The following is a 55,677-nucleotide window of genomic DNA, read 5'->3' on the forward strand; positions in this document are numbered from 1 at the left end:
CATGAAGCAGGACAAGGCAGCGCGCAAGTCGCTGCTTGTGCATAAGTGATTCGGGCAACGTGAGCGCTTGATTGGCCTGCCGACGCGTACAGGTTTCAAGTCAGTTCAAAGGTTATGGACTGGGGGCGGGACGATGAGAATTGGCGCACTGACGAAAACCAGTCGGTGCTGGCACGCCACCAATCCCCAGCCATGCCAAAAAACCTGTGGGAGCGAGCTTGCTCGCGAAGGGGCCAGAACGGTCAACACGGATGGCGACCGGCAGAGCGCTTTCGCGAGCAAGCCCGTTTCCACAGTAGGTTGCGCGATTGCTGTCACAACAGTTGGCGATGTTCTTTCGCACCGGACAGTACAAGCAGTGGATTGCAAAACGTTCGCTATGAACCGTCAGGCCGGACCTGAACCCTCTACGTACGTCTGGATGACCTCATCCCAAGGCGGCGTTGCAGGGAACAACTCAAGCAAAAACGCCGTGAACGCTTTGACATTCGGGCTACCGCGACGGCTCTCCGGCCACAACGCGGTAATGGCGAAGCGTTCGACGGTGAACTGTGGCAGCACCGGGACCAGTTCGCCCCGACGAACATACGCCGCCGCTACGTAGTGCGGCGAAATACCGATGCCGCCGCCGGCAGCCAGCACCGCCGCGACCGCATCGCTGGCATCAACGGTGAAGGCCGCGTCGGGTGCCAGTTCCAACTGTCTGTCACCGGCTAGATACGGCCAGCGCAAACTCTGCCCGGTGCTTTGATAGCGGAAATTCACGCACTCATGCTCGGCGAGATCCTCGGCCGTAAGCGGAGTACCCTTGCGCTGCAGATAGTCCGGTGATGCGAACGCACCGATTCGATGCGGGCCCAGCGGGCGAGAAATCAGTCGCGAATCCGCAAGATTGCCAACCCGAACCGCGACGTCGATGCCTTGTTCGATGAGGTCGGCATACTGATCGCCGAGTCGTAGATCGATCGTCACCTTTGGATATTGCTCGCGAAATCTCGGCAGGGCCGGCGCGAGGATATTCAGTCCAATCGGCAACGGCGCGGTGACCTTCAATACGCCCGATGGCTCAGCGCGTGAAGCAACGGCGGCCTGATCGATGTCTTCGACTTCGCGCAGAATCCGCAGCGCCCGTTCGTATAGATCACGGCCCTCCGGGGTGAGTACCAGCGAGCGCGTGGTGCGAGTAAACAGCATCAGGCCGAAATGCTCTTCGAGCCGTTGCACGCTTTTGCTGATGGCCGACGGCGACACCGACAGTGCCCGAGCGGCAGCCGTGTAGCTGCCCAGCGAAGCCGCTCGTGCAAAGGCGATGAGCCCGGTTAAACGATCCAATCCAATTTGTGCCTTCATGGCACTAGTAAAGCGACTTCTGGCCCAATTATCAATGTGGCTTCCAAAACGTAGTCTTTGCCCATCGAACGCCATTCAGGTGTTCCAGACGGAGACTCAGCATGAACATCAGCCAAACCCTGCCTTCCACACTCACCGACAAAACCGTGGTCATTTTCGGCGGCACCTCCGGCATCGGCCTGGCCGCTGCGGTGCAAGCGAAAGCCGCTGGCGCCAAGGTCATCGTCATCGGCTCGAACGCTGCACGTGCCGAGCAGGCCGCCAGCGAGCACGGGCTCGATGGCTGGCGCGCGGCCGACGTGACCGATAGCCAGGCTCTCGATACTGCACTGGCCGATATCCTTCAGGTCGATCACCTCGTTCTGCTCGCCGGCACGTTTGTCGCTAGCACCGTGCGCGCGGCTGATCTCGATTATCTGCACCGCGCGTTCGACGAACGCATCTGGGCATCGATCAATGCGATTCGGGTCCTTGGCGACAGGCTGGCAAAAGACGGCTCGATCACGTTTATCTCCGGTTCTCTCGCTGATCGCCCGAATGCCTACGGCACCGCCGTACTCGCCGCCGCCTCGGCAGCCATGGAAGCACTGGCTCGCGGTCTGGCCCTTGAGTTGGCACCGGTGCGAGTCAACACGCTTTCGCCCGGCCCGATCAACACACCGATTCTGGGCAAGGCACTGGGCGAGGGGCGGGATGCATTTGTCGCTTCTCTTGAGCAGGTGCTGCCCCTGCATCGCCTCGGCACAGCTGCAGAAGCGGGCGCGGCAGTGGTTTTCCTGATGAGCAACACCTTCATGAACGGCGCCGTGCTCAACATCGACGGCGGCGCACGCCTGGTTTGATCCTGCCCACCTTTTTGAGAGCCTGAACATGACATCGTTATTTGATTCCGTGCGCCTCGGCGCGCTCGATTTGCCCAACCGCATCCTGATGGCACCGATGACCCGCGCGCGCGGCACTCGCGAGCACGTCCCGACCGAGATGATGGTCGAGTATTACCGCCAGCGCGCCAGTGCCGGCCTGATCATTTCCGAAGCGATCGGCATCAGCCAGCAAGGTCTGGGCTGGCCGTATGCGACAGGCATTTGGTCGGCCGAACAGGTCGCCGGCTGGCGCAAGGTCACCGATGCCGTGCATGGCGCTGGCGGCCGGATCATCGCGCAGCTCTGGCACATGGGCCGGGTCGTGCACCCGAGTTTCCTTGGCGGCGGCCAGCCGGTTTCCGCATCGGTCACCACCGCGCCGGGACAGGCGCATACGTACGCCGGCAAGCAGCCGTATACACCGGCGCGTGCGTTGCCGCTGGAAGAAATTCCCGCACTGCTGGAAGACTTTCGTCAGGCCACTCGCAACGCAATCGAGGCGGGTTTCGATGGCGTGCAGATCCACGCCGCCAACGGCTATCTGCTCGACCAGTTCCTGCGCGACAGCGACAATTTTCGCACCGATGCGTACGGCGGCTCGATCAACAACCGTATCCGCTTGCTCAAGGAAGTGACCGAGGCGGTGGCCGAAGTCATCGGCGCCGACCGCACTGGCGTGCGCTTGACTCCAAGCAGCTACGAGCAGGGCATCCGCGACAGCGATCCCGAAGCGCTGTTCATCCGCGCCGCCGAAGTGCTGTCAGCGATTGGCATCGCTCATCTGGAAGTCCGCGAACCACCGCTGGACGGCACCTTCGGCAAGTCCGAACGCCCGCCACTGGCCGGGATGATTCGCGACGTGTTCAAAGGCGTGCTGATCCTCAATTCGGACTACGGTTTCGCCAGGGCACAAGCGCAACTGGATGCCGGGCTCGCCGATGCGATTGCGTTTGGACGGCCGTTTATAGCCAATCCGGATCTGCCGCTGAGATTCGCTCGGCAGTTGCCATTGGCGGAAAGCGAAATGAGCACTTGGTTCAGCCAGGGTTGGGAAGGGTATGGGGATTATCCGGCGGTGGATGGCGTTTGAATGTAGCGTCGGTGCCAGCCGCCGTGGCAGTGGATGCCCTGACGGGCTGGCCAGAACCCGGAAAAGCACGCTTAAGCCAGCCGCAAGAGACGGTTCACGCCGTTGATAGGAAAAAGTGAGGCCTGTGATCAGGCCTCATTTGCGTTTTACCAACTCACCTGCAACGTTTCAACGCCGCGCCGTGCGCGTACTCACATCCACCCAGACCGCCAACACCAGAATGCTGCCCTTGACTATCATCTGCCAGTAGCTATCCACGTCGAGCATCGACATGCCGTTATCCAGGCTGGTGATCACCAGTGCGCCGAGGAGGGCGCCGTAGACGGTGCCGGAGCCGCCGCGCATGGAGGTGCCGCCGATGAAGCAGGCGGCGATGGCGTCGAGTTCGCCCATGCTGCCGGCGGACGGTGAGCCGGCGGCGAGGCGTGCGGTGTTGACCACGCCGGCGAGGGCGCACATCACGCCCATGATGCCGAAGATCCACAGCTTGACCGCCTGCACATTAATGCCCGACAGGCGCGTCGCTTCCATGTTGCTGCCGACCGAATAGACCCGGCGGCCGAACACAGTCTGGCTGGTGACGTAGCTGAACACGCCGAGCAGAATCAGCAACAGCAGCACCGGCACGGGAATGCCGTCATAGCTGTTGAGGGTCTGGACGAAACCGGCCAGCACCGCGCCGATCACCAGCACGCGCACAACATCACGCACCAGCGAATGCGCCGCCAGGCCATGCAGGGCGCGATTGCGTCGTTGTTTCCAGGTCAGGAACACCGTCAGCACAAACAGCAGCACACCCAGGCCGGTGCCGATCGCGTGAGGCAGATATCCTTGGCCGACGTAGACCAGCTCCGGGGATACCGGGGCGATGGTGGTGCCGCCGGTGATCCCCAGCAAAATCCCGCGAAACGCCAACATGCCACCGAGGCCGACGATAAATGACGGTATGCGCAAGTACGCCGCCATGTAGCCGTTGGCGAGGCCGATCATCAGGCCGCACAGGGCGACCAGACTGAGATTCGCCAGCAGCGGAATGTGATAGACCACGTCGAGTATCGCCGCGAGGCCGCCGAGCAGGCCGAGCAATGAGCCCACCGACAAATCGATCTCGCCGCTGATGATCACCAGCACCATGCCGCAGGCGAGGATTCCGGTAATCGACATCTGCCGCAGCAGGTTGGAAAGATTGCGCGGGGTGAGGAAACCGCCTTCGGTCTGCCAGCTGAAGAACAGCCAGATCAGCACCACGGCAAATACCAGCGCGAGCATCTTGTAGCGGGTGAACAGTTGTTTGACCTGATTCATTTACGCGGTTTTCCGATCATTATTGTTATGGCTGCCCGGCTGGCTGAGGGCGGCGGCGAGTACCTGTTCCTGGGTCAGCTCATGGTTGACGAAGTCACCACGCAACTGGCCTTCGCCGATCACCAGCACGCGGTCGGAGACGCCGAGCACTTCCGCCAGTTCCGACGAAACCATGATGATCGACACGCCTTCGGCGGCCAGCGCGCCCATCAATTTGTAGATCTCGTACTTGGCGCCGACGTCCACGCCTCGGGTCGGCTCGTCGAGAATCAGCACGCGCGGTTTGGCCAGCAGCATTTTCGCCAGCACGGCTTTCTGCTGGTTACCGCCCGACAGGCTGGTGATCGGCAGGGACGGACTTGCGGTCTTGAGATGCAGACGGGAGATTTCCCGGTCGATGCAGCCCAGCTCGGCTTCGGCATCGATGCGGGTCATTTTCGAATAGCTCTCGAGCACGGCGAGGGTGATGTTCTGACCGACACCGAGATCCGGAATGATGCCCTGGCGCTTGCGATCTTCGGGCACCAGGCACAGGCCGGCGCGGATCGCTTTCAGCGGCGTGCGCGTGTCGATCGGTCGGCCGTCCAGCCAGACTTCGCCTTCATGGCGTCCGGGGTAGGCGCCGAACAGTGCGGTGACCAGTTCGGTGCGGCCGGCTCCGACCAGCCCGGCAATGCCGAGAATCTCGCCGCGCTTGAGGCTGAAGGAGATGTCGTCGACCCGTTTGCGCTTGGGGTTGTCGACGTCGTAGCAAGTAATGTGGCGCGCTTCGAAAATCACCTCGCCAATCTCGTGCGGTTCGCTGGGATAGAGGTTGCTCATTTCGCGCCCGACCATCTGCGTGATGATCTGCGGAATGTCCATGTCGGCCATGGCGGTGGTGGCGATGTGTTTGCCGTCGCGGATCACCGAAATGGTGTCGCATACGGCGGCGACTTCATCGAGCTTGTGCGAGATGTAGACGCAGGCGACGCCCTTGGCCTTGAGGTCGCGGATGATGTCCAGCAGCACTTCGATTTCCGAGCGGCTCAGGGCCGAGGAGGGCTCGTCGAGAATCAGCAGACGCGCCTGTTTGTTCAGGGCCTTGGCGATTTCCACCAGTTGCTGATAACCGCCGCCATACTGCGAAACCGGCAGCGACACGTTCATGTCCGGCACCTTCAATTCACGCATCAACGCTTCGGCACGGTGGATCATCGCCGGGTAGTTCATGCGCCCGCCGGGCAGCGTCAGCTCATGGCCCATGAAGATGTTTTCGGCGACCGACAGGTCGGGAACCAACGTCAGTTCCTGATGGATGATGACGATGCCGGCGGCCTCGGTTTCGCTGATCGATTGCGCCCGGAGCGGTTGCCCGTCCCAGAGGATTTCACCGTCCCAGGTGCCATGGGGATAGACCGCCGAGAGGATCTTCATCAGCGTCGACTTGCCGGCACCATTCTCGCCGCACAGGCCCACGCATTCACCGGGCCGGACCTTGATGTCGATGCCGTTGAGCGCTTTGACACCGCCGAAGGTTTTGACGATGCCGTTCATTTGCAGCAGATAGTCGGACATGGAAAAGGCTCGTATACCAGGGACTCAAACACCACTGAACCTGTGTGGGAGCGAGCCTGCTCGCGAAGGGGCCTTTTCAGCCAGAGCTGTACTGACTGACACTCCGCTTTCGCGAGCAGGCTCGCTCCCACAGGTCTGATCAAGATTTACGACCGGATCACTGCCCGGCAATCTGCGCCTTGGTGTAGAAGCCGTCCTGTTCGAGCAAGTCGATGTTGTCCTTGGTCAACGGCGTTGGCGTGAGCAGGATGGTGTCGACTTTCTTGCTGCCGTTGTCGTACTGCGAGGTGTAGGCCGGTTTTTCGTTGCGTGCCAGTTGCACCGAGAGCTTGGCTGCTTCGGAGGCAATGAGTTTCAGCGGTTTGTACACGGTCATGGTTTGCGTGCCGGCGATCACGCGTTTGACTGCTGCGAGGTCGGCGTCCTGGCCGGAAATCGGCACCTTGCCGGCCAGTTGTTGCGCGGCCAGTGCCTGGATGGCGCCGCCAGCGGTAGCGTCGTTAGAGGCGACAATGCCGTCGATTTTGTTGTTGTTACGGGTCAGGGCGTTTTCAACGATGCTCAGCGCTTCGGTCGGGTTCCATTCCTTGACCCACTGCTGGCCAACGATCTTGATATCGCCCTTGTCGATGGCCGGTTGCAGCACCTTCATCTGGCCTTCACGGAGGATCTTGGCGTTGTTGTCGGTGGGCGCGCCACCGAGCAAGAAGTAATTGCCCTTGGGCGCTGCTTTCAGCACGCCGCCGGCCTGCATCTCGCCGACCTTTTCGTTATCGAAGGAGATATAGGCGTCGACATCGGCGTTGAGAATCAGCCGGTCGTAAGACACCACTTTGATCCCGGCTTTCTTCGCCTCGGCCACGGCGTTGGTCAGCACTGTCGCGTTGAACGGCACGATGACAATCACATCGACGCCGCGAGAGATGAGGTTTTCGATCTGCGAAATCTGCTTCTGCTCGTTGGCGTCCGCCGATTGCACGAAGACTTTGGCGTCCATTTTTTCCGCCGCCGCGACGAAGTAATCGCGGTCGCGCGACCAGCGTTCCAGACGCAGGTCATCAATGGAAAACCCGATTTTCGGGTGGGTGGCGTCGGCCATTACCGGCAGGGCCAACAACGCCAGGGCACTGGCCAACAGCGTACGTTTCAAGTTCTTCATGGTGGTGCGTCCTTTTATTTTTGTTGGAAAGACACGGCCTGACGATGAATCGGGCTGGGTAGAACTGTAGAGAATCTGCCGACGCAGCAGGCACAGAATTGTCGTGCAATTGTCACAGCGTCGTTGCGTCGGCAGAGGGTCTCGGCGATCAGCGATAGAGATAGCGGTTGACGATGTTTTCGAGCATTTCCTGACGGCCACTGACGGCTTGCGGGTTCAGTTCGTTGGTGAACGCGTGCTCGGCCAGCGACTCGAGATTGAAGTCGCCCGCCATCACCGCTTGCCCGAACGGCTGACGCCAGCCGGCGTAGCGTTGGTCCTTGAGGGTTTGCAATTGATCGTTCTCAACCATCGCGGCGGCGCGTTCCAGCGACAAGGCAAGAACGTCCATGGCGCCGACGTGGCCGTGGAACAGGTCGATCTCGTCGAGGCTCTGCCGGCGCACCTTGGAGTCGAAATTGAAGCCGCCATTCTTGAAACCGCCGGCCTTGAGGATTTCATAGGTCGCCAGGGTCATTTCTTCGACGCTGTTGGGGAACTGGTCGGTGTCCCAGCCGTTCTGCGGATCGCCACGGTTGGCATCGATGCTGCCGAAAATCCCCAGCGAGGCAGCCGTGGCAATTTCGTGATGAAAGCTGTGGCCGGCCAGGGTCGCGTGGTTGGCCTCGATGTTGACCTTGATTTCCTTTTCCAGGCCGTACTGCTGGAGAAAGCCGAATACCGTAGCGCTGTCGTAATCGTACTGGTGCTTGGTCGGCTCCTGCGGCTTGGGTTCGATCAGCAGGTCACCGGTGAAACCGATCTTGTGCTTGTGCTCGACCACCATGCGCATGAAGCGCCCGAGTTGTTCGCGCTCACGTTTCAGGTCGGTATTGAGCAGGGTTTCGTAGCCTTCGCGACCGCCCCATAGCACGTAGTTGGAGCCCTTGAGGCGATGGGTTGCGTTCATTGCGCTGAACACTTGCGCGGCGGCGCAGGCGAACACTTCCGGATCGGGATTACTCGCGGCACCGGCGGCAAAACGTGGGTTGCTGAAGCAGTTGGCGGTGCCCCAGAGCAGCTTGATGCCGCTTTGTTCCTGATGTTGTTCGAGGCGATCGACCATTTGTGCGAAGTGTTCGCGGTACTCCTTCAGCGAATTGCCTTCGGGGGCGACGTCCGTGTCGTGAAAGCAGTAGTAATCGATGCCCAGTTTGCTGAAGAACTCGAAGGCGGCTTGAGCCTTGCCGATAGCCAGTTCCATCGGTTCGCCACTGCGTTGCCAGGGGCGCTTGAAGGTGCCGGCACCGAACACATCGGAGCCCGGCCAGACGAAGGTGTGCCAGTAGCAGGCGGCCATGCGCAGGTGTTCGCGCATGGGTTTGCCGAGGATCAGTTTGTCGGCATCGTAGTGACGAAAAGCGAGGGGCGAATCACTGTTCGGGCCTTCGTAGCGAACCGGCTCGATATTGGGGAAATACTGCATGGACCTTGTCCTTGTTGTTCTTGGCGGTGTCTCGATACTAGCAACGCCCCCGTGCCCGCTGATTATGAAAAGCCTCAACCGTGAGTGCGATTTTGCGTATTGAGCTTCAGCGGCTTCGCGCCTAGTCTGTGTCCATCGTCGCCGCGAAAAGGCGGCCCGGAACAGTACAAAAACAATTTGAGGCCGCTTTCGCGAGCAGGCTCGCTCCCACATTTGATTCGTGTCGTTCACAAAACCGTGTGGGAGCGAGCTTGCTCGCGAATGGCTTGACGCAAAATCCGGAACCTGAATGAAAAGCCTACCGCCCGTGCACCGCATCGCCCTGTTGTTCAACGGCAGCAAGATCTACGACCGTGGAATCATCAGCGGCATTGGCAACTACCTGAGCAGCACCCGCGCTTCCTGGGACCTGTTTCTGGAAGAGGACTTTCTCTGCCGCTTGAAAGGCATCGAGCGCTGGCAGGGTGACGGCATCATTGCCGACTTCGACGATCCGCTGATCGGCGAGGCGCTGGCCGACATTCATTTGCCGGTGGTGGCGGTCGGCGGTTCTTACGAGGATGCGCGCGCCTATCCGAAAGCGATCCCCTACGTTGCCACTGATAACAACGCACTGATCACTCTGGCTTATTCGCATCTGGTCGAGGCGGGGTTGCAGCGCTTTGCCTGTTTCAGCCTGCCGGAAGCGCAGGCCAATCGCTGGGCGCAGGAGCGGGAAAAAGCTTTTCGCAAACTGATGCAGCGCGACGGCCTGCACGCCGAGATCTATCGCGGCATGGGCACCAGCGCGCCGCTGTGGGACAGTGCCGTCGAGCAACTGATAGCCTGGCTGCACAGCCTGCCCAAACCGATCGGCATCATCGCCGTCAGCGACGCCCGCGCTCGGCAGTTGCTGCAAGCCTGCCTGACCGCCGGCATTGCCGTGCCCGAGCAGGTCGCGCTGATCGGCATCGACAACGATCCGCTGACCCGCAGCCTGACCCGCGTGCCCCTGAGTTCGGTGATCCAGGGCACCGAAACCATGGGCCGCACCGCCGCGCAATTGCTGCACCAGATGCTCCACGGCATGCCGTCCACCGGCACGCAGATTCTGATTCCGCCGGACGCGGTCAACGTGCAGGTGTCGAGCTTGCATCAACCGCTGGGCAATCCCTATGTCATGCAAGCGCTGCTGTTCATCCGCCAATATGCCTGTCAGGGCATCAAGACCGCGCAAGTGGCGGCGTATGTCGGGGTGTCGCGCTCATCGCTGGAAGCGCATTTCCGCGCTGAGCGCGGTTGCAGCGTGCATGACGAGATTCTGCGTTTCAAACTGGCGGCGGCTACCAGCGGTTTGAAGAACACCGATGCGGCGATTGCCGACATTGCCCAGGCCTGCGGCTTCAAGTCTGCGCAATATCTGCACACGGTGTTCCGTCGCGAGTTCGGCTGCACGCCCCGCGAGTATCAGCAGGGCGGGGCGTAGCGCTGCGCATGGCTCACGCCAGCGCAGCGGCATTGGCTCTGGAACGCCAGGCAAACGTCAGCACCATCAGCAACCCCAGACCGGCCATCGCCGCGCCGGCCAGGGAAATCGCCGGATAACCCAGCCCGGCATTGATCACCGCGCCACCCAGCGCCGCGCCGATCGCGTTGCCGAAATTGAAGGCACCGATGTTCACCGCCGAAGCCAGGTTGGGCGCATCCTTGGCCGCTTCCATTACGCGCATTTGCAGCGGTGGCACCAGGGCGAAACTGGCGATACCCCAGATCAGAATGGCGACGGCGGCCGGCAGCGGCCAGCGCATCAGCACAGTGAACGCCAGCAACACCACAATCAATGCGCTCAGCGACACGATCAGGGTGCGGTCAATCGAACGGTCGGCAGCCTTGCCACCCCACATGTTGCCCAGCGTCAAACCGATTCCGAACAATACCAGCATGGCGGTGATGAACGCGGCGGAGGCATGGGTCTCGCTGCTGAGGATCGGCGCGATGTAAGTGAATACGGTGAACATCGCACTCGAGCCGACCACGGTCAGGGCCAGCGCGGCCAACACCGGACCTCTGCCCAATACCCGTATTTCTGCCAGCGCACCCGCGCCTTGCTCTGCTTTCAGATTGGGCAGGGCGAACCACAAGGCGATCATGGTCAGCACACCGAGGCCGGTAATGCCCCAGAACGCCGTGCGCCAGCCAAACAGTTCACCAAACCACGCTGCCAGCGGCACACCGCCGATAGTCGCCAACGTCAGGCCCATGAACATTGCCGCCACGGCGCCGGCACGTTTTTCCGGCGCGACCACGCTGGCGGCGACCACAGAGCCCACTCCGAAGAATGCGCCGTGATTGAGCGAGGTGATCACCCTGGCGACCATCAGGCTGGAGTAATCGGTGGCCAGCGCCGACATCAGGTTACCCAGGGTGAAAATCGCCATCAGCCCGATCAGCAGATAGCGCCGGGGGATCTTGCCAGTGGTCAGGGTCATCAGCGGCGCGCCGAGCAGCACGCCCAAGGCGTAGGCACTGACCAGCAACCCCGCAGCGGGAATGGAAACGCCGAGATCGGCGGCAATGCCGGGCAACATACCCATCGGCGCGAACTCGGTGACGCCGATGCCAAAGGCGCCGACAGCGAGTGCAACAAGTGGTGGATTGATACGCATGGAAAGTCTCCTCATCTATGCCGCCAATGCTACGATCCATGGTTTTCCGGCGGTAGATGGCGATTTTGGCAATCACCTTTGCGTAAGAGGCACGAATGGACTTCAACGGCAGGTCAGGGGAAATGAGCGTGTTCGTCACCGTGGCGCAGGAGGGCAGCCTCTCAGCTGCTGCGCGTGCGCTGGGGCTGACGCCTTCGGCGGTTAGTCGGATCATCGCCCGCGCGGAACAACGACTTGGTACCCGCTTGCTGCTGCGCACGACCCGCGCGCTGACGTTTACCGCCGAGGGCGAGGCCTTCCTGCGCGGTGCCCGGCGGATTCTGGCGGACATGGACGAAGTGGAAGGGGCCATTACCGATCAGGGCGTACCCAAGGGCCGCTTGCGTGTCAGTGCCGCCCTTGGCCATGGACGGCTGACCATTGTGCCGCTGGTCGCAGCCTTCACCGCCCGTTACCCGAACATCGTCGTCGACCTCAGCCTTGGCGATGAAGTCGTCGACATCCTCGCCGGGCAGGCTGACGTCGCCATACGCTTCGGCCATCTGCCCGACAGCCCGTTGACCGCCCGCCGGCTCGGCCACACCGGCCAGGTGGTCGTGGCATCGCCCGACTATCTGGAACGTCATGGCACGCCTCAGCAACCCGAAGACCTGCTCAAGCACAACTGCCTGCGCTTCAACTTCCGCCGCGCCGAAGCCAACTGGCCGTTTATCCGCGACGGCAAGGAGTTCTCGCTGAAAGTCAGCGGCAACATCGAATGTAGCAGCGGCGAAGCACTGGCCCAGTTCGCCAGACTCGGCGCCGGAATTGCGCGGATTGGCGAGTTCACCGTCAGGGAAGACTTGCAGCGCGGCGCGCTGATCCCGCTGCTGCAAGCGTTTAACCCGGGCGATGAGGAACCGATTCATGCGGTGTTCGTGGGCGGCGCGGCGATGCCGGTGCGGGTGCGCTTGTTTGTGGATTTTTTGCTGGAGCAGCATCGGATGTAGACGTGCTGTGCGGATTCTGCGGGTCGTCCATGACCCGCAGACTGGCGGCTAAATGGTCGGGATGGTGCCGCCGTCGATCACAAATTCACTCCCGGTGATCGACGCTGCTCGCGGCGATGCCAGGAACCCGATCAGCTCAGCCACTTCAACTGGCGTCGACGGGCGGCCGAGCGGGATACCGCCCAGGGCCTGCATGATGATGTCCTTGCCACCTTGATAGTCAGTGCCTGCCTCCTGCGCGAGTCGCTCGGCGAATGCCACCGACGCTTCGGTTTCAACCCAGCCCGGCGATACCCGCACGACGCGAACCCCCTTGGGTGACACTTCTTTCGACAGGCTTTTGCTGTAGGTCGACAGCGCAGCCTTGGCCGCCGCGTACGCCGTCGTTGATTCCGGCAGTGGCAGCCTACTCTGGATGGATGTGACATGGATCACCACGCCATTACGACGCTCGAGCATGTCCGGCAGCAGGGCGCGATCAAGGCGCACCGCCGGCAGCAGATTCAGGTTGAGCTCGCGATGCCACTGTTCCTCGTCCAGCGCCGCAAAACCACCACCGGGGGCCGACGAGCCACCCAGGACATGGATCACTATGTCGACGCCGCCCAGTTGCTGTTCGACCGCAGCGATGAGTGCGTCACAACCTTCCCGTGTCGAAAGATCAGCCGCAACCAGCAGTGCGCCCGGCATTTCGACCTCCACTTGCCGAGCCGAGGTGATGACCTTTGCGTCCTCGGCCAGGAACCACTCGACCACTGCTTTGCCGATTCCCTTGGTGCCGCCGGTGACGAGGACCCGCTTGCCAGTCAATCCTGAATTCAGCATGGCGAAATCTCCAGCGCGACGAATTGATGGATTGCGTCGGAGATTTTTTTCTCGTCGGTGACCGTGAGATACGTTTGCACGACGTTGGAAAGTTGAAGGTTCATTGCCTGACTCCTGATTGATGGTCTGGAGTCATCTTGCTGCGCTGCAGATAGTTTGTTCAACTGGGACAAATCGTAATGACCAATCCCGGAAAACAGGACAATTCATGGCCCAGGATCGCTTAGCCCTTAATGAACTGGATGCCGTTATAGCGGTGGCACGCAGGGGGTCGTTCCGCCAGGCTGCCATTGATCTCGACGTTTCGACCACCGCGCTGAGCAACACCATTGCGCAACTGGAAGCGCGCCTCGAATCGCGCCTGTTCAACCGCACCACCCGCAGCGTTGCCATCACCGAAGCGGGCAAGGTGTTTCTCGAGCAAGTGGGGCCAGCCTTGCAGGATTTGCGCGCGGCACTGGATGCAGTGCGCTCGCAAAACGCCGGACCCTCGGGAACGCTGCGCATCAACGCATTCGCCAGCGCTGCGCGTTCGGCGCTGCTGCCACTGGTGATCGAGTTTTTGCAGCAGCATCCGAAAGTCCACATTGACCTTGTGACCGAAGGGCGCCTGGTGGATATCGTGGCTGACGGCTTCGATTTCGGCGTGCGCTCGGCAGGCCTGGTGCCCAACGATGTGATTGTAGTGCCTGTCGGCCCGCCGCAACGGCACGCGGTGGTCGGTTCGCCGGGGTATTTTGCACAACACGGCAAACCGCGCTCGCCGTCCGATCTGCCCGGGCATCGATGCATCCGTGTGCGACTGCCGAACGGGGCGATTTTCCCTTGGTATTTCGAGCGCGACGGCGAAGTCATTCGTCTGGATGTGAACGGGCCGCTGACCCTGGATGAATCGAGCGTGGTCAAGGTGGCGATGCAGGCGGATATGGGGCTGGGCTTTTTCATGGAGCAGGACGTTCGTGACGAAATCCGCAGCGGCGAGTTCGTGCAGGTACTCAAGGACTGGACCCCGCCCCGAGACAGGTTGTGCCTGTACTACCCGAACCGCCGCAATCCCTCTGCGGCCGCCAGGGCATTCATTGAGTTGGCGCGCGCCAGTCAGGCTTGACCCCGGCACGGTATTCAGGCGATCAAGCCCATCGTCAGCCCCTTCAAGGTGGCGGCTGCCCGGGTCGAGCATTGCAATTTTCGAAAGATGCTTTCCATGTGCGTGCGTACCGTGCTCGGACTGATAGCCAACAGTTGCGCGACTTGTTTGTTGCTGGCGCCACGGCTGATCTCCAGAAGAATGCGGCACTCACGGGCTGTCAGCAGCGAAGGCTTGGGTTGCCGCAGGCGGCGCTCGCCACTGGCGGCGGCAATGACCGCTTCGCAGACATCGTTGTCGAACAGACCACGGCCAGCATCCTGTTTGAGTAGCGTGGCGGCTGCGGCTTCGTCGTGGGCTGTTCGCCATGGCCGGGCTTGCCTCAACGCTACCCAGGCGACCGAGGTGGCGAACAGCCGATGTTCGGCATTCAGTGCATCACCGGCCACGCCGCGAAAATAGCCGCTGCCATCGAGCCGTTCATACGCGTGGGTGGCTATCTCGGCGGGCGCGGTCAGTTCAGGAACCGGTCGGAGCGCCTGTTGCGTCCAGTAAGGCACCAGCCGCACTCGCTCTGCCGCACCGTAGGGCAGCGACCCTGGGCTATTCCATAGGTGATTGGAAACGGCTGCGCGGCCGAGACCGTAAATCAGCGCGGACTTGCCAATGTTTGCCAAAGTCGGCTCACTCAACCCCCACAGGCGTGCCGCTTCCACGGCAACATGCGCGACCTGACGCGAATGCCCGGCCAGCCATGGCAACTTCAAGTCAATGACGTCTCCGACCAAAGTCAGCGAGACACGACGCTGCTCAGGCGCGGGTTCAACTTTTGTGCAAAGCGTTTCCAGATCCGCCAGCCAGGCCTTGGCATTGGCCACCAGCAACGACACCAGCGACGCTGGATAGCGCCGATCCGACTGCTCGTTGATCCAGCGCAACGCCGCGTCCAGGCCGTGAGCGCGAGTGAGAATATCCAGATCACCGGCCATGACCACCTGATAGGCCACCTCCGGGATATGTTCATGCGCCACGCCGAGCGGTCGGCCAGTGCCGTCGTAGGTTTCGAACACCCGACACAGGCCCGCTTCGACGGCGGTTCCGAGCTGGAGGGTTTTGGCGATTGCACCGGACACTTCACAGTGCACAACGGCCAGCGGGGTTGCCTGATGCACCGCGTTCATCTGCTCATTGCCCAGGGTCAGATCGAGCATTGCGCGGCGACCATCGACGTCGTCACCCAGCAGGTCGGCAAAGCCTTCGGCGTTGGCCGTGCACCCAGACCAGCGCAGCAAGGCAATCTGCTCTGCAACCTGCAGATGCTCACCGTCGCCGTGGCATGCCTGCGCGAGCATCCGCGCCAAAGCGGCAACGCGCCGGGAGTGACCGAGCGGTTGCCCCATGCTGAGGTCACCGACCTGGGCGATGGTTGCCAGTGCGCCGTCCAGTGAGATGTCCAGTTGCAAGCCACTATCCATGAAAAATGCCCCGGGGTCGGATAATTGACCGATGCCCACATCGCAGGCCGGCCAGCACACTCTGAACTCCCGAACAGGAGCTCATCCAATGAAAACAATCAAATCGAAATTCGCCACCGTCGCCTTTGCCCTGGCCAGTACCTTCATGGCCGGCGCCAGCCACGCGCAGGATACAACGCCTTCGGTGGTGATCGTACACGGCGCCTTCGCCGACGGTTCCGACTGGGCCAAAGTGGTGCCACTGCTGCAAGCCAAAGGCGTGGCCGTTACCGTTGTGCAAAATCCGCTCACCTCGCTGGCCGATGATGTTGCCGCCACGCGCCGCGCGCTGAACAACCAGCAGGGCAAGGTGGTGCTGGTCGGTCACTCCTGGGGCGGCACGGTGATCACCGAAGCCGGCAACGACCAGAAAGTGAGCGCTCTGGTGTACGTCGCCGCCTTCGCGCCAGAGGCCGGGCAAACCAGCGGCGAGCAGGGTAAAGGCGCGCCGACGCCGCCGGGCATCAGTCAGATCAAGGCCGACGGTAACGGCTTCCTCTATCTGACCGCTGAAGGCATGGCCAAGGATTTCGCTCAGGATCTGCCGGCCGCGCAGACCGCCGTCATGACCGCCACACAGGGGCCGATCAAGGCCTCGGCTTTCGAAGATAAAACCACCGTTTCGGCCTGGAAAACCAAGCCGTCCTGGTACCTGCTCGCTACCGAAGACCGGATGATTCATCCCGACGTCCAGCGGTCTGCCGCCAAGCGCATCAGTGCGACCCTCGCCGAGGTGAAGTCCAGCCATGTCCCGCAGCAGTCGCAGCCGGCGCAAGTCGCGGCGGTGATTCTCAAGGCCGTGCACGGCGTTGCTGAGCAGTGATCGCGGCATCGAAGGAGAGTGGGCGTATGAACCCTCGAAGCGCTCACGACTACGATTTCATTGTCTGTGGTGCCGGCACGTCGGGCTGCGTGGTCGCTGCGCGGCTTGCCGATCAGTCAGGCGCACGGGTTCTGCTGATTGAAGCCGGCGAAGGTTACTCAGGCCCCGAGGTGACCGAACCGGCGCAATGGCCGCTGAACCTCGGCTCCGCGCGCGACTGGGCATTCGAGGGGCAATCCGATCCACGCCTCAACGGTCGACGGCTCCCGCTGAGCATGGGCAAGGGGCTCGGTGGAGGTTCGAGCATCAACGTGATGGTCTGGTCGCGCGGCCATCGCGCCGATTGGGAGCATTTTGCTGCCGAGTCTGGCGACCCGGCCTGGGGCTACGCATCGGTTCTCGATTACTACCGCAGGATCGAAAACTGGCAAGGCAGCCCGGACGCCACTCGGCGTGGTTCAGGTGGGCCGGTACATGTCGAACAGCCGGCCACGCCTCAACCCCTTGCGTGGGCAACGCTGGAGGCGGCCAGCGATCTGGGCATCCCCCGATTCGACAGTCCCAATGGCGAGATGATGGAAGGCCCGGGCGGGGTCGCCATCACCGACTTGCGCATCAAACACGGCAAGCGTGAATCGGTTTATGACGCCTACATCCAGCCACGCTTGCAATGTCCAAATCTGACGGTGCTGACCGGAGCCTTAGTGACCCGCGTGTTGCTGGTCGGCACCCGGGCCGTCGGTGTCGAAGTGTTGATCGCCGGCGAGCGGCGCTGCTTTCATGCCGCAGCTGAAGTCATCCTGTCCATGGGCGCGGTGCAATCACCGAAAGTGCTCATGCAGTCGGGCATCGGCCCGGCGGATGAACTGCGAAAACACAGCATCGCACCGGTCGTTCATCTACCCGGTGTGGGCGAGAATTTGCAGGATCATCTGGCGTTCGCTTGCACGTGGGAGTATCGACAACCCCAGGCCGTCGCTGGCAGCGGATGCGAAACCACCTTGTACTGGAAAAGCGACAGCCGCCTGGAAGCCCCGGACCTGTTGCAGTGCCAGTTGGCATTCGCGGTACCGTCTCCGCCTGAGGTCGCCATCGAGCCGCCGGAGCATGGCTGGACCATGTTCGCCGGGCTTGCCAGACCTGCCAGTCGCGGACGCTTGCGGTTGTCGGGTGCTGGGCCGCTGGATGCACCGATCATTGAGCCGAACTCCCTGAGCGAGCCCGAGGACATGGCCGCAGCCCATGCGTCGATCGAACTGTGCCGCGCACTCGGCAACAGCCAGGCCTTCAATGCGCTGATCAAGCGCGAAGTCGTGCCCGGTCCCAGAGAGCGTCGCGCTATGGAACAGTTCATCCGCAATTCGGCCGTGACCTACTGGCACCTGTCGTGCACGGCAAAAATGGGCCGCGATGCGCTGTCGGTGGTTGACCACCAATTACGCGTGTACGGGATCGACGGGCTGCGCGTTGCAGATGCCTCGATCATGCCGCGCATTACCGTTGGCAACACGATGGCGCCGTGTGTCGTTATTGGTGAGCGGGCGGCGGATATGCTTCTGGCTGCGTATGGGGTGACGATGGCGAACACAATGCCTTGAAGGTAATGGCCGTGCGGGCGGGGCGGCAAATCCCGGCCTGCCGTCCAGGTGGGACGATGAGTCGAGTCAGTCGATTCAATTCATCGGCACGGCGAACACGGCACTGGCGCGCGCAACCGTTCGCTCACCGACGTGCAGACTGACGCCAGCAAACGCCAGTTGGCGGCCCTTTCTGGAGTGCTCAAGGCGCACTTCGAGCCATTCGTTGATTTGCACTGCACCGAGATAATCCAGGGTCATGCTCGCCGTGATCAACGGCTGCGGTGGATCGCTGGAAAAGGCCATGGCGTAACCCATGCCCACGTCCGCCAGTGTCGCCAATACACCGCCATGCAAAGTGCCACGGCCATTGGCGTGGCGGGAGTCGGTCAGTAAACCCAGTTCCAAGTGCAGCCCCTGACCCCTGGCGTAGATCGGGCCGAGCAGATCCAGCAAAGGACTGCTGCGGGTGAACGGAGTAAAACCTTCGGGAATGGCTGTGGTGTTCATGTTCCCATCCTGATGCAGGCGACTGACCTGCATGATTGGGCGAGGAAACGCAGGAGGGGGCAAGCACTATGCGAACGGGGAATTTGCTGCAATAAGTGCGCGGAGCGTGGCACTGAAAATCAGTGCGACGACACAAACGGCGAAGCACTCGTCGGTGCCGGCAGCGCATAGGCCGTTTTCATCCACGCCACTTCCGCTAGCGGTGTGCGGCCGAAGAGGCGTTTGAAGTCGCGGCTGAATTGCGAGGCGCTTTCGTAACCGACCAGAAACGCAGATTTTGCCGCGGTCAGGTCGTTACGCAGCATCAGCAATCGCGCCTGGTGCAAACGCGTCGACTTCAGATACTGCATCGGCGAGGAATCGGTAACCTTGCGAAAGTGCAGATGAAAATTGGGCACACTCATCTGCGCTTCTTCGGCCAGGGTTTCTACGTCGAGATGTTGGTGATAGCAACTGTGGATCTTGTGGATGGCGCGGGTCACTTTGCCGAACTGGCCCTGTTGGGCGATGGCGGCGCGCAGGGTGCCACCTTGTTCGCCGGTGAGGATACGGTAGTAGAGCTCGCGCAGCATCGCCGGGCCGAGGATTTGCGCGTCGGCTTCGTCGCTCATCACTTCAAGAAAACGCAGGGTTGACCGGCGCAGCGGTTCGTCGAGAGGCGAGGCGTACATGCCCATCGGTTGCGCTGTGGGGAAATCCCACCGCTCATCCACTTGCTGAATCAGTTCGCCAGCCAGGGCGAAATCCAGACGCACGTACACCGCGAGCATTGGCTCGGCTTCGCTGGCGTCGGTTTCCATGGTGAAGGGTACCGGCACCGACACCACCAGATAGTGCTGAGCGTCGTAGACGTAGATTTCATCGCCGAGGTAACCGCGTTTACGCCCCTGACAGAGGATGACGATGCCCGGTTCATACAGCACCGGCGTGCGGGTCAGCGGTCGGTTGGAACGCAGGAAACGTACATCGTCCAGCGGGCTCAGGTTGTAGCCCTCCAGCGGGGCGAGCTGGCTCATTAGCTGGACCATGCGCGCGGTGATTGGGTCTTTCGGTTTCGGCATGGGCTGTGGGTTTCCTTGTGAAAAGGCGCGTTCGAACCTGTCTGGCTGATTGGCGGGGTGTCAGACAGAGCCCTCACCCTAGCCCTCTCCCAGAGGGAGAGGGGACTGACCGTGGTGCTTTCTGGTACTACGCCGACCTGTAATATTGTGCCGAACGCGGGGGTTGAATCCACCCGGATCGGCTCCCTCTCCCTCCGGGAGAGGGCTGGGGTGAGGGTGCTTTTGATCTTTCAGCCATCCGTCGAACGACTATGCGCTGCCCATTGCTCAATACTCTCCGCCGTCTGCTGCAACTTGTCACGCACCAGCGCCAGCGCATCACTGCCCAATAGCAGGTGAGCCGGCGGATCTGGACTGTCGATGATGGTCAGCATGGCCCGTGCAGCTTTCAGCGGATCGCCCAGCTGCTGGCCGCTTTTCTCCTCCCGGGCCTTGCGCACCGGATCGAAGCTTGCGTCGTAGTCACTGATGCTACGCGGCGTGCGTTGCATCGAGCGGCCTGCCCAGTCGGTGCGAAATGACCCCGGCGCCACAGCGGTGACAAAAATATTGAAGGGTGCAAGCTCCTTGCTCAAGGTGTCGGAGATGCCCTCAAGCGCAAACTTGCTGCCGCAGTAATACGCGATCCCGGGCATGGTGATATGGCCGCCCATCGACGTGATATTAAGAACATGCCCCGCGCGGCGCTGGCGAAAATACGGGACGAACGCCTTGGCCACCGCCACCGCGCCGAACACGTTGACGTCGAACTGGCGGCGCATTTCCTGCAGCGACGACTCTTCAAAAATCCCCTCGTGGCCATAACCTGCGTTGTTGACCAGCACGTCCACCGGGCCGTGGCGATCCTCCACTGCCGCAACCACCCCATCGATGGCATCGAAATCGGTAACGTCCAGCACCACCCCATGAGCGCGTTCGGGCGACAGCGCTTCGAAGGCTGCCAGCGCTGATTCGCTGCGCACTGTGCCGATGATCTTATGGCCCTGGGCAAGTGCTTCCTTGGCCAGCGCTTGGCCAAAGCCGCTGCTGACACCGGTGATGAAAAGGGTCTTCATGGATCTGTACTCCAGCAGGCAATTGGAGAGGCCATGCTAGGGCGGATAACGCTGGCGGACGATGCCGAATCGGATCGAAGTATTGCCTGTTCCTATCAATTGAGTTTTCGATCAGGTCTTGCCTCAAAAGACGGAAAAGTCCTGCAGGTCTCAAACCCGCAGGACTTGTCCTGTCTCGGCAACACGCGCTTAAGCTGCGCGACGACCCGGTGTGCGGTCCGATCCATCAGCGGCCAGGGCCTCACCCAATGGGGTGCGGTCTGAACCGTCGGCAGCGATGGCCTGGCCTTGTGGGGTCTTGTCATAACCGTCCTCCGCCAGGCCTTTTTCCTCGAGGCGATTGCGGCCGTTTTCAGCCAGAGCCTGGCCCTGCGGCGTACGTTCCGAGCCATCGGCAGCAACAGTCTGCTGTGGTTCGTTGACCTGGGTGAAGAAACGATCTTCCTGATTGCTCGGTACGGCGAATGCGCTGGCGCTCAGAGCGAAAGTGGCGACGGCGATCAGTTGGCTTACAGTTTTCATGGCGGTGACTCCGGTCAAGTTGAGATTGAGGTCCGGGTCGTTCAGATCCGTATCTGGTTAACCCGTTGCAGTGGTGTGTTCTGCATGGGTTCAGATTAGGGGGCAGGGCGGTGTCGGCGTTAGGCGGATACTGTTGGCAATTTGCCTGATTCTGCTCGCTGAAGATGATTTACAGGCTAGCGACCTTATGGCTTCACGGCGCCGCGAGCAATCAGGTTCCGCCAGTGAGATAGCTTTGCACTTGCCTGACCACATCCCGGGCGGTGCGGGTTACGCCGATCAATGTGGCAGAAGCGAGCCCCGTCCAGTCGCCGTAACCCACCAGCCACAGATCGGGTATCGCAACGCTTCGGCTTTCGTCCACAATCACTTTGCCATCCCGGCCCACAACGCCCAGGTTGTTCAGGTGGTCGAGCGCTGGAGAAAAGCCCGTGCACCAGATGACAACGTCCACCTTTGTCTCGATCCCCGATGACCACACAACCCCTGTCGAAGTGAAACGTGTGAAGGGCCGTACTGCGTTCAGTACACCGCGTTCGCGAGCTTCCTTCACCGGTGGCACCATGACGATGTCTCCCAGCCCTCCAACGGGCTGTTGAGGCTCGACGCCATCCTGCTGCGCCTTCAGTCGAGCAGTAGCGCGTTCGAACAGGACTCGTCCATCCACCTCATCAGGTAAGAACGTTGGGGCCTGTTGCGTGACCCAGGTTGCCTGAGCCACTTTGGAGACCTCGGCGTAAATCTGGGCGCCGGAGTTGCCGCCACCGACGACAAGGACGTTTTTACCCGCAAACCCGTTCGGCCCGACGTAATGAGCGGAATGAAGCTGCCTGCCTGCAAACAACGCCTGGCCGGGATAGTCCGGTACGAACGGGCGGCTCCAGGTGCCTGTTGCACTGATAACCGCTTTGGCGTCCCAGTAATTGTCCTTTGAGATAACGCGCAACCCGCCTTCGATCTTCTCGACACCGGTCACCCGCGTGGAGCGGATGATGGGGAAGTCATACCGGCGCTCGTACTGAGTCAGGTATTCGACAACATCGTCCCGCCCGGGCGTCCCCTCGGTTATGGCCGGCATCGGCCAGCCTGCAATCGAGCTCCATGCCGACGGCGAGAAGAGTCGCAGCGAATCCCAGCCATGCCGCCAGGCGCCTCCCGGTCCCGGCTCGGCATCGAGCAGCACGTAAGACAAGCCTGTGCGCTTCAAAAAATAGGCGACTGTCAGCGCGGATTGACCACCACCAATGACCACGACATCAAGTTTCGAATTCTGACTCACCAGCATCCTCCCGGCGCAAAGGCCTCAACATGTGAAAGATCGTGGTGCGCTCATACCGTTTCCGCACACAGGTATCAAATTGAACGCTGGTTGACTCGTCTGGACAGCTCTTCGGCGGATTCCTTGCGCTCGGAATAACGGTCGACCAGGTAATCCTGACGATCGCGCAAGAGCAGCGTGAACTTCATCAATTCTTCCATCACGTCCACCAAGCGGTCGTAGTACGAAGAAGGCTTCATGCGACCCGCTTCATCGAACTCGGTGAACGCCTTGGCCACGGAAGACTGGTTCGGGATGGTGAACATCCGCATCCAGCGGCCAAGTACCCGCAACTGATTGACCACGTTGAAGGACTGCGAGCCGCCGCAGACCTGCATCACAGCGAGGGTTTTGCCTTGCGTAGGTCGTACAGCGCCCAGCGCCAGCGGAACCCAGTCGATCTGCGCTTTGAACACGGCACTCATGGAGCCGTGACGCTCAGGAGAGCACCACACCTGACCCTCTGACCATTGCATCAGCTCGCGCAACTCCGCGACTTTGGGATGTGTGTCGGGGGCGTCATCAGGCAGCGGCAGACCCGCAGGGTCAAAAATCCTGGTTTCGGCGCCAAACTCATTCAGCAGGCGTGCCGCTTCTTGCGTGACCAGACGACTGAACGAGCGCTCTCGCGTCGATCCGTATAGCAGCAAAATGCGAGGTTTGTGGGGCGAAGGATTACGCGGAGACAGCTGCTCCAGCGTAGGAATGTCGATCAGGTCGGCGTGTACGTTTGGCAATGTCTCTTGCATATGAACTCCTGCGGCGGCACCTGGAGGGGGGCGCCTCGGTTGATCTTCAAAGCGAACCGATGCGGTTCAGTTCAGCTTGCAGTTGGTCAGGGCTCATGGTCTTGAGCGGCAGTGCGAGAAACGCACTCACGCGTTCCTGGATTTTGGCCAGTGTGGTTGCAAACGCTGCGGTGATCTCGGCTTCCGACCCGCTAGCCTCAGACGGGTCGGCCAGCCCCCAATGCGCCTTCAAGGCTGGGCCGAAAAAGATCGGGCATGCTTCTCCCGCAGCCCGATCACAGACGGTGATCACGATGTCCGGAGGCGAGCCCTCAAAAGCATCCGAAGCCTTGCTGCTCAAGCCCACTGTGGAAATACCCGCCGCCTCCAGCGTTTGCAGTGCCCGTTGATTCACCCGGCCACTGGGAAAGCTGCCTGAGCTGACAGCGTCTACGCCCTCGGGCGCCAAATGGTTGAAAAGCGCCTCGGACAGAATGCTGCGGCAGCTGTTGTGGGTGCACATGAACAAGATTTTCATCAGACGATTCCTTGATTCAGAAACTGAGGCGCAGTGCCAGGGTGGTTGATCCGGTGGGCATGAATCAGCTGCACATGGCCTGATTGATCGGTCGGTCGCTCATGCAGCACAGGCGCTTGGCCTCGGTTTCCAGCCATGGCTGATTGGCGTCTGCCACTTCCTTCAGAACTGCTGCCACCCACGCGGGCACATCAGGATTCAGCCGGTAGTACACCCATTGACCCTGGCGACGATCCAGCAGCAAACCGGCGGAGCGCAGCAGCGCCAAGTGGCGAGAAATCTTCGGCTGACTGAGGTCGAGTGCTGCCGTCAGCTCGCATACACACAACTCGCCTTCGCGCACGACAAGCAGGGAAATTTTGGCCCGGGTGTCATCGGCCAGACACTTGAACAAAGTGGTGGGGGTCATGGGTTCTGTCATACATCCTCCAGAAGCTTGTGTCTTGACCAAAACGAAGAGCCTGATGCGCTTGCGGATGTCGTGACGCGTAGGGTGAAAGGCGGCGGGATGATTGCCGAGCAATGGATACGGATAACCGAATATACGCATAGTCATATATCTGGTAAAGCGAATATAACAGGGGTTGAACCGTCGAGACTGATAGCGACGGACCGCGCGGATAGTGCCCGCGATTTGTCTGATTCCAACTGATTGAAAATAGCCATTGACTTAGAGCACGCTCAAACCTTTACGGTGATGACATGAATCCAGAACTGACAATTTCACAGTTGGCCAAGCGCCTTGATTTGAGCGCTCACACGATCCGCTATTACGAGCGCATCGGGCTGTTCGACCCGGTTGGGCGCGGTGGCAATGGCCACCGGGTGTACGCCGAGAAGGATGTGCTGTGGGCCGAGTTTCTGCTCCGGTTGAAGGCGACCGGAATGCCGATCCAGCAAATGCTGCGGTATGCCGAACTGCGCCGATCAGGCGACTCGACCCTGGCAGAACGCCGCGAGCTTCTCGAGCAGCATCGCCGGGACGTGCAAGCGCAGATCAGCCAGTTGAGCCAGTCCCTGGAGGTTCTGGATAACAAGATTCAGATCTATCACCAACTCGAGCAAAAGGAGCATCACCATGATCCGTAAACTTCCCGGTTTCAACCGCTTGCTGTCCGCCACATTGATTGGCGCAAGCGTGACCAGTGTGGCAGCGCCCGTGGACATGACTGATCGTCGAGCGCGCGGAGAAGCCGCTCTGACGCAGATTACTGGCGGACCTGGTCAGGCAGTGGTTGATTCATTGAAGGATACTGCTCCAGAGCTTGCGGACTGGATTCTGAGTTTTGCCTACGGCGATGTCTTCGCCCGCCCCGGGCTCGATCACTGCACTCGTGAGCTGGCAACCGTTGCGGCACTGACCGCACTGGGCAATGCACAGCCACAACTGAAAGTGCATATCGGCGGCGCCCTGAACGTCGGGTGCACACCGGAGGCGGTGGTCGATGTGATCTTGCAAATGACCGTATACGCAGGATTTCCCAGCGCCTTGAACGGTATAACGGCTGCGCGTGAAGTCTTTGCTGCTCGCGGGATCAGTGTTAAATCCTAGGTGCGCACGCTGCAGAAACTGCGGGATAAAGCCAGATTCAACCTACCACCCACCCCCCATGCAACTGCACAAACCGCACCTGCAGCCATTCGATAAACACCTGCACCTGCGCCGGCAAATGCGTGCGGCTCGGGTACAAAAGCGTCACTGGCCGAGGCAGCGGGCGCAGCGGTTGCAGAATTTCCACCAGAGCACCGTTAGCCAGATGCTCTGCCACCGCGATACCCGGTGCCTGAATAATGCCGAAGCCCGACACGCCACACTGCACGTAGGCGTTCGACTCGGTGACGGTAATACCTTGGCGGCTGACGTAGGATTTCTGTTTGCCCTCAACTGAAAACTGCCAGGGCAAGGTGCGGTTGTTCTGGCCCGAGAGAAAGTTCACGCCTTGATGGTTCGCCAGATCTCCAAGCGTTTCCGGTGTGCCGTGCTCGCGCAGGTATTCGGGCGCGGCGCAGGTGACCATGGTCGCCAAGGCGATAGGGCGGGCGATCAGGGTTGAGTCGGGCAGCTCGCCGATGCGCAGCGCGCAGTCGATGCCTTCGCCGACCAGATCAACCGCACGATCGGTGACGCCCAGCACCATATCGATGCCGGGGTAGGTGTCGGTGAATTCGCGCAGGCTTTTGATGAATTCCAGCTGCGCGAACGCCGTGGGAATGTCGATGCGCAGGCGGCCGGACAGCGTGGCTCCGGTGCGATCGAACATTGTGGTGGCGGCGGTGATCTCGGCCAGAATTTCCTGGACCCGCTGATAGAAAAGTTCACCCTCGGCGGTGAGTGCGACTTTCCTCGTAGTGCGCTGGAAGAGGCGCACGCCCAGCGATGTTTCCAGTTCCTGAATATAGCGAGTGACCTGCGGCCGGCCGATGTCCAGCGACTCAGCGGCTTTGGTGAAACTGCCCAGCTCCGCCAGTCGGGCGAACAGGCGCATTGATTGCAGTAATTCCATGACTTTTCCGGTGAGCTTCAGTATCTGGATTTGTTGCCTGAGAATAGAACAATCATGTCTGTTTCCAAGCATTTATTGCGCTGATGTAAAAGCCAATCATGGCCCCAAGGCAAGCCCGCTGAGGGATTGCGGCCAATAATGCATTTGGAGACACATCATGAAAGCGTGGTTACTGAAAGATTTCGGGCTCGACAATCTGCAACTGGGCGAGACGCAAACCCCGCAGCCCAAGGCTGGCGAGCTGCTGGTCAAGGTCGGCGCGGTCTCGCTGAATTTTCGCGACAAGGCCATCGTTGACGGTATCTACGAGCCGCACCTGGTGCCGAAACCGCTGATTCCGGTGAGCGATGCCGCCGGTACCGTAGTTGCAATCGGCGCCGGTGTTACTCGTTTCAAGGTTGGCGACCGCGTCAATTCACATCTGTACTCGCGCTGGTTGGATGGCGAGCCGGGGCCGAGCGAGCCGGATTATTGCTTCGGTTCGCCGCTGCCCGGTGGCCTCGCCGAGTACATGATCATTCATCAGGACAGCGCCGTCGGCGCGCCGGCCAACATGAGCGATGAAGAGGCGGCGACACTGCCGATCGCCGCACTGACTGCGTGGTATGCGCTGGTGGATTTCGGCGCTATTCAACCGGGCCAGACTGTGTTGGTGCAGGGTACCGGCGGCGTATCGATTTTCGCCGTGCAGATCGCCACCGCGCTGGGCGCCAAAGTCATCGCTACCTCAAGCAGCGATGAAAACCTGCACGCGGTAAAACGTCTGGGCGCGGTCGCCGGTATCAACTACCGCAGCACGCCGAACTGGGCGGACGAGGTGCTGAAACTCACCGAGGGCAAGGGTGTGGACCTGCTGCTCGATGTGGCGGGAGGCAATGGCATCAATCAGTCGGTAGCAGCGACCAAGGCCTCGGGGCGGATAGCGCAGATTGGCTTTCTGACAGGGCAGACCGTCGAGCTGAACCTGATGCCGCTGATCTTCCGCCAGACCACCATTCGCGGCATTGCGGTGGCACCGCGTTCATCGTTCGACCGGATGAACGTGTTCCTCGCCGAGCACGACATTCGCCCGGTGATCGACCATGTCTATCCATTCGAACAGGCGCGCGAGGCCTATGAGCATCTGGCGAAAGGGGCGTTTGGCAAGGTTGTGATCAAGGTGAGCTGATCAGCGAAAACGTCAGACAAACCAAGGCCAGTCAGCTCAACGGACTGGCCTTTTTTTATGTCTGTCCTAGCGCAAATCCTCCGGCTGCATCGTCAGAATAATCTTCCCGACATTCTGCGAAGACTCCATCCTCCGATGGGCATCGGCTGCGCGGGACAGCGCAAAGGTGCTGTCCACCACCGGTTCCAGACTCGCAGCGCCGGCGAAGCGTTCCAGCCAGTGGTCGCGAAAGCGCTGGATCATCGCGTGCTTCTCCGGCTGGGTGCGCGACTTCATCACCGTGCCGATGATTTGCAGGTGCCGGTAGAGGATGTGCTCCAGCTCCACGTCGACCTTGCCGCCGCCGCCAAGAATGCCGACCTGCACCAAGCGGCCACCGTGGGCCAGCGAGGCGATGTTGCGGGCGAAGTAGGGCGCGCCAATAAAGTCGATGATCACGTCGACCCCGCGACCTTGGGTTTTGTCGGCGATGACTGCGGCGAAATCCTCGGTCTTGTAATCGATGGCCACGTCGGCGCCCAGGTGTTCGACGCGCGACAGCTTGCTGCCTTCGGTGGTCGCGTACACCGTGGCGCCCGTGGCAAAGGCCAGTTGCACGGCAGCGGAACCGACGCCGCCGGCGGCGGCATGGATCAGCACCGAGTCACCTGACTGGAGTCGGGCCAGGTGCAGCATCGCTTCGTGGGCGGTGACGAACACTTCGGGAATCGCCGCGGCGTGCACATAGTCGAGCTGCGCCGGAATCGGCATGGCCATGCGGTAGTCGATGCGCGCCAGTTCGGCGTAGGCGCCGCCGCCGACGACGCCCATCACCCGGTCGCCGACGGCGAATCCACTCACCTCGCTGCCGGTCTCGATCACTTCCCCGGCAATCTCCAGACCGATGATCAGCGAGTCGCCGAAGTTCGCATGGCCGTAGCCGCCGGTTCGGTGGGTCAGGTCGGCACGGTTCACGCCGGCCGCATAGACACGCACCAGCAGGTCGGTCGCGCGCACTTCAGGGTTGGGCGCTTCACCGAGTTGCAGCACTTCTGCCGAACCGAATGCTTTCAGGTTGATGGCTTTCATCTCAGCGTTGCTCCGTGTCGGCAAGCGTGGCATTGGCGATGGCCGAGGCGGTGATGGCGCCCGGAAAACCGACGTAAAAGGCCAGGTGCGTGATCGCCGCCGCCAACTCTTCATGGCTCACGCCATTGCCGGCGGCACGGCGCAGATGTGCGGGCAATTCTTCGCAGTGGCCTCCGGCAATCAGCGCAGCGACAGTGATCAGGCTGCGCTCGCGGGGTGCCAATGCGGGGTCACTCCAGATCTGCGGGTACAGCGTTGAGTCAACGAATTGCGCCAGTTTCGGGGTGAAGGCGCGGGCGGCTTCGCGTGGGCTGCTGAAATCGATAGTCGACATGGAAATCCCCTTAAACCTGGCTGATGAATTTGTTAGTGAGGTAGTGCTCGATGCCTTCGATGCCGCCTTCGGAACCGTGGCCGCTTTCTTTCATGCCGCCGAAGGGCAGTTCGGTGGCGACGATGCGGTACTGGTTGATGCCGATCATTCCGGCTTCCAGGCCATCGGCCACGTCGATCGCGGTGCGCGCATTAGAGGTGAACGCGTAGGCCGAGAGGCCATAGGGCAGGCGGTTGGCTTCTTGCAGGCCGTCGCTCAGTTCATCGAAAGGCATCAGTATCGCGATGGGGCCAAAGGGTTCTTCGTGCATGATTCGCGCACTCATCGGCACATCGGCCAGAACAGTGGGCTGGAAGAAGAAGCCTGCGCCCGGCAACGCTTCGCCACCGGCCAGCACCCGAGCGCCTTTCTCGACGGCGTCGGCGATCAGTTGCTCCATCTTCGCCAGTTGCCGTGGGTTGGCCAGAGGGCCGACCTGCGTTTGCGGATCCATGCCATCGCCGATTTTCAACGCCTGGGTGGCTGCGACGAAGTGCTCGACAAACTCGGCGTAGGCCTCACGCTGGATAAGAAAACGAGTCGAGGAAATGCACACCTGACCGGTGCCGCGAAAGCGATTGGCGACGCCTTCCACAGCAGCTTTTTCGATGTCGGCGTCGGCGAACACCAGAACCGGGCCGTGGCCACCCAGTTCCAGAGTGATCGGCTTCACTCCTTCGGCAGCGCGGGCCGACAACAGCCGACCGATTGGCACCGAACCGGTGAACGTCACTTTGCGAATGACCGGTGAGGCAATCAGATGGCTGGATACTTGATCCGGCACACCGAACACCACTTGCAGCACGCCTTTGGGCAAACCGGCATCGTCCAGCGCCCGGGCCAGGGCCAGGGCGGTGGAAGGGCTTTCCTCGCCGGGCTTGAGCACCACGCTGCAACCGGCGGCCAGCGCTGCCGAGAGCTTGCGCGCCGGGGTGATGGCCGGGAAATTCCATGGTGTGAACGCTGCCACAGGGCCGATCGCCTGACGTTTCACTAGTTGCAGTACACCCGGACGATTGGCCGGTACGACACGGCCGTCGATGCGTCGTGCGCTTTCGGCGAACCACTCGAAATATTCCGCCGCACGGGTCACTTCATCGAGGCTTTCGCGCAGTGGCTTGCCTTCTTCCAGTGTCATCTGCGCAGCGATGTGCGGGGCGCGTTCGAGGATCAGGTCGGCGGCGCGCTTGAGGATTTTTGCGCGCTGGTCCGGCACGGTCTGGCGCCATTGGTCGAAGCTCAGTCGAGCGACTTCGAGGGCGTGATCCAGATCGTCTGCGGTGGCGAGTGGCACCTGACCGATTTCCTCGCCGGTTGCCGGGTTGACCACGGCAGCGGTAGCGCGGTCTTGGGCGGTGAGCCATTGACCACCGATGAAGAGATAGAGCGGATCGTAAAGAGTGTTCATGGATGTCGCCTTCATGGTTAAGGATTCATTCGGCGCCTTGTACGCAGTAGTTCAGGCGTCCCGTGGAATCCAGTCTATGGAAGGCGTGCCGTTTGATTTAGCCGGCCACGAGGGAATCATTGTTGTCCCAGAAGGTAATATCGAGCCCGGGAGCGAGCGTGTAGGATCCGACGTTATCCGCAATGAGTGGCAGGTCTACAGGACGATCAGGATGGACAAACTTTCAAACATGTCGGTGTACATCAAGGTAGTCGAGATGGGCAGTTTCACTGCCGTGGCCAACCATCTCGACTCCACCGTTGGCAACGTATCGCGTGCGGTCTCGGCGTTGGAAAACGTGCTCGACACCCGCCTGTTGCAACGCTCGACCCGGCGTCTCTCGGTGACCGATGCGGGCCGGCGGTTTTATGAACGCTGCGTGAAGATTCTCGCTGACCTGGAAAGCGCCGAAGCCGAGGCGAGCAATGCCGCCTTGCAACCACGAGGGACGTTACGGGTGCACTGCGTGCCCGGACTGGCCCGGCAACTGGTGACCGGCGCGGTGCTGGAGTATCGCCAGGCGTTTCCCGAAGTGACCGTCGATTTGATGCTCTCCCAACGCATGCCCAATCTGCTTGAGGATCAGTTGGACGTGTCCATTCTGATCGCGCGAACGCTGCCGGATTCGGCGTATGTCAGCCAGAAGATCGGCGTCAGTCACTGTGTACTGGTGGCCTCCCCGGAATACCTGGCGCGGCATGGCGCACCCGAAACGCCGGAGCAGCTTTGCGATCATCAATGCCTGCTGCTCGGTACCGTGGATTACGTGCGCGATGAATGGCAGCTCAAAAGCAAGGCGGGCGACGCGACGTTCATCCCGAGCGGGCCGAGTTTCAGCGTGAACGATATGGACGCAATGGCCTTGGCCATTCGCGAAGGGGCGGGGATTGGTCTGTTGGCAGGCTTCACGGCGATCGACGATTTGCGTACCGGCAGGCTGGTGCGGGTGCTGCCCGATTACCACACCTACGAGCGCAATGTTTACGCGGTCTACACGTCTCGCCAGTTTGTCGATGCGAAGATCACGCGATTCATCGATACCTTGAAAGCCCGGGTCGGCGCGCAGTTGGCGAGCACTGCTCAGGCGCTGATCGATTGAAGCGGTAAAGGCATTTGCGTCTCAGCGAGCCAACTCTGAGACGCAATGGGTGTGCGAGGTATTGGCCTGATCAACCGTTGCTGCAGCCGCTGCCCATGACCTCGTATTGCAGGATGTGCTGTTTGCCTTGGGAATCCTGATAAGTCATGTGCACCGGCACTACGGCGCAGACATCCGGCACTGGATCTTCCGAGATGATTTTGGCGACGTCGAGGTGACTGGCGTAGGTGTATTGCTCGACGGGTGGCGTGGTAGTCGAGTCCTGAGCCATGACCACCGAGCTGAAGCCGAAGAGTGCGAGGACGAGCATTGAGACTTTCATGGGTATTTTCCTTTGCTGGTTGAGTGTGCTGCTGGAACAAACTCTATGCGGCGGCTGGCGGGGGAAACAGGCGCGGATCGGGTAAAGACTGTTTACGGTTTGAGCCACAATCGGCATGGGGTGAACGATCGCGCAGGGTTCAGCGCAAACAAAAAAAGGCGCCGGTGAAGGCGCCTTTTGTTTGTCTCGTTTCTTTATGGCTCGCCATGCAATCGGCAGCTACGAAAACGCCGGGCTGATTTCGGCGGATTTCGCTGAGTAGCTTGCCACTCGTGCCGAAATCCACTGCCTGCTGTAAGCCAGCACATGGTCAGCAGTGGCGGTCGGGAAGTGAATGAAGCCATGCGGACACTCTGGCAGCACGTACATCTCCACCGGCGCCGCTTGCTGCCAGCGCTCAGCGATGAGTCGCGAGTCATCCAGCAGCGGATCGAGGTCGCCGGCAAACAGCAGTGCTGGTGGCAGTCCGCTGAAATCGCCGTACAGCGGCGACAGCGGTGGCTGGCGTCGTTGTTCGTCGCTGATATCCGGCGTGAGCAGGCGCAACGCTTCGACCATGCCGGGGCCGTCGAGCACCAAGGTATCGGCTGGCGCGGCGCGCACGCTGGGCGTGCCGGTCAGGTCGTAGACGCCGTAATACAGCAGCGCGCCGCAGATCCGTTGCAGCAGTTGCGGCAAAGATTTGAGGGCGAGCAGGGTGGCCGCCGCCAGATGCCCACCGGCCGATTCACCGACGACGACCACGGGCAGTCCGGCAAATTCGCCATCGTTCAAGATGCCGCGAGTGGCGCGCAGACAGTCTTCCAGCAAGCCCTCGATTGGCGTCGACACCGCCAGCCGATAATCCACCGACAGCACCGCCACGTCGCAAGTGTTGACGATGGCGATGTTGAAGTTGTCGTTCATCTGCGCATTGCCGATCACCCAACCGCCACCATGGAAATCCAGCACCACGCCTCTGGCTTTGCTCTTGGGGCGGATGATGCGCACGGGCACCGTGTCGATGATCTTGCGTTCGGCGCTCAGCCCATGCTGGCGCAGCTTGCCGTCGCCGCCGAGCTGACCCGCCCGCAGCAACGCCTGAATCAGCCGTGGGGTGAGGCGATTGCGGATCTTGAAACGCGGCAGCCAGGCGAGCTTTTTGTTGAACGCGCGAACCTGTGCTAGCTCACGCTCGCCTTGCGGCCATGGAAAATCGCTCACAGGCGATTCTTCATCAGGATCGAGCAGTTCAGCGCCGCCGCGACGCACAGCCACGCCAGGTACGGGAACAGAATCAGCCCGGTGACCACGTCCAGTTGCAGGGCGAGCACGACCATCACCGCGACCACCACCCACAGCACCGCCAGAATCACCAGCGCCGCCAGCACCTGATGCGCGCCGAAGAACACCGGCGTCCACAGCGTGTTCAGGGCGATTTGCGCGGCCCACAAGGCCAGCACCGTTTGGCTGCCGGGGATCAGGCTCAGGCGATAACCGGCCCAGGCCAGCAGCAGGTAGATGATCGTCCACGCTACCGGAAAGGCCCAGTTGGGCGGGGTGAAAGAGGGTTTGGTCAGCGATTCGTACCACGGACCAGGTTTGAACATCACGCCAGTGGTTGCCGCCGCCGCGCAGGCCAAGAGGAAGATGAAAAAGGTCATTGCCAGTCCTTAGCTGTGATCAGCTGTTATGGAGAGTTAAGAAGAGGACGCTTCGCTGCGCAAAAAGTTTGTTCGCAAATGCAATTTGGCAGTCAGGTTGAACTAAAAGCTGACCGCTGCGTCAGGATAAACAGTGCCTTTTCCCACCGACGCGGACGACAACATGTACACCTATCACATTGAATACCGTTTCAACGGCGAGCCTCGTACTTATCTGCTCGAACTCAAGGAAGCGCAACTGGCCGAGCACGACGCGGCGATGCATCTGCTCGAACTGCATCTGGGCGATGCCGAAAACAGCCTGGTCATGCCCACGGCGGATTCGACGCCAAAGCAGATTCTCGAGCAGGCTGAGCGGGTAGGGATTACGCATATCCGGGTGGTCAGCCGGACCAATTGACGCCCGCATGCGGCGCAGGCGTTAGCAGAATGTGCTCTGAATTCAGGCCATGCGCCGCAATACCAGCACCATCCCCGCGCCCACGAGGCCCATGCAGGCGATCAGCACGGGAAAGGACATCCACCACGGAACGCCGGACGTCATCATGCTGAACTCCGACATGCCACCGATGCCGGCGATCAGGTTCAAAGGAAGGAATACGACGTTGATCAGCGTCAGCTTTCGCAGCGCGCGGTTCATGCTGTTGTTGGCAAGGTTGCCATGGGATTCGATGAGGTTGGCGAACACCTTGGCGTGAATTCTGGCCTGCTGGAAGCTTTGTTCGTTTTCCACGATCAGATCGTTCAGCGCAGCCAGTTGACTGTCGCTGAAGCCCTGACGCTGGCCGTGGTTGCGCAGCAGCGTCAGCACTGCTCCGTTACTTTGAATCGCATTGACGTAGTACACGAGGCTTTCGCTCAGGTTGTACATCTGCGCCAATTGCTGATTGTCCATCGCCCGGGTGAACTGCTGTTGGATCTCCCGAGCGATCTGTTTGACCACGCGCAAATGCCCGAGATAGTGGTGAACGCTTTCAGCGAGTAATGCCATCAGCACGTCCAGCGGCCCGGTCATTTGCGCATCGTGCTCAAGACCCGAAAGCAGCGAGTTGCTCGCGCAGATGACCACCAGGCGTTTTTCGCTCAGCACCACTCCGAAGGACGAAACGTTGAATGCGCGCCCGTCGAAGCTTTCCGGGCGCTTCCAGATCAGGAACAGGTGATCTGGCTTGACCTCGATGCGGGCCACTTCATCAGGGTCCAGAGACGACTCTATCGCTTGTGCGCCAATGCCCAGGCGTCTGTGCAAATCCAGTTGCTCGGCTGCGTCCGGGGCGACACACAGCCAGACAGTCGCCTGGTCCTCCGATGTCCTGTGCAGGGCGCCGCAATCAATGCAATAGCCTTCAATCATTGCTCACCACGCTTGGCCACGGTGTTTGAGCTCAAGCCTTTGGGTAAAAGCCTGTAATACGCGCCGGTACAATTCGTCGCCCAGCACCGCATCTTCGATGCCGGCGTCGAGGTTGGGGTTGTCGTTCACTTCGATCACCAGTACCCGATCGCCCGCCTGCTTGAGGTCGACGCCGTAGAGGCCGTCGCCGATCAGCCGCGCCGTCTGTACGGCGAGCTGCACGACTGCGGGCGGGGCTTGCTCGACGGGCACCGCTTCGCACATTCCGTTGATCTCGCCGGGCAGCGCCTTGTGGTTGTAAATCTGCCAATGCCCCTTGGACATGAAGTATCGGCAGGCATACAGCGCTTCGCCATTGAGCACCCCGACGCGCCAGTCGTATTCGGTGTAGCAATACTCTTGCGCCAGCAGCAACACCGAGTGTTCGAATAACTCCTGCGCGGCCGTGGCCAGCGCTTGTGCATCGGCGACCTTGATCACACCCCGTGAAAAACAGCCATCGGGGATTTTCAATACCAAGGGAAAACCGAGGCGACGCCCTGCGTTTTCGAGTTCCTGCGGACGATCCTTGTAGAGTATTTCCGTTGCCGGCATGCCCAGCCCGCGACGCTTCAGCAAATCGGCCAGATAAACCTTGTTGGTGCAGCGCAGGATGGACGACGGATCGTCAATCACCACAAGGCCTTCGCTTTCAGCCTTTTTCGCGAACCGATAGGTGTGATCATCCACTCGCGTTGTTTCGCGGATGAACAGCGCGTCGAATTCGGCGAGACGTGCGTAGTCCTTTTTCTCGATCAGTTCGACATCGATACCCAGCTGTTCGCCCGCAGCGATGAAACGCTGCAATGCCTCGGGGTTAGACGGCGGTAGGGCTTCGTCAGGATCATGCAGGATGGCCAGGTCGTAGCGGGCCACACGTTTGGAGGCGGGCTGACGCCATGTCCTGCGATTGAACGCGTCCAGTGCATCAGCGAAAACATGCTGCTGTTCATCGCGAAGTTTGTGCAGTGCACCGGCCTTGATGCCTGCGATCTGCCAGCTCTCACCACGGCGGAATTCCACCAGCAGGATAGGGCAGGGGAACGCCTCGAACAGCTGACGGCCGATCTCTTGCAGCGGCTCGATCGAGGCCTTGCCGAAGTACAGCGACAGCGTGAAGGCTTCGGTTTCGCCGTATGGATGGTTGGCCAGCGCCCGCTCCAGGGTGCGTTGCAGATCATTCAGCCCGACCCCGTAAAGCGCTTTGCGCGCCAGCTCGCTGACGGTGCGTACCGAGGGGAAAACCTTGTGTCCGCGCGCTTCGGCCAGCAATGAGCAGTAATAGCCCTGACCGAGGTATTTGTAATTGCGGCAGAGGTTTATGACCTGGGTGCGATGAGGAAAATCATCGCTGTGTTCAAGGTAATCCTGAGCCAGCATCAGGCTCTCGCTGGGCAGGTAATCAGCCCAGTCATCCTTGCGTTCGACCAGTATGAGCAATCGACTTCCCGAGGGCTTGATACTGGGAGGTTCCTCGCTGAGGGAGATTGTCGAATGCTCGGTTTTGTCTAATACTTCGTTCACGTTGGCTTGCACCGCTGACATGAGTAATGAATCCCTGTTGAAGAAGACGCCGCTTCAATAAATCACGGGCCTTTCGGTCTGTCCCGGTTCGTTACTCAAACTTTACGGTGCGGTCATGTCTTTTGATTTTCGCTTTGCATCCATGGACGATATCGACGATCTGGTCGAATTGGAGCGGGTGTGTTTCACCCTCGACCGGTTGAACCAGCGCAACTTCAGCTGGATGCTCAGTCGAGCCAATGCTGCGCTGATTGTCGTCACCTCGGGCGCAACACTTTGCGGTTACGCGCTGGTGCTTTTTCACCGTGGCACCTCACTTGGACGCCTGTATTCGATTGCGGTCAGCCCTGCGTGGCGCGGACATGAGCTTGGCCAGCGTTTGCTAGAACAGGCCCAGGCCTGCGCATTGGCGCGCAACTGCGCATGGCTGCGTCTGGAAGTGCGCGCTGACAACAGCGCTGCCATTCGTCTCTACGAAGCCAATGGCTATCAACGCTTTGCCAGTGTCGAGGACTACTACGAGGACCACTGCGAGGCGTTGCGCTACGAGAAACGTATCCTGCGCGAAACACCTGCCCCCGCCCGGCAAGTGCCGTATTACCAGCAGACCACCGAGTTCACCTGCGGCGCCGCGTGCTTGCTGATGGCCATGTCTGCCATCGATCCGACCCGTGCCATGACCCGAGCGGAGGAAATCCAGCTGTGGCGCGAGGCAACCACCATTTTCATGACGGCGGGGCACGGTGGCTGTAGTCCTCAGGGTCTGGCATTGGCGGCCTGGCGGCGCGGTTTCGATGTGCGCCTGGAAGTCAGTCACGCGGGCTCGCTTTTTCTTCACGGCGTACGCAGCACGGAGAAGAAGTCGATCATGAAACTGGTCGAGGACGGGTTTGCCCAGGAACTGGCTGCCACGCAAGTCGAGCAGGTTCTGGGTGATTATCTGCAGATCGGCGCTGCGTTGGCGGCCGGATACAAACCGCTGGTGCTGATCAGCAGCTACCGATTCACCCGCTTGAAAGCGCCGCATTGGGTCATCATCACCGGGTGTGACGAGGACTTCGTTTACTTGCACGACCCTGATGTCGACCACAGCAAACTCAAGCGCGGCCTGGACTGCCAGCACTTGCCGGTCAGTCATCAGGAATTTCTGCGCATGACGGTGTTTGGCGTACAGCGGGTTCGCGCAGCCGTGATGCTGCGCTCCCGTTGAAGAGCGGTGGCTAGGCGCCGAGCACTTCCTCGCCGATACAGTAGCGATCCCTGCCTTTCTGCTTCGCGGCATAAAGCATTTTGTCAGCAGACTCGATAAGAGTGGCAGGGCTCACTTCATGTTCGGCCGGTTTGCCAACCGCAATACCTGCACTGGCGGTGACGTGACCCAGCGGATGGGCTCTGTGCTCCATCCGCGAGGATCGAATGGCCTCAAGAATTTCCTCAGCCACAAGCGCCGCCCCGCGAATATCGGTGTTGGGCAGCAACACGGAAAACTCCTCGCCGCCATAGCGCACGGCGAGATCACCCGGTCGCTTTACCGCCTGCGCAATGGCCTGTCCGACAGCGCTCAGGCAATCATCACCTGCCGCGTGCCCATAGCTGTCGTTGTAGAGTTTGAAGTGATCGACATCGATCATGATCAGTGAGATCGACGAACCCTGGCGCCTGGCCAGGCGAAGCTCGTCAAGCAGGGCAGTATCCAGGCGCCGACGGTTGGCCAGCCCGGTCAGGCTGTCGGTCAACGCCATGTCCTTCATGGCCTGATGTGCACGGCGCAGATCCTTTTCCATCACCACTCTCTGGCGCAATTGTCTCAAGACGATCAATCCGAAGACCGTGAACGCGGTAATCACCGACATCAACACGAAACCGGTTTTGATCAGGTCCCAGCGCCACGGCGCAATGATCGATTCGCGGGAAAGTCCGGTTTCGACTACCAACGGATAGGTGCTCAAAGCTCTGTAACCGTACAGACGCTGGGTGCCGTCGACGACCGCTCGGACCTCGGCGATCCCTTGATTGGAAAACGGCAGGTAGTTCTTGAACACCTCACTGTCGGCGAGGCTCTGACCGATTACCGAAGCGATGAAAGGACGCCGCACGAGAATGGTTCCATTGCGCAACGCCAGCACCAGTGCACCCTTGTCGTCGATTTTGAAATCGCCGTAATAGTCGACGAAGTAGCTGACCTTGATGGTGCCAAGCAGCACGCCGGCGAAGGAGCCGTCCGGGTTATTCAATCGGCGGGAAATCGGAATGATCAGGTCGTCCGTGGATTTGCTTTTGACGACATCACCGATACGCACGTTTCGATCGGTGTTGGCGCGGTGATACTGGAAGTAGTCGCGATCGGCATTGTTCGCCGGGTCCGGGATCATTTCCTTGTCGGTGACGATCCATTTGCCGTCCGGGCCGTAGATAAACAGTCCATGCAACTGCGGCATCAATTTGGCCTGCTGCACCAGCAAGTTGTGGATGCGCGGTACGTCGATGTTCTGCAGACCGTCGCCTTCGACGCGCTCGCCCAGGGCGGCGGTCAGCACATCGACCTGGCGGATGGCGTCTTCGGCATGTTGCGCGGTTGCCCGCGCGAGGTTGGTGACCGAATCACGCGCCGACGAGAAGGCTGCATGATAGTCACGCCAGGTTCGCCATCCCTCCACGCCGAGAAACGCCAGAATGACCGTCAGCATGAAGATGACTGTCAGGCGGAAAGCGGCGATCTCGCTGGCAGCTTTGATGGGAGCGGTTTGTGCGGCGTCATGCCCCCGGGTTTTGGGCATCTTACGACCGAGCATTTGAGGGTCCTTATGCTTGTCATCTCTCATCTCTTGAAAGATGACCATCCTTTTCCACCTGGAATTCAATTTACTGCCTTGGCCAGGCGGTCGCGATTGGATCGTTCAAAGCCGTGCCGGGTCAACATCTGTAATTGAAACGCGCCTTGAGGTGAGACTTGTGAGCGAAATCATCACGGCCGGTGACTTGAACATCGACCTGCGCAATGCCAACGAAACCGGCCTGTTCAAATGGTTGCTGGCGAGTTTTCTGATGGGCAAAAGGATTCAGGGCGCCATTGCCGCCAAGGCGTATCAAGTCATAGTAGAGCAGCATCACCAAGACACCCCGCAAAAGCTCGCGCAGTGTACGCACCGTCAACTGGTGTCGATGCTGGGGCAGGCGCGTTACGTGCGCTACGACGAAAGCACGGCGTCGCGACTACTCGCGCTGGCCAACAAGCTCAACAGCGAGTACGCCGGTAAGGTCAGTAACATCGTGGCCGCGAGCGCGGACCGTAAGGCGCTGGAGAAGCGCCTGTCCGAGTTCGAGGGGATAGGGCCGAAGACCGTCGAGATCTTCATGAGGGAAGCTGCGTCGGTACTTTTCTGAACGCCCGGTTCGGCATTGAAGACGGTGGCAACACTCGGCTCACAGAGCAGCAAGTCTTCCCGCCAGTTCGCGGTCAATGGATGGCTGCCACCTCCGATTGCTGGACTGTGGCTTGATCGGCAAAATTATTCGGGAGAAGGGTGCCCAAGCCGAATACATTCACCGCCATGCTGACTTTCAATCCTCGACAGGCCTGTTTGCAGTCCAGCTCAAAACCGGCGTATGCGTGCTCCATCAAACGTTGAAAATGTTCAGAGGTCAGTGCCAGGACTTTGCTGCTTTTCATGTGGTTTTCCTTGAGCAAGTGGCGACCCCGGTCCGGGGCCGCCGGACGGGTTCAGACATCTTTGCCTTGCACATAACCGGAGCCCAGATCAGCACCGGTCACCGGCTCGCTGAGTGGGTCAGAGGCTGTACGGGTCTTCATCGCTTCCAGCACCTGTTCGTCTTCAGCCGGAAGGGTGACGGTCGCCAGACCGTCACCGCCGTCCACCGCAGGCTCTGGGTTTTCCACATACTCCCACGCGCCGCCCTCGTTCCACGGACCACGAACGTTGGGCTCGCCAGACATATTGAAGTACTTGTTGGTGAACTCCGGCATGCCCGGCAGTTTGCCCTGCGGGAAGTTCGGCTGGATCGAATGCAGGGCTTTTTCGAAGGACTGTTGATGGGCGATTTCCCGCGTCATCAAGAAGCCGAGCGCCTCTTTGACGCCCGGATCATCGGTGATGTTGATCAAGCGTTCGTAGAGGATTTTTGCCCGTGCTTCGGCGGCAATGTTGGAGCGGAAGTCGGCGGTAGGCTCAGTGATCGAGTCAACGTAAGCCGCCGTCCACGGCACCCCGGCCGAATTGACCAGCGGCGCGCCTGCGCCGTAAAGCAGGCTGGTGATGTGCGAGTCATTGCCGGCGCCATTCAGCGCGCGGTACAGCTCGCCTTCCTCTTGAACGCCCTCGGCGAGTTGACCCTTGGCACCTCTGTTGAGCATGACGATGATCGAGCCGACCACCTCCAGATGGCTCAATTCTTCGGTGGCAATGTCCAGCAGAAGGTCTTTGCGCCCCGGATCTTCCTCGGCCAAGGCTTGGGTGAAATAGCGCGCTGCTGCGGCCAGTTCGCCATTGGCGCCCCCGAATTGTTCCAACAGCAGATTGGCCAGACCAGGGTTGGGCTCGGCCACTCGAACGGTGTACTGAAGTCGCTTGTTATGTATGAACATTCAAATTTTCCTCAGACCAGGCTATCGCGCTTTTGCCCTGGTGGGCGTTAGCGCATGCATAGTTGTGAGGAGTGGGTGGAGCGGAAATTTCGTTTATTGCAGTCCGGCTGGACGGACGGCAGAGGGCGGAAAGTTCCGGAAACAGGACGGTTGGCTTGACCCTGTTCCACGACCAATGTGGGAGCGAGCCTGCTCGCGAATGCGGTACGTCAGTCACCGATTTGGCGGCTGATCCAGCGCTTTCGCGAGCAGGCTCGCTCCCACAATGGTTCGTTGGCAATCAAGCGATCTTCAACGCCCTCAGCACCACCAGCGTCTGCTCGGCGAAGACCTGCGCCTGTGCGGTCAGCGCGGCGATATTGGCTTCGGCAGTGAGCAGCGGCTGGCCGTTCTCTACCAGCACTTCACCTTGTTCGCTGATCACACTCCACGCCAATTGCGCCCACTCGGCTGGCTGCTGTTTGCCTTGCTTGATCGAGATCAGGAACAGCTGCTGGAAGCGGCTGACCGTCACGCCACCGCCAGTGACCGGGCTGGCCAGGGTCTGGATGTTGGCGCCGTACAGCGAGCGTTTGCACAGTTGCAGGTTGAGCGCGGCGCAGCGACCGCTGACCTGCGACTCGGCGGCCTCGCTCTGGCACGGAGCGACAGCGCCCATACCGATCAGCACGGCCAGGGCTTGTTCGAGGTCGTCGTAAGCCAGCGCAGCCTCGGACAGCAATTGGCGCATCGATTTGGCCGCATAGTTCTGTGCCGCCAGTGCATCGAGCACCGGGCCGTAAATCTCCGGTTGCAGCGTCGCTTCGCCGGCGGGACCACTGACCGAGCCCGCCACGGTTTCCCAGGGTTGCAGCAGCACGAAACGGCTGTGCAGCATCCTCGCGCGGCGTTCGGCAGCGGACAGGCGCGTCGCGCCACGTACGTACAGGTCGCGGCGGAAGTGCTGGTTGACGAAGTAGTCCCGCGCTTGCTCGCGCATGATCGGATGTTCGATGGTTTCCAGAAAGTCCATGCCTTCAGCGCTCAGGTTGAGCGGGGCGACCGAATCCAGCGGCACTGCCGTGGTGGCGTAGTCGAGCTTGGCCGGGGCCAGCGCGTCGACCATGTCGGCGAAGTACATGCAATTCCAGTCACGGTTGAAATACTCGTGGGCGACGTAGTGACGATCCTGACCCTTGATGCTCTGCAGCCGCGCGCCGAGACTCGGCGCCGCCGCGGCGTATTTCGGGTTGGCCGCGAGCAGTGCTTCGGAAAATTGCAGCGCGGCGTCAATGCGCTGGTCGGAGCGCGACGATGCATTGGCGAAACGATCGTGCAGGCTGAACAGATTGCGCAGCGGCGCCGACGGCGACCAGCCGGGGAAGCAGTTGTAGCTGACGTAAAGCATGCCGCCCGGTTTCAGGTGACGGCGGGCGAATTCGACGATCAATTTTTGATTGTCGCGACTGACCCAGGTCCAGATGCCATGCAGGCTGATGCTGTCGAACTGCGGCAGATCATTGCGTGCGAGCAGCTGTTCGAAACTGTCGTCATACAGGCGGGCGCCGTTGTTGGCGGCAGTCGCGAGTTCGATGGCATGGGCCGCCATACCCGGGTGAAAGTCCGTGCCGACAAACGAACCCGGGTTGGCGGTGGCGTGGATGTTGATCGACACGCCCTGACCGAAGCCCAGTTCGCAGTGCACGCCTTCGTTGCTTTCCAGCGTGGCGAACCCGCGCAACAACAGGCAGTAACGCAGGAACACCGGATTGATCTCCCGGCTATAGCTGTAGGTGTAGCCTTCGTCGGTGAAATAACCTTCGTTCCAGGCGTTGCTCATGAGGGCGGTCTCTTGTTCTTGAAAGTGATGGCAGTCTTATAAGGGGTTGTCGCTGCGCGCGACAAATTGAAAAAAAATACTTCCCCAAACCCTGTGGGAGCGAGCCTGCTCGCGAAAGCTTTTTTTCAGTTTGAATATAATCGGCTGACACGCCGCTTTCATGAGCAGGCTCGCTCCCACAGGGATCTTCAACACATCCAAGCAGGATTGATGGACCGATCACGCACTCCACGGCCCATTCGCGCAGGCATTTTGTAGCCAGCCGAAACTGTCATATTCCCTCCCACTCGTCTGCCCATAGTGACCAGCCCAACGCTGATTTCATGAGGCTGCACTGTGTTCCAACGTCTTCTGTGTTCGCTGTCCGTTCTGAGCCTGTCCATCGCCGCTGCCCACGCGGCCGAGCCTGTCAGCCTCGACACGCCGCGCTTGAGCGGTATCGACAACTTTCGCGACATCGCCGGCATCACCACCGCGTACTCCACCGCCCACGACGGCGTTATGCGCAGCGGCGTGTTCTACCGTTCCAACGCACTGACGCCGTCGACGGCGGATCTGGCGACACTCAATGGGCTTGGCATCAAAGCCATCTACGACTTGCGCACGCCGAGCGAAATTGCCGCCACGCCCGACACGATGATCACGGGCGCGGCCTATCGCAATATCGACATCATCGGCAGCACCACCTCTGGTGCGGACATCACCAATATCTCCTTCCACAGCGCCGCCGAGGCCGTGGCGATGATGGAGGAAACCAACCGCGCCTTCGTCAGCGATGCCGGCATGCGCGGGCAGTTCGGCCAGTTGTTCAATGAGCTGGCAAGTGTCGACGCCGCGCAGTTGTTTCACTGCACCGCCGGCAAGGACCGCACTGGCTGGACCGCCGCGGTGTTGCAGAGCATCGCTGGCGTCGATGAGGCGACGATCATGGCCAACTATCTGGCGACCAACGACTACACCGCCGCCCGAGTTGCCGCGACCCTGAAAGCCTTGCCGCCGAGCATGGCCGCTGTCTACGAGCCGCTGCTCGGGGTGCAGGCCAGTTACTTGCAGGCCGGTCTCGACCAGGTCGCCGCTGAGTACGGCAGCATGGACAATTACCTCAAGCAGGGCCTCGGTCTGTCCCAGGAAACCATCTATGTGCTGCGCGGAAAATTGGTGGAGTACAACAGCTTGCCGGGGCAGACCGGGCTGATCGGCAATGCCGCCGCTGGTGCCGAGTTGCTGCGCCAGCTGCAGAACTCCGAGCTGTCCGGCACCTACAGCGCCTACAACTACTACCTGCAATCGGCGATCGACGCCGGCAGTCTGGGCGGTGTCGAATCTCAAGTCGGCGGTCAGGTCCACGCTGATGCGGCCAGCTACCTGCTGCGGCAGAACGCGATGATCGAACAAGCCGCCGCACCGTTCGCCAGCGGCAGCGATCTGAAGATCGGCCAATACCGCCTCTGGAGCACCGCGCTTGCCGGCTACCTCGGCACGGACGGCTCGGCCCACGCCGACAGCAGCAACGAACACAGCCAGGGCCTGATGCTCGGCATTACCCAGCGCTTCAACGAACAACTCAGCGCGCGCGGCGGCTTTGGCTACAGCAAGGGCAGCGTGGGCGGCGCGGGTGGCGAGGCCGATACGGACTTCACCTTCCTCAACCTCGGTGCGCGTTACGGCCTCACCAGCCTTGAGCGCGGCATGTTTGTCGATGCCAACGCCAGCGCCGGTTACGTCGACTACGACAGCAAACGCGAGCTTGGCGGTGGTCTCGGCACTGCCAAGGGCGACACTCACGGCAATCTCACCGGCGCGACCCTGGCGCTGGGTTATCGCGCACCGCTCAACGGCGTGATTCTCGAGCCGAGCCTGGGCTTTCGCGTCAGTCATCTCGACTTGCAAGGTTTCAAAGAGAAGGGCAGTGAGCTGGCGCTCGACGTCGACGGCATCAAGCAAACCCGCCGCAGCGCGGTGGCCAATCTCGACGTGTCATTTGCCCCAGTGGCCGTGGGTGCGTGGCAGTTGGTGCCGGGCGTGCGCGTGGGCTATGAACGTGCGCTCGGCGATCAGCAAGTCCACAGCGAAGGCCACCTGCTGGGGCTGGATATCGAGCAGCGCGCGGCGTTCGACAATCGCGACCAGTTCACCGGCGGCGTTAATCTGATGGCCAACCTCGGCGCCCTGAGTGTAGGCGCTGAGGTCGGGGCCAACGGTGGCGGTGACAGCCATGGTTTCAATGGCGGACTCAAGGCCAGTTACGCGTTTTGAACACAGCGAGCCCGGCAAATTGCCGGGCTCTTGCGCTCAAGCATGCTGCGCACGCGAAGGTTGCTGTGTGCGTGCCGGTGGCGCGGTGGGTTCGGGCAGGGAGGCGACATGCACGGTGCGCGCCGGGAAGGCGAACGTCGCGTCCAGCTCGGCCACCGCTTCCATGATTGCCAGATTGATGCGTTGCTGCACGTCCATGTAGACGTTGTAGCTGGCGTCCAGAACGATATACACCGTCTCGAATTCCAGCGCGCTCTCACCAAAACTGCGGAAATGGCAGCGGTCGAAGCGTGCCTGTTTTTCGTTCTTGATGATGCTTTCAACGCGTTGAGTGATCTGGCGGATCTGTTCGCTGGTGCACTCGTAAGTCAGACGAAATTCGAACACCACTCGACGCTCCTGCAAGCGTTTGTAGTTCTGAATGGTGCTGCCGATCATGTCGGCGTTGGCCATGACAATCTGCTCACCGCCAAGACTGCGGATGCGCGTGGTCTTCAGGCCGACGTGCTCGACCGTACCGGCCAGCGTGCCGACGACGATGAAATCGCCCACCTCAAACGGCTTGTCGACGGCAATCGACAGCGAGGCGAACACGTCGCCGAGAATGTTCTGCACCGCCAGCGCCACCGCGATACCGCCGACACCCAGGCTGGCGACGAATGCAGTGATGTTGACGCCCAGGTTCGACAGCATCGCCAGCAGAATCACCGCCCACAGCAATACCTTGACGCCCCACAGGCTCAGGGTCGCCAAGGCGCTCGCTTGAAAGGAGCCGGTCGCGTTATGCCGCGAGAAATAGCGATGCAGCCCCAGTGCCAGCGCGCGGTTGGTCCACAGGCCGACCTGCAACGCCGCCACCACGAACCACAAACTGCTGACACGCCCGAGCCAGCGCTCGGGCAAATCCAGCAAACCGATGCCGACCAGAATCGATGCCAACAGCAGCAACGTGGTGCTGGTCGCCGCCAGCACTTCGCTGGCCATGTACGTCAGATGCCCATTGCCGGCAGTGGCCCGCGCCTGCACCTTGCGGAAAACGAAGCGGATCGCCGTGGTGGTCAGCAGATAACTGAGCGTTGCGGCGAGCAACGCCAGCACCCAGTTCGCCAGTGAAATTCCTAAAATCGTGTGTGTCGTGAAAAAGCCGATGAAATCCTCGGTCATGGAAACCCCCTTGCGAAGCCTGCACCGACGCGCGCAGAAACGCACCGTCGGTCGCAGCCAGGTAAACGCCGCTTGAATCGGCGGTGCCGTCAAACGACCTGTCTGGGTTAGTCGCCCTGAGATTCCTGCTGTTCAATCAAATGCAGGTTTCGCCGGACCGAATGGTCAACGCCTGGCCTTCAACTCCGCTGGGCTAACGCCATAAGCACTCTGAAAATACTGACAAAAGCGCCCGACATTACTGAAGCCAAAGCTCAACGCCACCTCCGTCACGGAGCCTGCATGCCCGCGCACCAACGCCTCATAGGCGCGCTGCAAACGCACCTGCCGCTGATACGCCACGATCGACATCCCGACAAAACGTCGAAAACCTTCCTGCAAGGCGCGCTGGCTGACATGACTCAACCGCGCCAGATCCACGCCACTGACCAACTGCTGCGGATGCGCCTGAATAAATTCCATCGCCACCTTCACGTGTCGCGGCGCCACACACGGCGCCGGCCCCCGTAATGCCTCGGTGAAGTTGTGCGGCCACGCCTCCAGCACCGCATCGATCAACATCTCGCGCAACCGTGACGGCATCAACGTGCCGCTGTTGATCAAGGCATCGAACTCAGTGCCCGTGGCCAGTTCAATCAACGCCTTGAGGCCCTGAAATGCCGGGGCATTCAGATCCACGCTTGGCTCAAACACGATCTTCTGCACGACCGGTCTCTCCAGCAGCGCCGACAACCGCTCGGTGAGCTGCAGACGATTGATCGAAATGCCGTGATGCGCGTGATCGTCAACAAAACGCATCGAACGGATATCCGCCTTGTCGATCGCCAGACCGATGTGCGCCATGCCAATGGACTCGGTGGCGTGGTTGAAAACGATCTTGCCGGCGGTGGGGATGACGAAGGTGATTTCGTTCTGCGGGTCGGGGAGGGTGACGCTGAAATCGCCGTGGTAATGCATACGCCGAAAACTCACCCCGTCGTGCCGCCCGTAGACCCCGCCGATGATGATGTTGGAAGGTGGCGGCGGAGTATCGGCGTAGCGGTTGCCGAAGAGCCTGGAGAACAGGGCGCCGAAGTCGGAAGAGGTGAGGTTGTCGGAGCGCAGGATGATCTTTTGGCGGGGTGGGGAGGTGGCGGTGATGGGCGGCATTTTGGAATGCGGGCTCTTGGGGCGATGGTCGAGATCGGTCGAGCGTAGGAGGCGGGTGTGACGGTTCAGTGACAAGGCTGGAACCACGGACTGCTTTCAAGCAAGAGCAGACAGCCAATTAATCGCACTTGCATATTCCCGGCAGACAGATCACCACCTCGGAACATACTCGGGAAGGTACACATTCCAACGGCAGCTTCTGGCCGAAAAATAGATTCGAATATCTGGTGTCATTCGTAAGCAAACTGATCAATCAACCCCAGACGAGGAACACGTGTGTGGGGCCGCAACAAAGCCCCAGGAGCAATCACAGCGTTTGCGCCAATCTTGCAGCCATCACCCACTAGCGCTCCAAATTTGCTGACGCCTGTGTCGATCACCTGATCTTCGTGGCGGATCCTGATATCAGCCCCGTCCAGTTCGTTACGGTAGTTGGCGATGATCGCGCCGGCTTCAATATTTACCGCTTCGCCAATCAATGAGTCGCCGACGAAGTTGAAGTGGGCAAGCTTGCTGCCATCGAGCATGAAGGTACTTTTCAGCTCACAGCTGGGGCCAACGATGCAGTTTTTGCCGAGGTATACACCTCCCCGTAGATAAGCCCCCGCCGCGACGAAGCAGCTTTCGCCGATGATGATTGCGCCTTTGAGAACGGCGCCTTGCTCAACAATGGCGGTTTCATGAATCGCACAATTGTTGTGGCGCCGGTATCCCGGGCCGAGCGTTTCAAGCAATTTCAGAATCCGGCTCTCGCAATCCTGAACCACCGCCCAAGGGGCAGCGGAGTCCACGCCCAGTAATGGCCATTGAGCGATGTAATCTTCGATTTTTGGCGATTTCATAAGAATTTTCCGAACAAGTGAGAGTGGGGCGTGGGTGGACTGTCGACGACTTGAACGACTCGCTATGCCTGCCAGTCGTACCTGTACAAGCATTTTCAAGGTACGGCGCAATGGATAAGACAATCACCGTGGATCAACTGGCAACCACTGATCTTGGATCAATCAACGAGATATGGCTCGGCGGGACCCATACTCAGTTATGCCTATGGCGTGCTGAACAAGTCTTCACCCACGAAATGCTCAGCGAGGGAACCCATGATCAGAATGTCCGACGCCTGTGTTTGCAGTTGGTTGACCCTGACGATCGAGACGCAGTGGCCCGTGTTGAGGCGGTAGCGCGCGAACGACTCGAAGAAATGGGCAAGCAGGGCGAGTTTTACCCGGCCGAGGCGGCGGACACTCGTCAATAGCCGCTCCGCATCTGATGAAACGCGCAGCTGCTAAAGCAGCGCCTCAAGCGGGCTCCTCAACCCTGCGTACATCCCCCAACGAATCACGCTGCATTGACTGCAAATTCTTTTCGATGGTTTCGCACAGCGCTTCCATTTGAATCTGGTGTTCGCTGTGGCGAAACGGGCTTTGCAGATCGGTGCCGATGCGCTCGATGGCCAGCAGCATGAATCCCACCACGGTCGACGCCAGCGGCGTGAACCAGCCGAGGGATTCCACCAGACCTATCGGGACGATCAGGCAGAACAGCGAAATGAACAGCCGTGGGAAATACACATAAGGGTAGGGCAGCGGGGTGTTGGCGATCCGCTCCATGCCGCCTTGGCTGTTGGACAGATCCACCAGCGTCGACTCAAGCCGCGCCAGGCGAATACTGTCCAGATGCCCGGCCTTGTATTCGCGAGCGAGCAGAGTCGCCGAGCCGGTGAGGATATCGTTGGCAAAGTTATTGGTCGTGCCGCTGCGGGCAAATTCTTCGGCGGGAATAAACGCTCGCACCTCGTCGGGACACGGCTGACCTTGCAGATGCGCGGCGAGGCAATTTACGTAGGCCACGTGGCGGCGCAACAGCGTGGATTTGACCGGATTAACCTCGCCACCAGCGTCGTCCAGCAGCGTCAGCACCTGCCTGGCAAAGCTGCGGGAATTGTTGATCATCGACCCCCACAGCGTCCGCGCCTCCCACCAGCGGTTGTAAGCGCTGCTGTTGCGAAAACTGATCAACACGATCAACGCCGAACCGAGCAAGGTCAGCGGCATCAACGGCAGGTTCAGCTTGGCGTTGAGAAATAGCATGAAGTCGACGGTGACGGCGATGTCCCAGAGCAGCAACCAGAACAAAGACCAGCCCACGTAACCCAGGGTCTTGATGATCAGACGGTATTTTTTGACGATGGCAGCTTTCAAACGGAAACCTCGTGGCGAGCAGTTTGCTTAAACGCTTAAGCTCGGACGATGCCAGGCACCCGCAGTTCCCTGGTGGGGCGGTCAGCCGTCAGTCAGTCTGCAAAGTCTGGCCCTGTGCAGGGCGAATGCTTTCGAGAAAAATCCTCGTCTCTCGATTCGACCGCGCTACGCTGGGTTTTGCCGCGCTCCCGCCACACTGGCTCGGCGGTCCGCCCGTTCGCCGAGTCGCCATCCCAGCAGACCCCACAGCAGTGCACACAACGCGCCAACCAGCGCAGCCATGCCTGCACCTTGGCTGAGGGCGTCCAGCGCGCTTTTTGCCCAGGCACTGATGGCATCGCCGGCGCGGTAGACCACGGTGTCGATGAAGTTCTTCGCCTTGTACTTGCTTTCGGCATCGAGCGGGGCAAACAGCATCTCTCGGCCTGGGCGCACGAAGGCGTATTCACCGATGCGGCGCACGATCATCAGCGCGGCGATCAGGCCAAAGCCGGGGGCGAAGATCAGTCCGATAAACCCGGCACACATGACCAGCGGCACCATGGCCAACAGCACGCCGACGCCGAGCCTTTGCGCGAGGCGTCCAGTGATGAACAGCTGACAGAGCAGGGCGCCCGCCTGCACGACAAAGTCGATGATGCCGAACACGCGCACCTGCGCCTCGCGGTTCGGGAAGTGTTCGGCGACGACGCGTGCCTGCTCGAAGTAAAGGAAGGTGGAGACTGTCGCCAGCAGCACCACAAAACCGCAGATGCCGAGCAGATAAGGTGATTTCACAACGGCCGTCATACCGCTGAACGGATTGCCCGGCAACGGCCTGCGAGGGCTTTCGCTCGGCGCGGCATCGGGGCGTCCTGCGCCACCCTGTTCACGCCAGTGCATCAGCTGGCGCTTGAACCACATCGCAGCGGCCAGCAGAACAGCGGCCAGCAGCATCAGGCCGGACTCGCCCAGCGGACCGATCAGCAAGGCGCTCAGCGCAGGGCCACTCAGGCCGCCGACGCTGGCGCCCGCCGCGATGAAAGCGAACAGGCGTTTGGCCTGGGCACTGTCAAATACATCGGCCATCAGGCTCCAGGCGACCGATACGACAAACAGGTTGTAGACCGATATCCACACATAAAATACGCGCGCCAGCCACGGGCTTTCCTCGCCCAGGAACAAGGCGGCGAACAACAGCAGGTTGGTGCAGAAGAATCCGTACACCCAGTCCACGAAATGCAGGCGCGGCACGCGTGCGCTGAGCCAGGCGAACAGCGGAACGGCCGTCAGCATGACCAGGAAGGTCGCGGTGAACAGCCACTGCAAGTTCTCGACGCCGGCAGTGATGCCCATCGATTCGCGGATCGGGCGGAGCATGAAATAGCCGGCGAACAGGCAGACGAACAGCAGAAAGCCATTGAGCGCAGGGCGCAGCTCGTCAGCCTCGGCATTGATGATGGCGCCGGCGCGGTCGGCGAGAAGAGACGTATCCATGTTGCGCTCCTGTGGGAGTGGCGGGGCAATGGCACGGAGCCTCCCCGTGCCAGCGGGCTCAGCGGTAGGTGACGCCGGTCAGTCGCTCGGAGAGTTGCCACAGTGTGGCCGAATTCGAGCGATCGGCAGCGGCCGGCGGCATCTTGGCGAAGCCCAGCGGCCCGCGCTTCTCGTTATCACCGGTAGGCCCGTAGTAGGCACCGCCCACCGCCTCCAGCGCCGTCGCCGCATACAGCGTGGGCAGCGCGCCCTGCGCTGCGGAATGATACAGGTCCCGCTCTACTGCCCATTGTTTGCCGAATTCACTGTCCAGGCCAGGCCCACGGGCGATCAGTTCGGTCACGGCAACGCCGGGGTGAGCGGCGATGCTGCGTATTCCCCAACCGGCGGCATCGCTGCGCTGCTGCAGCTCAATGCTCCACTTCAGAACCGCCAGTTTCGATTGGCTGTAGCTGGCAAAAGGGTCGTAACTGCGCTCAGCCTGCAGGTCATCAAAATTAACGGTTGCGCGCCCTGCGGCGATGCTCGACAGGCTGACCACCCGACCATCGTCGCTTTTGCGTAGCAGGGGCATCAGCAGGCCGGTCAAGGCGAAATGCCCCAGGTAATTGGTCGCCAATTGCATCTCGTAGCCATCAGCGGAAACGCCTCGAACAGGCGGCGACATGATCGCGGCATTGTTGATCAGCACGTCGAGCCTCGGCAGGCGCCCTTGCAGACGGTTGGCGAGGTCGCGCACCGATTGCAGATTGGCAAGGTCCAGCGTTTCGAATTGCACGCGCGCCTCGGGCACGGCTTGCTTGATCTTCGTGATCGCTTCGCGGCCGCGCTCGGCGTTGCGTGCGGCGATGATCACCTCGGCACCGGCTCGGGTCAGGGCCAGCGCGTCTTCATAGCCCATGCCGCTGGTGCCCCCGGTCACCAGCACGATGCGGCCTTTCTGGCTGGGCATATCGTGGGTTGACCAGTCCGGCTTCGGCTCCGTTCGGGGAGTCGCCTGCGCAGCCAGTGTGCCGGCCATCGCGGAAATGGCGAACAGCGTTCGGGCGGCCTTGAGGAGGCGTTGGGTCGCAGTATTGCTCGGCGTAGCGGGTGAATGGCTCATTGGGGAAATCTCATTCGCGGTACAGGTTCCCGGTTGGCGGGGCGAGTGAGCAGTATCGGTGTACGAATGCGCGAGGATAAGTCGGTCATTTGTGGATGGCCCGTACGGTATGGCGTACAGTCAGCCGCTTGCGGAGGAAGCGTCCATGCGTAAACCAAACCTTACCGATGTGTCGATATTTGCTGCGGTGGTCGAGGCCGGAGGATTTCGTGCTGCCGCGCAAAAGCGCGGGCTGTCCGCCTCGTCGTTGAGCGACTGCATGCGTCGGCTGGAAAGCGACCTGGGCGTGCGCCTGCTCAATCGAACCACGCGCAGCGTCACGCCGACGGCGGCCGGCGAACGATTGCTCGAGCGCCTGCGCCCGGCCTTGCAAGAAATCGACGCCGCTTTCAACGATCTGGACGACGACGCTCAGCGCCCGGTCGGCACGCTCAAGCTCAATGTGCCAGTGCCGGTGGCACGTTTTCTGTTGCCCGACCTGCTGGCGCGTTTTCTGCGCCTCTATCCAGGGGTCAGTGTCGAAGTCGTCATGGACAACACCTTCGTCGACGTCAACGCTGGCGGATATGACGCCGGCGTGCGCTATGAAGAGAGCCTGGCCAAAGACATGATCGCCGTGCCCATCGGCCCGCGTCGCCAACGTTTCGTTGCAGCCGCCGCCCCGGGCTATCTGGCTGAACGCGGTACACCCACTCACCCCGAAGAACTGCCGGGCCATGACCTGCTTGGCCATCGGTTCGAGAGTGGCAAAGTCGGCGTATTCGAGTTCCATCGAGACGGCCGTATCGTGCGTATCCCGCCTCAGGGGCAACTGCTGACGTCGTCGCACGATTTGAAAATTCGCTCGGCTATCAACGGACTGGGCATCGTCTATACCTTCGAGGATTTTCTGCGCGAGCCACTCTCCGATGGTCGACTGGTGCCGATTCTCGAGGACTGGTGGCAGGCCTTCGACGGCCCGTTTCTCTACTACCACGGCCGCCGCCACATGCCTTCGCCGCTGAGGGCGTTTGTGGATTTTTTGCGGGGGGAAGGGGAGATTGCGGAGAGTTCAGGTGTTTGAAGCGCGGTTTCGCGAGGCGAATACATGGCCTGGCAGCAGAGCGCCCATGGCGACTGGCAGCAATCGGCCAAAAGCGGTCACCGAAAACCGAAAAAGTCGAGGTTGAGACTACTTTGTTGACGGACTGGAGCGTGTATTTTTTCCTCGCACAAACCCGATAACGTTCAGTCACCAGCAACAAGTGTTTAGATCGGCAGGGAGGCACCCAGCTTATCAGTATTGCTATCGGATCCAATTATTTGCTAGCCTCGCCCTCGGCTTACGGGCAGATTTTGGATCGCGCATCGCGATCAGTGAAAAAAAGGTCCGAAAGGATTGCCCTTGGTGGAGACTTGTCGATTCTCTACGGTCCTGGCAGTGCCTAGGAGTGCCCGTAAGCCGTCTAACTTTCTGAACATTAGTAGACGATGATAAAAATAAATGCTCTACGTGCAATAAAGACTAAGCCAGAGCTTGCATTGCTAATGGGGATTAATGCATCGCACCTCACTAATGTTTTATACAGGATGAGGCCTGAAAGTCAGTATAAGAGCTTTACGATAGCCAAAAAGAGTGGCGGCACTCGTACTATACATGCTCCTTCTGACGAGCTTAAATCTATACAGGCCGCTCTCTCCCTTTTGCTGCAAGATTGCATCCAAGAGATCAATAACTCCAAGGGAGATAAATTCAAGTCGAAATTGTCGCATGGTTTTGTTCGAGAGCGGTCGATTCTTACAAATGCGGTTGTACATTTGAGCCAGAAAAATGTTTTGAATATCGACCTAAAAGATTTTTTTGAAAGTTTTAATTTTGGTCGAGTGCGAGGTTTTTTTATTGCAAACAAAAACTTTCAGTTAGACCCAGCAGTGGCCACTGTAATCGCGCAAATTGCATGCTATGAGAATAAATTACCCCAAGGTAGCCCGTGCTCTCCTGTTATAACAAATTTAATCACACACTCGCTTGATATCAGATTAGCTTCTCTGGCCAAAGAAAATTCCTGTACCTATAGCAGATATGCTGACGATATAACCATCTCGACCAGAAAGAAGGAGTTTCCCTCCTGTTTGATGGCAGAGGAACAGCAAGATTACATTCCTGGCAAAAGGTTGCAGGCTGAAATTAAACGAGCTGGATTCGAGATCAATAGTTCAAAGACGAGAATTCAATATAAAGATTCACGTCAAGATGTAACTGGGCTGGTTGTTAATAAAAAACCAGCAGTTAAAAGCGAGTACTGGCGAACTGTCAAGTCTCAGTGTCATTCATTATTTCAGACTGGGGCTTTTACGGAGAACGCATCCGGAGCTCCCGAAGAAGGTAATATTTTTGTCCTTGAGGGGCGGCTGAACTTTATAGATCAAATTGATTTGTTCAATCGAAAGAGAAATAAGACAGCCTTGTCTCTTGATCATGATTCTTCTCAGAGAAAATCTAATACTCGAAGGTTGTTGAGTGGTCGAGAACGAACATTCAGCAGATTTTTGTACTACAAACTATTCTATGGCAATGATAAGCCAACTATAATTTGTGAAGGCAAAACAGACAACGTATATCTTAAGTCAGCCATAGGTCGGTTAGCAGGTGGTTATCCTAAACTGGTGAAGCCAAAATCTGGGAATGACCCGTGCGAATTACTAGTGCGGTTTCTTAATTATACAGAGCGCACCAGATTCTTGCTTGAGTTGTCAGGTGGTACGCCATATCTAAAAGAGTTTGTTTTGGGCTTCGATGAACACTTTAAATACTACAAAGCCCCAGTGCCAGCGCAGCCAGTCATTCTCATACTTGATAATGATGATGGATTCGGAAAAGTTGAAGGAGTGTTGAAGGGAAAAAAATACAGCCCCAATATTTTTCCTTCGACGCTAGCGGTCAGCGATTTCAGAAAAGCGGAATTTATTCATGTGGTTCATAACTTATATATCGTGCTGACGCCATTAAAGGCGAAAGGAGAGCATACTTCAATCGAGGATCTCTTTCCGCAGGCTGTAAGGGATATAAAGCTAGGTGGTAAACAGTTTAACAAAGAAAATGAGATTGATGCTGCTACCGAGTATGGTAAAGAGTTCTTTGCTAGTAAAGTTGTTGTGCCGAATAAAAATACTATTGATTTCTCGGGTTTCAATATTATTCTGACTAGGGTGGTGCAGTGCATTGAACACTTCGCTACTGTTACTCTCACGAAGCCTTAATTGGCCTCCGGCTCCCTCTGGCTCCTTCGACGTAATTCCCCCGTCCACTTCACGCAGTCCCCTGGCTGAGTCAAAGCCATGGATGAAACGCAATCCGTAATAGCTTTTGGCTATGCAGTTGTAGATTCAGAAGACAATCACCGAC

At 60.0% G+C, this 55,677-nt stretch carries 54 protein-coding genes (1 of these 54 running past the window's edge); 19 read left to right on the top strand and 35 right to left on the bottom strand.

Translation table 11 applies throughout. The features are described 5' to 3' along the window. A protein-coding gene (dctA, locus tag AB4N41_RS19490) for a C4-dicarboxylate transporter DctA (protein WP_460137913.1) crosses the window boundary here: on the top strand, positions 1-49 show its 3' portion. The gene continues 1,259 nt to the left of window position 1, outside the view; 49 of the gene's 1,308 nt are visible here — the last part of the coding sequence; the start codon falls outside the window, past its left edge; the stop codon is at positions 47-49. Between the two features lie 338 nt (positions 50-387). Here dctA and AB4N41_RS19495 read toward each other — a convergent pair whose 3' ends face one another. Then, a complete protein-coding gene (locus AB4N41_RS19495) occupies positions 388-1,425 on the bottom strand; it encodes a LysR family transcriptional regulator (RefSeq protein WP_236708157.1) in 1,038 nt (345 codons plus the stop codon). 26 nt (positions 1,426-1,451) lie between these two features. On the opposite strand from AB4N41_RS19495, the gene AB4N41_RS19500 reads away from it, so the two are divergent. Together AB4N41_RS19500 and AB4N41_RS19505 are read left to right on the top strand one after the other, a co-directional pair. Next, on the top strand, positions 1,452-2,192 hold the full coding sequence (locus AB4N41_RS19500) for an SDR family oxidoreductase (protein ID WP_460060743.1): 741 nt from the start codon (positions 1,452-1,454) through the stop codon (positions 2,190-2,192). Between the two features lie 28 nt (positions 2,193-2,220). After that, on the top strand, positions 2,221-3,303 hold the full coding sequence (locus AB4N41_RS19505) for an alkene reductase (protein WP_150635635.1): 1,083 nt from the start codon (positions 2,221-2,223) through the stop codon (positions 3,301-3,303). Positions 3,304-3,471: 168 nt separating this feature from the next. Here AB4N41_RS19505 and AB4N41_RS19510 read toward each other — a convergent pair whose 3' ends face one another. The 4 genes from AB4N41_RS19510 to xylA all read right to left on the bottom strand — a co-directional run bounded on the left by AB4N41_RS19510 (position 3,472) and on the right by xylA (position 8,789). Further along, positions 3,472-4,608, bottom strand: a complete 1,137-nt coding sequence (locus AB4N41_RS19510; protein WP_016774325.1) for a sugar ABC transporter permease — start codon at positions 4,606-4,608, stop codon at positions 3,472-3,474. Further along, positions 4,609-6,165, bottom strand: coding sequence for a D-xylose ABC transporter ATP-binding protein (gene xylG, locus AB4N41_RS19515; protein WP_110599153.1), 1,557 nt, complete (start codon positions 6,163-6,165; stop codon positions 4,609-4,611). It abuts the gene before it with no gap. Between the two features lie 157 nt (positions 6,166-6,322). Next, positions 6,323-7,324, bottom strand: a complete 1,002-nt coding sequence (xylF, locus tag AB4N41_RS19520; RefSeq protein WP_016774327.1) for a D-xylose ABC transporter substrate-binding protein — start codon at positions 7,322-7,324, stop codon at positions 6,323-6,325. A 148-nt stretch (positions 7,325-7,472) separates the two neighbouring features. Beyond that, complete coding sequence (gene xylA, locus AB4N41_RS19525; RefSeq protein ID WP_041480538.1) at positions 7,473-8,789, bottom strand: xylose isomerase; 1,317 nt, start codon at positions 8,787-8,789, stop codon at positions 7,473-7,475. Positions 8,790-9,078: 289 nt separating this feature from the next. Between xylA and AB4N41_RS19530 the strand changes: the two genes are divergently transcribed. Beyond that, the gene (locus tag AB4N41_RS19530) at positions 9,079-10,254 is read left to right on the top strand and encodes a XylR family transcriptional regulator (RefSeq protein ID WP_016774329.1); all 1,176 of its coding nucleotides are present in this window, start codon (positions 9,079-9,081) and stop codon (positions 10,252-10,254) included. A 13-nt stretch (positions 10,255-10,267) separates the two neighbouring features. On the opposite strand, the gene AB4N41_RS19535 is transcribed toward AB4N41_RS19530, so the two are convergent. After that, positions 10,268-11,434 (bottom strand): MFS transporter, encoded by a 1,167-nt coding sequence (locus AB4N41_RS19535; RefSeq protein WP_056784905.1) that lies wholly within the window; start codon positions 11,432-11,434, stop codon positions 10,268-10,270. A 95-nt stretch (positions 11,435-11,529) separates the two neighbouring features. Here AB4N41_RS19535 and AB4N41_RS19540 point away from each other — a divergent pair, with 95 nt between their 5' ends. Then, positions 11,530-12,423, top strand: a complete 894-nt coding sequence (locus AB4N41_RS19540; RefSeq protein ID WP_150635633.1) for a LysR family transcriptional regulator — start codon at positions 11,530-11,532, stop codon at positions 12,421-12,423. 48 nt (positions 12,424-12,471) lie between these two features. Here the strand turns inward: AB4N41_RS19540 and AB4N41_RS19545 are convergent, their stop codons facing one another. Further along, entirely contained in the window at positions 12,472-13,248 is a 777-nt protein-coding gene (locus AB4N41_RS19545) for an SDR family oxidoreductase (RefSeq protein ID WP_150635632.1), read from the bottom strand. Positions 13,249-13,456: 208 nt separating this feature from the next. Here AB4N41_RS19545 and AB4N41_RS19550 point away from each other — a divergent pair, with 208 nt between their 5' ends. After that, a complete protein-coding gene (locus tag AB4N41_RS19550) occupies positions 13,457-14,356 on the top strand; it encodes a LysR family transcriptional regulator (protein WP_460137914.1) in 900 nt (299 codons plus the stop codon). A gap of 14 nt (positions 14,357-14,370) precedes the next feature. On the opposite strand, the gene AB4N41_RS19555 is transcribed toward AB4N41_RS19550, so the two are convergent. Next, entirely contained in the window at positions 14,371-15,810 is a 1,440-nt protein-coding gene (locus AB4N41_RS19555) for an HD domain-containing phosphohydrolase (protein WP_150635630.1), read from the bottom strand. Positions 15,811-15,898: 88 nt separating this feature from the next. Here AB4N41_RS19555 and AB4N41_RS19560 point away from each other — a divergent pair, with 88 nt between their 5' ends. Both AB4N41_RS19560 and AB4N41_RS19565 read left to right on the top strand, forming a co-directional pair. Then, on the top strand, positions 15,899-16,672 hold the full coding sequence (locus AB4N41_RS19560; protein WP_252885811.1) for an alpha/beta fold hydrolase: 774 nt from the start codon (positions 15,899-15,901) through the stop codon (positions 16,670-16,672). Positions 16,673-16,698: 26 nt separating this feature from the next. Continuing rightward, the gene (locus AB4N41_RS19565; RefSeq protein WP_460137915.1) at positions 16,699-18,270 is read left to right on the top strand and encodes a GMC family oxidoreductase; all 1,572 of its coding nucleotides are present in this window, start codon (positions 16,699-16,701) and stop codon (positions 18,268-18,270) included. 75 nt (positions 18,271-18,345) lie between these two features. On the opposite strand, the gene AB4N41_RS19570 is transcribed toward AB4N41_RS19565, so the two are convergent. The 8 genes from AB4N41_RS19570 to AB4N41_RS19605 form a co-directional block, all read right to left on the bottom strand. Further along, positions 18,346-18,759, bottom strand: coding sequence for a PaaI family thioesterase (locus AB4N41_RS19570; RefSeq protein ID WP_056784917.1), 414 nt, complete (start codon positions 18,757-18,759; stop codon positions 18,346-18,348). Positions 18,760-18,878: 119 nt separating this feature from the next. Further along, positions 18,879-19,820 (bottom strand): AraC family transcriptional regulator, encoded by a 942-nt coding sequence (locus tag AB4N41_RS19575; protein WP_460137916.1) that lies wholly within the window; start codon positions 19,818-19,820, stop codon positions 18,879-18,881. A gap of 230 nt (positions 19,821-20,050) precedes the next feature. Further along, the gene (locus AB4N41_RS19580; RefSeq protein ID WP_460137917.1) at positions 20,051-20,875 is read right to left on the bottom strand and encodes an oxidoreductase; all 825 of its coding nucleotides are present in this window, start codon (positions 20,873-20,875) and stop codon (positions 20,051-20,053) included. 189 nt (positions 20,876-21,064) lie between these two features. Further along, positions 21,065-21,397, bottom strand: coding sequence for a hypothetical protein (locus AB4N41_RS19585; protein WP_252869268.1), 333 nt, complete (start codon positions 21,395-21,397; stop codon positions 21,065-21,067). A gap of 211 nt (positions 21,398-21,608) precedes the next feature. Further along, entirely contained in the window at positions 21,609-22,682 is a 1,074-nt protein-coding gene (locus AB4N41_RS19590) for an ArsO family NAD(P)H-dependent flavin-containing monooxygenase (RefSeq protein WP_252877925.1), read from the bottom strand. Positions 22,683-22,750: 68 nt separating this feature from the next. After that, positions 22,751-23,464 carry an arsenical resistance protein ArsH gene (gene arsH, locus AB4N41_RS19595; protein WP_252877926.1) on the bottom strand — a complete coding sequence of 238 codons (714 nt, stop codon included), beginning with the start codon at positions 23,462-23,464 and terminating at the stop codon, positions 22,751-22,753. Positions 23,465-23,510: 46 nt separating this feature from the next. Next, the gene (locus tag AB4N41_RS19600; protein WP_095179654.1) at positions 23,511-23,981 is read right to left on the bottom strand and encodes an arsenate reductase ArsC; all 471 of its coding nucleotides are present in this window, start codon (positions 23,979-23,981) and stop codon (positions 23,511-23,513) included. Positions 23,982-24,045: 64 nt separating this feature from the next. Beyond that, positions 24,046-24,402: a metalloregulator ArsR/SmtB family transcription factor gene (locus tag AB4N41_RS19605; protein WP_056784934.1), complete on the bottom strand. Its 357-nt coding sequence runs from the start codon at positions 24,400-24,402 to the stop codon at positions 24,046-24,048. 281 nt (positions 24,403-24,683) lie between these two features. Between AB4N41_RS19605 and AB4N41_RS19610 the strand changes: the two genes are divergently transcribed. Together AB4N41_RS19610 and AB4N41_RS19615 are read left to right on the top strand one after the other, a co-directional pair. After that, entirely contained in the window at positions 24,684-25,070 is a 387-nt protein-coding gene (locus AB4N41_RS19610) for a MerR family transcriptional regulator (RefSeq protein WP_056784936.1), read from the top strand. Positions 25,071-25,140: 70 nt separating this feature from the next. After that, a complete protein-coding gene (locus AB4N41_RS19615; protein WP_370593534.1) occupies positions 25,141-25,533 on the top strand; it encodes a carboxymuconolactone decarboxylase family protein in 393 nt (130 codons plus the stop codon). Between the two features lie 37 nt (positions 25,534-25,570). Here the strand turns inward: AB4N41_RS19615 and AB4N41_RS19620 are convergent, their stop codons facing one another. Continuing rightward, on the bottom strand, positions 25,571-26,485 hold the full coding sequence (locus AB4N41_RS19620) for a LysR family transcriptional regulator (protein WP_056784938.1): 915 nt from the start codon (positions 26,483-26,485) through the stop codon (positions 25,571-25,573). Between the two features lie 157 nt (positions 26,486-26,642). On the opposite strand from AB4N41_RS19620, the gene AB4N41_RS19625 reads away from it, so the two are divergent. Then, positions 26,643-27,653 carry a zinc-dependent alcohol dehydrogenase family protein gene (locus AB4N41_RS19625; RefSeq protein WP_236169206.1) on the top strand — a complete coding sequence of 337 codons (1,011 nt, stop codon included), beginning with the start codon at positions 26,643-26,645 and terminating at the stop codon, positions 27,651-27,653. A 66-nt stretch (positions 27,654-27,719) separates the two neighbouring features. On the opposite strand, the gene AB4N41_RS19630 is transcribed toward AB4N41_RS19625, so the two are convergent. The 3 genes from AB4N41_RS19630 to AB4N41_RS19640 are packed head-to-tail and all read right to left on the bottom strand — an operon-like array spanning position 27,720 to position 30,502. Then, positions 27,720-28,721 (bottom strand): NAD(P)H-quinone oxidoreductase, encoded by a 1,002-nt coding sequence (locus AB4N41_RS19630; RefSeq protein ID WP_252877927.1) that lies wholly within the window; start codon positions 28,719-28,721, stop codon positions 27,720-27,722. A 1-nt stretch (position 28,722) separates the two neighbouring features. Next, the gene (locus tag AB4N41_RS19635; protein ID WP_150635620.1) at positions 28,723-29,055 is read right to left on the bottom strand and encodes a carboxymuconolactone decarboxylase family protein; all 333 of its coding nucleotides are present in this window, start codon (positions 29,053-29,055) and stop codon (positions 28,723-28,725) included. Positions 29,056-29,065: 10 nt separating this feature from the next. Beyond that, positions 29,066-30,502: an NAD-dependent succinate-semialdehyde dehydrogenase gene (locus AB4N41_RS19640; RefSeq protein WP_252877928.1), complete on the bottom strand. Its 1,437-nt coding sequence runs from the start codon at positions 30,500-30,502 to the stop codon at positions 29,066-29,068. Between the two features lie 211 nt (positions 30,503-30,713). Between AB4N41_RS19640 and AB4N41_RS19645 the strand changes: the two genes are divergently transcribed. Then, complete coding sequence (locus tag AB4N41_RS19645; RefSeq protein ID WP_252877929.1) at positions 30,714-31,640, top strand: LysR family transcriptional regulator; 927 nt, start codon at positions 30,714-30,716, stop codon at positions 31,638-31,640. 70 nt (positions 31,641-31,710) lie between these two features. Here the strand turns inward: AB4N41_RS19645 and AB4N41_RS19650 are convergent, their stop codons facing one another. From AB4N41_RS19650 to tspO, 3 genes are all read right to left on the bottom strand, one after another. Further along, positions 31,711-31,962, bottom strand: coding sequence for a DUF2790 domain-containing protein (locus AB4N41_RS19650; RefSeq protein ID WP_039758903.1), 252 nt, complete (start codon positions 31,960-31,962; stop codon positions 31,711-31,713). 219 nt (positions 31,963-32,181) lie between these two features. Then, on the bottom strand, positions 32,182-33,165 hold the full coding sequence (locus AB4N41_RS19655) for an alpha/beta hydrolase (RefSeq protein WP_252877930.1): 984 nt from the start codon (positions 33,163-33,165) through the stop codon (positions 32,182-32,184). Then, complete coding sequence (gene tspO / locus AB4N41_RS19660; RefSeq protein ID WP_041480509.1) at positions 33,162-33,605, bottom strand: tryptophan-rich sensory protein TspO; 444 nt, start codon at positions 33,603-33,605, stop codon at positions 33,162-33,164. Before tspO ends, AB4N41_RS19655 begins: the two co-directional genes overlap by 4 nt. A gap of 133 nt (positions 33,606-33,738) precedes the next feature. Between tspO and AB4N41_RS19665 the strand changes: the two genes are divergently transcribed. Then, positions 33,739-34,005 carry a hypothetical protein gene (locus AB4N41_RS19665; RefSeq protein WP_252877931.1) on the top strand — a complete coding sequence of 89 codons (267 nt, stop codon included), beginning with the start codon at positions 33,739-33,741 and terminating at the stop codon, positions 34,003-34,005. Positions 34,006-34,047: 42 nt separating this feature from the next. Here AB4N41_RS19665 and AB4N41_RS19670 read toward each other — a convergent pair whose 3' ends face one another. Next, complete coding sequence (locus AB4N41_RS19670; protein ID WP_150742655.1) at positions 34,048-34,959, bottom strand: magnesium transporter CorA family protein; 912 nt, start codon at positions 34,957-34,959, stop codon at positions 34,048-34,050. Positions 34,960-34,962: 3 nt separating this feature from the next. Beyond that, positions 34,963-36,543 carry a RimK family protein gene (locus AB4N41_RS19675; RefSeq protein ID WP_071171957.1) on the bottom strand — a complete coding sequence of 527 codons (1,581 nt, stop codon included), beginning with the start codon at positions 36,541-36,543 and terminating at the stop codon, positions 34,963-34,965. A 94-nt stretch (positions 36,544-36,637) separates the two neighbouring features. Here AB4N41_RS19675 and AB4N41_RS19680 point away from each other — a divergent pair, with 94 nt between their 5' ends. Beyond that, positions 36,638-37,732 (top strand): GNAT family N-acetyltransferase/peptidase C39 family protein, encoded by a 1,095-nt coding sequence (locus tag AB4N41_RS19680; RefSeq protein ID WP_252877933.1) that lies wholly within the window; start codon positions 36,638-36,640, stop codon positions 37,730-37,732. Between the two features lie 10 nt (positions 37,733-37,742). On the opposite strand, the gene AB4N41_RS19685 is transcribed toward AB4N41_RS19680, so the two are convergent. Beyond that, positions 37,743-39,314 (bottom strand): sensor domain-containing diguanylate cyclase, encoded by a 1,572-nt coding sequence (locus AB4N41_RS19685; protein WP_252877934.1) that lies wholly within the window; start codon positions 39,312-39,314, stop codon positions 37,743-37,745. A 160-nt stretch (positions 39,315-39,474) separates the two neighbouring features. On the opposite strand from AB4N41_RS19685, the gene AB4N41_RS19690 reads away from it, so the two are divergent. Next, positions 39,475-39,906 (top strand): HhH-GDP family DNA glycosylase, encoded by a 432-nt coding sequence (locus AB4N41_RS19690; protein ID WP_056784959.1) that lies wholly within the window; start codon positions 39,475-39,477, stop codon positions 39,904-39,906. A gap of 73 nt (positions 39,907-39,979) precedes the next feature. Here AB4N41_RS19690 and AB4N41_RS19695 read toward each other — a convergent pair whose 3' ends face one another. The 3 genes from AB4N41_RS19695 to AB4N41_RS19705 all read right to left on the bottom strand — a co-directional run bounded on the left by AB4N41_RS19695 (position 39,980) and on the right by AB4N41_RS19705 (position 42,944). Further along, positions 39,980-40,192, bottom strand: a complete 213-nt coding sequence (locus tag AB4N41_RS19695) for a hypothetical protein (RefSeq protein ID WP_095179668.1) — start codon at positions 40,190-40,192, stop codon at positions 39,980-39,982. A 51-nt stretch (positions 40,193-40,243) separates the two neighbouring features. After that, on the bottom strand, positions 40,244-41,125 hold the full coding sequence (locus tag AB4N41_RS19700; RefSeq protein ID WP_071171961.1) for a manganese catalase family protein: 882 nt from the start codon (positions 41,123-41,125) through the stop codon (positions 40,244-40,246). A gap of 280 nt (positions 41,126-41,405) precedes the next feature. Continuing rightward, the gene (locus AB4N41_RS19705) at positions 41,406-42,944 is read right to left on the bottom strand and encodes a class I SAM-dependent methyltransferase (RefSeq protein WP_095179669.1); all 1,539 of its coding nucleotides are present in this window, start codon (positions 42,942-42,944) and stop codon (positions 41,406-41,408) included. 336 nt (positions 42,945-43,280) lie between these two features. Here AB4N41_RS19705 and AB4N41_RS19710 point away from each other — a divergent pair, with 336 nt between their 5' ends. Next, positions 43,281-45,200 carry a tyrosine-protein phosphatase gene (locus tag AB4N41_RS19710; RefSeq protein ID WP_252877935.1) on the top strand — a complete coding sequence of 640 codons (1,920 nt, stop codon included), beginning with the start codon at positions 43,281-43,283 and terminating at the stop codon, positions 45,198-45,200. A gap of 36 nt (positions 45,201-45,236) precedes the next feature. Here the strand turns inward: AB4N41_RS19710 and AB4N41_RS19715 are convergent, their stop codons facing one another. From AB4N41_RS19715 to AB4N41_RS19725, 3 genes are all read right to left on the bottom strand, one after another. Further along, a complete protein-coding gene (locus tag AB4N41_RS19715; RefSeq protein WP_252877936.1) occupies positions 45,237-46,364 on the bottom strand; it encodes a mechanosensitive ion channel family protein in 1,128 nt (375 codons plus the stop codon). 165 nt (positions 46,365-46,529) lie between these two features. Continuing rightward, positions 46,530-47,513, bottom strand: coding sequence for a helix-turn-helix transcriptional regulator (locus AB4N41_RS19720; RefSeq protein ID WP_252878172.1), 984 nt, complete (start codon positions 47,511-47,513; stop codon positions 46,530-46,532). Positions 47,514-47,743: 230 nt separating this feature from the next. Continuing rightward, complete coding sequence (locus AB4N41_RS19725) at positions 47,744-48,355, bottom strand: LbetaH domain-containing protein (RefSeq protein ID WP_252877937.1); 612 nt, start codon at positions 48,353-48,355, stop codon at positions 47,744-47,746. Positions 48,356-48,465: 110 nt separating this feature from the next. Between AB4N41_RS19725 and AB4N41_RS19730 the strand changes: the two genes are divergently transcribed. Next, positions 48,466-48,765: a hypothetical protein gene (locus tag AB4N41_RS19730; RefSeq protein ID WP_016774369.1), complete on the top strand. Its 300-nt coding sequence runs from the start codon at positions 48,466-48,468 to the stop codon at positions 48,763-48,765. A 43-nt stretch (positions 48,766-48,808) separates the two neighbouring features. Here the strand turns inward: AB4N41_RS19730 and AB4N41_RS19735 are convergent, their stop codons facing one another. From AB4N41_RS19735 to AB4N41_RS19745, 3 genes are all read right to left on the bottom strand, one after another. After that, positions 48,809-49,711, bottom strand: coding sequence for a bestrophin family protein (locus AB4N41_RS19735; RefSeq protein ID WP_024012629.1), 903 nt, complete (start codon positions 49,709-49,711; stop codon positions 48,809-48,811). 165 nt (positions 49,712-49,876) lie between these two features. Further along, a complete protein-coding gene (locus AB4N41_RS19740) occupies positions 49,877-51,187 on the bottom strand; it encodes an NTP/NDP exchange transporter (RefSeq protein WP_252877938.1) in 1,311 nt (436 codons plus the stop codon). Between the two features lie 58 nt (positions 51,188-51,245). Then, a complete protein-coding gene (locus tag AB4N41_RS19745) occupies positions 51,246-52,292 on the bottom strand; it encodes an SDR family oxidoreductase (protein WP_252877939.1) in 1,047 nt (348 codons plus the stop codon). A gap of 145 nt (positions 52,293-52,437) precedes the next feature. Here AB4N41_RS19745 and AB4N41_RS19750 point away from each other — a divergent pair, with 145 nt between their 5' ends. Together AB4N41_RS19750 and AB4N41_RS19755 are read left to right on the top strand one after the other, a co-directional pair. Beyond that, positions 52,438-53,355 (top strand): LysR family transcriptional regulator, encoded by a 918-nt coding sequence (locus tag AB4N41_RS19750; RefSeq protein WP_076567658.1) that lies wholly within the window; start codon positions 52,438-52,440, stop codon positions 53,353-53,355. Positions 53,356-53,762: 407 nt separating this feature from the next. Beyond that, positions 53,763-55,532: a retron Ec67 family RNA-directed DNA polymerase/endonuclease gene (locus AB4N41_RS19755; RefSeq protein WP_252877940.1), complete on the top strand. Its 1,770-nt coding sequence runs from the start codon at positions 53,763-53,765 to the stop codon at positions 55,530-55,532. Positions 55,533-55,677: the final 145 nt, after the last annotated feature.

Source organism: Pseudomonas sp. S2_A10 (genome assembly GCF_054668465.1).

Bases quoted from the DNA above. Each gene is read 5' to 3' on its own strand.
- AB4N41_RS19675 (WP_071171957.1), bottom strand. From the start codon at position 36,543: ATGTCAGCGGTGCAAGCCAACGTGAACGAAGTATTAGACAAAACCGAG.
- AB4N41_RS19585 (WP_252869268.1), bottom strand. From the start codon at position 21,397: ATGAAAACTGTAAGCCAACTGATCGCCGTCGCCACTTTCGCTCTGAGC.
- AB4N41_RS19545 (WP_150635632.1), bottom strand. From the start codon at position 13,248: ATGCTGAATTCAGGATTGACTGGCAAGCGGGTCCTCGTCACCGGCGGC.
- AB4N41_RS19750 (WP_076567658.1), top strand. From the start codon at position 52,438: ATGCGTAAACCAAACCTTACCGATGTGTCGATATTTGCTGCGGTGGTC.
- AB4N41_RS19650 (WP_039758903.1), bottom strand. From the start codon at position 31,962: ATGAAAGTCTCAATGCTCGTCCTCGCACTCTTCGGCTTCAGCTCGGTG.
- AB4N41_RS19680 (WP_252877933.1), top strand. From the start codon at position 36,638: ATGTCTTTTGATTTTCGCTTTGCATCCATGGACGATATCGACGATCTG.
- AB4N41_RS19560 (WP_252885811.1), top strand. From the start codon at position 15,899: ATGAAAACAATCAAATCGAAATTCGCCACCGTCGCCTTTGCCCTGGCC.
- AB4N41_RS19625 (WP_236169206.1), top strand. From the start codon at position 26,643: ATGAAAGCGTGGTTACTGAAAGATTTCGGGCTCGACAATCTGCAACTG.
- AB4N41_RS19745 (WP_252877939.1), bottom strand. From the start codon at position 52,292: ATGAGCCATTCACCCGCTACGCCGAGCAATACTGCGACCCAACGCCTC.
- AB4N41_RS19605 (WP_056784934.1), bottom strand. From the start codon at position 24,402: ATGACAGAACCCATGACCCCCACCACTTTGTTCAAGTGTCTGGCCGAT.
- AB4N41_RS19540 (WP_150635633.1), top strand. From the start codon at position 11,530: ATGGACTTCAACGGCAGGTCAGGGGAAATGAGCGTGTTCGTCACCGTG.
- AB4N41_RS19725 (WP_252877937.1), bottom strand. From the start codon at position 48,355: ATGAAATCGCCAAAAATCGAAGATTACATCGCTCAATGGCCATTACTG.
- AB4N41_RS19740 (WP_252877938.1), bottom strand. From the start codon at position 51,187: ATGGATACGTCTCTTCTCGCCGACCGCGCCGGCGCCATCATCAATGCC.
- AB4N41_RS19645 (WP_252877929.1), top strand. From the start codon at position 30,714: ATGGACAAACTTTCAAACATGTCGGTGTACATCAAGGTAGTCGAGATG.
- AB4N41_RS19730 (WP_016774369.1), top strand. From the start codon at position 48,466: ATGGATAAGACAATCACCGTGGATCAACTGGCAACCACTGATCTTGGA.
- AB4N41_RS19670 (WP_150742655.1), bottom strand. From the start codon at position 34,959: ATGATTGAAGGCTATTGCATTGATTGCGGCGCCCTGCACAGGACATCG.
- AB4N41_RS19500 (WP_460060743.1), top strand. From the start codon at position 1,452: ATGAACATCAGCCAAACCCTGCCTTCCACACTCACCGACAAAACCGTG.
- AB4N41_RS19590 (WP_252877925.1), bottom strand. From the start codon at position 22,682: ATGCTGGTGAGTCAGAATTCGAAACTTGATGTCGTGGTCATTGGTGGT.
- tspO (WP_041480509.1), bottom strand. From the start codon at position 33,605: ATGACCTTTTTCATCTTCCTCTTGGCCTGCGCGGCGGCGGCAACCACT.
- AB4N41_RS19640 (WP_252877928.1), bottom strand. From the start codon at position 30,502: ATGAACACTCTTTACGATCCGCTCTATCTCTTCATCGGTGGTCAATGG.
- AB4N41_RS19705 (WP_095179669.1), bottom strand. From the start codon at position 42,944: ATGAGCAACGCCTGGAACGAAGGTTATTTCACCGACGAAGGCTACACC.
- AB4N41_RS19685 (WP_252877934.1), bottom strand. From the start codon at position 39,314: ATGCTCGGTCGTAAGATGCCCAAAACCCGGGGGCATGACGCCGCACAA.
- xylA (WP_041480538.1), bottom strand. From the start codon at position 8,789: ATGCAGTATTTCCCCAATATCGAGCCGGTTCGCTACGAAGGCCCGAAC.
- AB4N41_RS19700 (WP_071171961.1), bottom strand. From the start codon at position 41,125: ATGTTCATACATAACAAGCGACTTCAGTACACCGTTCGAGTGGCCGAG.
- AB4N41_RS19495 (WP_236708157.1), bottom strand. From the start codon at position 1,425: ATGGCGTTCGATGGGCAAAGACTACGTTTTGGAAGCCACATTGATAAT.
- AB4N41_RS19570 (WP_056784917.1), bottom strand. From the start codon at position 18,759: ATGAACACCACAGCCATTCCCGAAGGTTTTACTCCGTTCACCCGCAGC.
- AB4N41_RS19630 (WP_252877927.1), bottom strand. From the start codon at position 28,721: ATGAAAGCCATCAACCTGAAAGCATTCGGTTCGGCAGAAGTGCTGCAA.
- xylF (WP_016774327.1), bottom strand. From the start codon at position 7,324: ATGAAGAACTTGAAACGTACGCTGTTGGCCAGTGCCCTGGCGTTGTTG.
- AB4N41_RS19715 (WP_252877936.1), bottom strand. From the start codon at position 46,364: ATGACCGAGGATTTCATCGGCTTTTTCACGACACACACGATTTTAGGA.
- AB4N41_RS19530 (WP_016774329.1), top strand. From the start codon at position 9,079: ATGAAAAGCCTACCGCCCGTGCACCGCATCGCCCTGTTGTTCAACGGC.
- AB4N41_RS19510 (WP_016774325.1), bottom strand. From the start codon at position 4,608: ATGAATCAGGTCAAACAACTGTTCACCCGCTACAAGATGCTCGCGCTG.
- AB4N41_RS19575 (WP_460137916.1), bottom strand. From the start codon at position 19,820: ATGCCGAAACCGAAAGACCCAATCACCGCGCGCATGGTCCAGCTAATG.
- AB4N41_RS19565 (WP_460137915.1), top strand. From the start codon at position 16,699: ATGAACCCTCGAAGCGCTCACGACTACGATTTCATTGTCTGTGGTGCC.
- AB4N41_RS19755 (WP_252877940.1), top strand. From the start codon at position 53,763: ATGATAAAAATAAATGCTCTACGTGCAATAAAGACTAAGCCAGAGCTT.
- arsH (WP_252877926.1), bottom strand. From the start codon at position 23,464: ATGCAAGAGACATTGCCAAACGTACACGCCGACCTGATCGACATTCCT.
- AB4N41_RS19580 (WP_460137917.1), bottom strand. From the start codon at position 20,875: ATGAAGACCCTTTTCATCACCGGTGTCAGCAGCGGCTTTGGCCAAGCG.
- AB4N41_RS19505 (WP_150635635.1), top strand. From the start codon at position 2,221: ATGACATCGTTATTTGATTCCGTGCGCCTCGGCGCGCTCGATTTGCCC.
- AB4N41_RS19695 (WP_095179668.1), bottom strand. From the start codon at position 40,192: ATGAAAAGCAGCAAAGTCCTGGCACTGACCTCTGAACATTTTCAACGT.
- AB4N41_RS19610 (WP_056784936.1), top strand. From the start codon at position 24,684: ATGAATCCAGAACTGACAATTTCACAGTTGGCCAAGCGCCTTGATTTG.
- AB4N41_RS19555 (WP_150635630.1), bottom strand. From the start codon at position 15,810: ATGGATAGTGGCTTGCAACTGGACATCTCACTGGACGGCGCACTGGCA.
- AB4N41_RS19600 (WP_095179654.1), bottom strand. From the start codon at position 23,981: ATGAAAATCTTGTTCATGTGCACCCACAACAGCTGCCGCAGCATTCTG.
- xylG (WP_110599153.1), bottom strand. From the start codon at position 6,165: ATGTCCGACTATCTGCTGCAAATGAACGGCATCGTCAAAACCTTCGGC.
- AB4N41_RS19720 (WP_252878172.1), bottom strand. From the start codon at position 47,513: ATGCCGCCCATCACCGCCACCTCCCCACCCCGCCAAAAGATCATCCTG.
- AB4N41_RS19550 (WP_460137914.1), top strand. From the start codon at position 13,457: ATGGCCCAGGATCGCTTAGCCCTTAATGAACTGGATGCCGTTATAGCG.
- AB4N41_RS19620 (WP_056784938.1), bottom strand. From the start codon at position 26,485: ATGGAATTACTGCAATCAATGCGCCTGTTCGCCCGACTGGCGGAGCTG.
- AB4N41_RS19635 (WP_150635620.1), bottom strand. From the start codon at position 29,055: ATGTCGACTATCGATTTCAGCAGCCCACGCGAAGCCGCCCGCGCCTTC.
- AB4N41_RS19535 (WP_056784905.1), bottom strand. From the start codon at position 11,434: ATGCGTATCAATCCACCACTTGTTGCACTCGCTGTCGGCGCCTTTGGC.